The following is a 56108-nucleotide window of genomic DNA, read 5'->3' as shown; positions in this document are numbered from 1 at the left end:
AACGGATTCGCGGGTGGCGCAAGGTCGGTGCGCTCGTCGTGCGCTGGCCCGGCCCGATCCTGGTGATGACCATCGGGGTGGCGCTGGTGGGTTTGCTGACCCTGCCCGGCTACCGGACCAACTACAACGACCGCAACTACCTACCGACGGACCTGCCGGCCAACGAGGGGTATGCGGCCGCGGATCGGCACTTCTCGCAGGCGCGGATGAACCCCGAGGTGCTGATGATCGAAAGCGACCACGATCTGCGGAATTCGGCGGACTTCTTGGTGATCGACAAGATTGCCAAGACGGTCTTCCGCGTGCCGGGCATCGGGCGCGTGCAGGCAATCACCCGTCCGCAGGGCACGCCGATCGAGCACACGTCGATACCCTTCCAGATCAGCATGCAGGGCGTCAGCCAGCAGATGAGCCAGAAGTACCAAGAAGATCAGATGGCCGACATGCTGCACCAGGCCGACATGATGCAGACGACCATCGACAGCATGGAAAAGATGTCCAGCATCACCGTGCAGATGGCCAACGACATGCACGTGATGGTCAAAAAGATGCACGACATGACCATCGACATCAACGAATTACGCGACCACATGGCCGATTTCGAGGACTTCTTCCGGCCGATGCGTAGCTACTTCTACTGGGAAAAGCACTGCTATGACATCCCGGCGTGCTGGTCGCTGCGCTCGGTGTTCGACGGCCTCGACGGCATCGACACCATGACCGACGACATCGAGAGCCTGCTACCGGTCATGGATCATCTCGACACGCTGATGCCCCAGATGGTGGCGCTGATGCCGTCCATGATCGAAAACATGAAGGCGATGAAAACGACCATGCTGACCATGTATTCGACCCAGAAGGGTCTGCAGGATCAGCAGAAAGAGGCGCAGAAGAACTCCAGCGCCATGGGTAAAGCGTTTGACGCCTCCAAAAACGACGATTCGTTCTACTTGCCCCCGGAGACCTTCAACAACAAAGAGTTCAAGAAGGGCATGAAGAACTTCATCTCCCCCGACGGGCACGCCGTGCGCTTCATCATCAGCCATGACGGCGATCCGATGTCGCAGGAAGGCATTTCGCACATCGGCGCGATCAAGAAGGCGGCCTACGAGGCACTGAAGGGCACGCCGCTAGAGGGCTCCAAGATCTACCTCGCGGGCACCGCGTCGATCTACAAAGACCTCAGCGACGGCAACACCTACGACCTGTTGATCGCCGGAATCGCTTCGCTGTGCCTGATTTTCATCATCATGCTGCTCATCACGCGCGGTGTGGTGGCCTCGGCGGTCATCGTGGGAACCGTCTTGCTGTCGCTGGGCGCATCCTTCGGGCTGTCGGTGCTGATCTGGCAGCACCTCATCGGCATCGAGCTGCACTGGATGGTGCTCGCGATGTCGGTGATCATCCTGCTGGCCGTGGGCGCCGACTACAACCTGCTGTTGGTGGCGCGGTTCAAAGAAGAGATCCACGCCGGCCTGAACACGGGCATCATCCGCTCGATGGGCGGCACCGGGTCGGTGGTCACGTCAGCCGGTCTGGTGTTCGCCTTCACGATGATGACGATGGCGGTCAGCGAGCTGACGGTCATCGGCCAGGTGGGTACCACCATCGGCCTGGGTCTGTTGTTCGACACCCTGATCGTGCGGTCGCTGATGACACCATCGATTGCGGCGCTGCTGGGCAAGTGGTTCTGGTGGCCACAACACGTACGTCAACGCCCGGTCCCGTCACCATGGCCCCAACCCGCCGCCCAAGAGCGCGAATCGGTCACGGCCGCTACGTAACCCATTTCGTCGCGGTGGAGGGCGGAGCCTACGTAACCCAGTCCGGCTGCGCGTCGGTCTCGACGTTGGAAAAGTCCTTGTGCCCCAGGCCGGCGGTGGTGCCGCCGTCGACGACGAACTCCGAGCCGGTGGAGTAGCTGGACTCGTCGCTGGCCAGATAGACCACGAGGTTGGAGACCTCGACGGGTTGCGCGGCCCGGCCCAGAGCCGTCTGGAAGATGTCGTCGGGGACCCAATCGGTCATTGGGGTCTTGATGAGGCCGGGGTGAATGGAGTTCACCCGGATTCCGCTGGGCCCCAGTTCCAGTGCGGCCGACTTCGTCAGCCCCCGCACCGCGAATTTGGTTGCCGTGTAGCCGTGGCAGGCGATGGTGCCGGCCATCCCCTCGATCGAGGAGATGTTGATGATCGATCCCCGGCCCGCTTCCTTCATCGGCTTCACCACGGCACGGATCCCGAGAAACACTCCGGTCAGATTGATGTCGAGAATGCGCTGCCACTCCGAGAGCGCGTAGTCCTCCAGGGTGCCGATGTTGATGATGCCCGCGTTGTTGACCAGCACGTCGATGCGGCCGAACTCGCTCAGGGCGGTGGCCACCGCCGCATCCCAATCCTCGGGCCTGGTCACGTCGAGGTGCAGGTAGCGGACCGCTTGGAAATGAGGGTCGACCTCCGCGGCCACGGCCTTGCCCTCGTCGTCGAGGATGTCACCGAACACCACCTTGGCTCCCTCGGCGACCAGCGACCGCACGTGCGATGCGCCCATCCCCCGGGCGCCGCCACTGATGAGGGCGACCTTTCCCGCCAACCGTTCTGCCACTGCGCTTCTCCTGTCGTGTGAGCTCGTCTATGCACCATACGTACCGGAGGCAATGTATGGCCATAGCCACACGCCGGTCAGGAGCCGTACGCCCGCAGCAGCGCCCGCGTGCGAGCCCGGCCCTCCGGCGACGGATCGAACGTCGCGGCGACGTACTCGTCGACGCCTGCGGCACGCAGTTCGTCGAGCCGGCCGCGGACAGTGTCCTCGTCGCCGATGATGGCGGCATCCTGCGGCCCCGCGTAACCCTCGCGGTCGAGCATCGCGCGGTACGACGGCAACTGGCCGTAAATGGCGAACTGTTCGGCCGCCTGCTTGCGGGCGGCGTCGACATCGTCGGTGACGCTGATGGGCAACGAGGCGGCGACGCGCACCTCGTTTTCCCGGCCGGCGTCGGCGGCCGCCTGCCGCAGCGTCGGGCCGACATGCTCGGCCAGTGTCTTGGGTCCGGTCATCCAGGTGCAGGTGCCCGACGTGCGCCGCCCGGCGATCTTGAGCAGCTGCGGACCCAGGGCCGCGATGTACACGTCGGGGCGCGGCGCCTCGGAGATCATCAGCGCACCGCGGGTGGTCACCGTGTCCCCCGCCGCGGCCGCGGGTTCACCGGCCAGCAGGGGCAACAACCCGTCGAGGTACTCGTTGAGCCTGCGCACCGGCTTGTCCCACGGGATGCCCCACATCCCCTCGGTGACCGCCTGATGGGTCATCCCGAGCCCGAGGGTGAACCGGCCACCCGAGGCGAGGCTCAACGTGAGGGCGCGCTGCGCCATGAGCATCGGATGCAGATTCTGGATCGGCACCACACCGCTGGCCACCTCGATGGTGTCGACCTCGTGCAACGCGATGGCCAGGATCGTGAGAAGGTCTGGCTCATAAGGCAATTGGCTCATCCACACCCGGGCAAAACCCTCGTCTCGCAGCATCTCGAGGTTGGCGATCGTTGCGTCGATCGGCGATTGACTGCCCGATCCGCTGAGTTGCCCGAACAGAGAAACCTGCATGACCATCACGCTCCTTCGCGTCGCCTCCGGGAAGGTTATCGCCCTTCGCCGGGGTGCACCCAGGCGGAGGGCGCCTAACCCGGCTCAGCCGACGATGTCGAAGACCGCCGCGGCGGAGGTGACGGCCTTGTCGGCGTTGCCCTCGTCGTGCAGCAGCATGCGCACGCCGACGCGCCCGCGCCCGCCGGGATGTGCCGTCCCCTCGACTCGGAAGGGACCCACCTTGCCGCGGGACATGAACATCACGTGCCAGCTGACGACCTGCAGCATCTTGGTTCCCGCGACCTCGGCGGCCAAATCGATTGCGGCGGCCTCGAGAACGACGTGCTGGGGTCCGATGTGCAGCGCTGCATCCGGTGACGCGAGTTCGGTGCTGAGCTCGGGCAGCACCCAGTGGCCGTCGTCGCGACGGCTGGCGCCGAAGGCCTGCCACAGCGGTGGCAGGTCGGGAGAGTCCTCGATCACCAGTTCGGTGCCCGAAACATCCATCCTGTCCAAGCCTTCGGGCGGGATGCCGATGATCGCCCCCTGCCCTTCGTTGAAGGCGATCACCCGCTGCGGATTGTCGGCGTCGACGATCATGCACCGCCCGTAGCCCATGGTGCGTCCCTGGTGCACGACGCCCGACCCGACGATCTCCACCCGTGTGACGTCGTAGCCGGGGTCGACGATCTGTACCGACGCGATGACCGGATTGGGCACGGCGACCATGTCGGTCTGGCAGCCCTCCGGGGAGGAAATGGCCAACGGCGCCACCATGATTCCGCCCGCATCGTTGCGCATGTCGCGCCGGATGGTGACGGTGTCGTCGGTCTCGCCGAGGTTCATCGAAGAGTGTTTGCGGCCGATGTAGCGGTAGCTGAGCAGCCCCGTCCAGCGTCGGTACAGTTCGTCGCGGTAGGCGTCGGAGTCCCCCGCCAACTCGCGGATGTCACGCAGCTGATCGCTCAATTACGTTCGCCTCCCGGGCTTTTGCCGCGTCGCACCTGATTGAACGGCACGCCGCGGTCGTCGGCACGCTCGCGCGGAAAGTTCAGCACGCGTTCGCCGATCACGTTGCGGGCCATCTCGGTGGTGCCGCCGCCGATACTGGCGGTCTGCCGGCCGAGATAGCGTGTCCCGATGTCGAGCAGCGCGCTGCCGTCCTCGACCACGGCCGACGTCCCCGACACGGCGAGGGCGGTGTCGGTTTCGACGTCGTGCACCGCGGCCATCGATAGCCGGATGATCGATCCCGCGGTCGGCGGCAGCGCTCCGCTGGCGACGGCATGAAAGACGTGCTCGCTGAGCTGACCGTGGACCGTGCGGTGAACCAAGGCGCGCCCGATCATCTCCCGGACCCGTTCGCTGTCGTGCTGGTTGGTCTTGTCGACCAACGTCAGCAGGTCGACCGAAACATCTTCGGCCTCAGCGATTCCCGGCCCGCTGGTGTATTCAGAACCGTCGCCCATGCTGCGGCGCTCGTGGTAGAGCTGGCGCGACGCGACCTCCCAGCCTTTGCCCGGTTCGCCGACGACGGCGTCATCCCCCACGTCGACGTCGTCGAAGAACTCTTCGCAGAATTCGATCGACCCGTTGACCTGTTCGACGCGGTTGATCGTGATGCCGGGATGCCGAAGCGGCACCAGAAACATCGTGAGCCCGTCGTGTTTGGGCACGTCCCAGTTGGTGCGGGCCAGGCACAGGCCGTAGTCGGCGGCGAATGCCCACGTGCTCCAGGTCTTGGCGCCGTTGATGATCCATCGCCCGTCGCGGCGTTCGGCGCGGGTGATGACGCCCGCCAGATCCGATCCCCCGCTGGGTTCCGAGAGCAGCTGCACCAGCACCTCCTCGCCGCGTAGCGCGGCCGGGATGTGGGTGCGCTTTTGCTCCTCACTGCCCATATCGAGAATCGTGGCGCAGCAGATGGCGAAGGACGGGACGTTGAGCAGCAACGGGGTCTCGTAGCCGAGCGACTCGGCGTCAAAAGCCTTCTTGTATTCGTAGCCCAGCCCGAGGCCGCCATACTCGCGCGGGAAACAGATGCCGGCGAATCCGCCCTCCCACAGGAGCTTCTGCAACTCGCGGGCCCGGCGCCACGACGGCAGCTGATCTCGCTCCAGCGACGCCGCCTTGGCCGGATCGAGTCGTGGCATGTTCGCGGCGAGCCAGGCCCTGGCCCGGCTCCGGAATTCCTCGACCGACTCGGAAGTCACCGGTTGGCCTCTCATTCGACCATCGTCCTTGTGCTGGGCGACTGTACAGCAACGGATACGCGGGTGTACGGGCGCGCTAAGGGTGTCAGACCCCGTGTCCGGCGCCGGGTCGCCCGCAAGTAGTCTGCCGTCGACTCGTGCCCGAGGCGTGCGGTGAATTGTTCGGCTGGTCTTCGGCGCCCAACGGCCTGGCGATCAAGGAACCAACATGCCCAACGCACATCCCCTCGACGAGGCGGTCCGCCTCGACACGATCAGCGCCGACGTCAGGCGCGGTCGCACGCACGCGGAGTGGGCCAACATGGTCGGGCCGTTCGGCGGGATCACCGCCGCCGTCATGCTGGCCGCCGTCGAAGGACACCCCGACCGCATCGGGGAACCGCTTGCCCTGACCGTCAACTTCGCCGCACCGATCGCCGACGGCGACTTCGACATCGGGCTTCGGGCCGCGCGCACCAACCGCACGAACCAGCATTGGATCATCGAGCTCAGCCAGGACGGGGTGGTCAAGACCACGGCGACCGCGATCTTTGCGATCCGGCGCGAGAGCTGGGCCGACACGGAAGCGCAGCCGCCGAGCGCGCCGGGCCCTGAGCAGTTGTCCGCGGTCGATCCGGGCCTCGTTCGATGGACCGGCCTCTACGACACGCGGTACGTCGAGGGTGCGATGCCCGGCAAAGGCGAGGATCCCAGCCCCTCCTCGACCTCCACGCTGTGGGTGCGCGACGGCGCGCAACGCCCGGTCGACTACCCGGCCCTCGCGGCGCTGTGCGACATCTTCTACCCGCGGGTGTTCCTGCGCCGCGGCGGCTTCCTCCCGTCCGGGACGATCTCATTGACCACGTATTTTCACGCCGATCAGCAGCAACTCGCGGCCGTCGCGGGCGATTTCGTGCTGGCCACCGCCCACGCCAACCGCTTCGCAAACGGCTACTTCGACCAGAGCGCACAGGTATGGACCCGCGCCGGCGGCCTGCTGGCCACCACAAATCAGATCGTCTACTTCAAAGGCTGACAGGTTTACACTTCGCCAGTGAAACGTCACGCCAGGACGCTTACGGACAGAATCGAGCCGCAATGACAGAGAGCGCGGAAAGCCTGGTCGCCGACACACTGCCGGCGATCGAATCCATCAAGCAGCTCAAAGCCCGCTACTGCCGCTACCTGGACACCAAGGACTGGGCGGCCTGGCGAACGATCTTCGCCGACGACTTCGTAAGTGACACCTCCGAAGCGGGCGGCAAGGTGATCGCCGGCGCCGACGACTTCGTGGCCTTCACCCGCGGGGCCCTCGGCCGCCCCACGCAGGCCACCGCGCACCAGGTACACACCCCCGAAATCGAGCTCACGTCGGCAACGACGGCGCGTGGGATATGGGCGCTGCAAGACGTCGTGCGTTTCGGCCCCGGGGTGACCTTGGTCGGCTACGGCCACTACCACGAGACCTACGAAAACGTCGCCGGCCGATGGCTTATCAAGAGCTCCAAGCTCACTCGACTCCGCGAGGACATCGTGACGCCCCTATTCTCGATCTACGTGTCCCCCCGAATCCGCACGGCGATCGGCAAAATCGCCGGCCGGCTGATGGATCGGTGACGCGTCGTGGCTGTCGACACCGTGCTGGTCACCGGCGCGTTCGGACAGGTCGGTAGGCGCTGCACGCAGCTCCTGCTCGACCGGGGGCGCACCGTCGTGGCGATGGATCTGCGCAACGACAACACCGTGGCCGTCGAGAAAGCACTGTCGGCCGGAAATCACCCTGGGACGCTGATTCCCGCCTACACCGACCTACTGGACGCCGACGCGGTGCGCGATCTGGTCGGCGCCCACCGACCCGGCGCGATCGTTCATCTGGCCGCCATCGTCTCCCCACCGTCGTATCGCAATCCCGGATTGGCCCGGCGCGTCAATGTCGGTGGCACCGAGCATCTCTTGGCGGCCTGCGCCGCACTCCCCCGCCCACCGTTGTTCCTCATGGCGTCCAGCGCCGCGGTGTACGGATCGCGGAACCCCTTCCGCCAGCCCGAGCGGATCACCCCGGACACCCCGGTGAACCCCGTCGATCAATACGGACAGGACAAAGTGCTTGCCGAGGCGGCGATCCGCGCCAGCGGCCTGCCCTACGCGCTCTACCGGCTCGCCGGCGTCATCTCGCCGGACACCCAGGCCAGCATCAATGGTGACTACCTCATCCTGATGCGGTCGATGCCGAGCGATAACCGCATCCATGCGGTGGATGCGCGTGACGTGGCACTGGCGTTCGCCAACGGTGTCGACCGCGAATCCACCATTTCCGGCAAGGTGTTGCTCATCGGCGGCAACGACACGTACGTGCTCCATCAGCACGTCCTGCAGGACGACCTCATGACCGCGGCAGGCCTAGGCCCGCTCGGACCCTCGGCCGGCCTGCCCGGCGACCCGGGCGACGACCGCGGCTGGAGTTTCACCGGTTGGTATGACACCACCGAAGCGCAGGCGCTGCTCGAGTTTCAGGAGCACGACTGGCAGCAGACCGTGGCCTGGCTCGCCGAGTCGCAGGGCCCCATGCGGAACGTGTTGCGGCTGCTTGGCCCGGTGTTGCGTCCGATCCTGCGCGCCGTCTTCATGGTGCAACGCCGGCTGGAGGGACGCGGCCCGTACGCCGACCCATGGGGATTGATCGAAAAGAAGTACGGCACAGCGGCGTTGGCCAGCATCGACTAGCGCGAGGCAAACCAGACGGCGGCTTTGCGGATCGAGTCCTCGACGGGTTCGGGCGTCCAGCCCAGTTCGCGGGTGGCCTTGGAGTGGTCGAGCGGCGACATCAATTCGGCCATCCGGATTCCCGCGTAGGCGAACGGCAAGTCACGGCCCAGCAGCCTTGCCGCCGCGTCGTTGACCCGCGCCCCGGCACGCAGCACCGACATCGGGATGCCGACGCGCGGTGCTCGTCTGCCGACGGCGGTGGCGGCGATTGCGTGCAGCTCCCGGACGCTCATGTACTTGTCGGAGACGATGTAGCGTTCGCCGTTGCGTCCGTGCTCGGCCGCGAGAAGCATTGCCCTGGCGGCGTCTTCGATGCCCACCACTTCGGCCGAATAATCGAAATAGAACGGAAAGCGACCCTTGGCGACCAAAGCAATCAGCGAACCGTGCGGGGTCGGTCCCCAATCCCCCGGTCCGTAGGTGGTGGAGATACACATCGCCACACCCGGCAGGCCTTTGTCCCGTGCGTACGACAGCAGCAGATCTTCGCCTGCCACCCGCGCTTCGATGTATGCGCCGCCCTGATCCCAGTTGTGCGGGTCCTGTTCGGTGACCGGTTTGTCGTCGCTGATCGCCAAAGCGCCTGTGGTGCTGGTGTATACGAACCTCTTCAGGTCGGCGTCCAAGGCCGCGTCCAGAACGTGGCGCAAGCCCTCGACGTTGGTGCGAAACAGCGGCGCCGGATCACGCAGCCACATGCGGGCGTCGACGACGCAGTAATAAACGACGTCGCAGCCCGCCATCGCGGCGCGGAGCGCGGCGTCGTCGAACACGTCGCCGTAGCAGCGCTCGACATCGAGATCATCGATACCGGCCGTGGAGCTGGTGCGGCGCAACATGACTCGCACGTCTTCGCCGGCCGCCACCAGCTGTCGGGTGACGTGTGATCCCAGGAATCCGCTGGCGCCGATTACCAGCTTCTTGTTGGCCACTAGCGGTCGATCCATGCCATTTGCGCCTCCGCATGGTGCCCTCCCACGGGTGGGGTGAGAAAATCGAGCCGCGCCAGTTGGTCCGGGGCCAGCTCTATCGCGTCGGCCCCCACATTTTCTTCCAGGCGGGCGACCCGTTTGGTGCCCGGGATCGGCACGATATCGGGGCCTTTGGCCAGCAGCCACGCCAACGCGACCTGGGCCGCCGTGGCGCCGATGTCAGCGCCGATGTCGCGCACTTCGTCCGCGCACCGTAGGTTGTGCTGGAAGTTCTCGTCGAAGAACCGCGGATTTGTCTTGCGATAGTCGGTGTCGGGAAGCTCGCGGGTGGAACGGACGGTACCGGTGAGGAAGCCGCGGCCCAGCGGCGAGTAGGCGACAAACCCGATCCCCAGCTCGCGCAGCAACGGCAGTATCTCCTGTTCCTGGTCGCGCGTCCACAGCGAATACTCCGATTGGACGGCCGTGAGGGGATGCACCGCGTGCGCGCGGCGGATGGTGTTTACGCCGACTTCGGAAAGACCGACGTGCCGGATCTTCCCGGCGGCGACCAGTTCGGCCAGTGCGGACATCGTGTCTTCGATCGGGGTCCGGCGGTCGAGGCGATGCTGGTAGTACAGATCGATGTGGTCGGTCCCCAGCCGCCGCAGCGAACCGTCCACGGCCAGACGGACATTGGCGGGGCTGCTGTCGAGCCCGTCACGGCCGGTATGCGAGATGAGACCGAATTTGGTCGCCACCACCACCTGATCACGGCGGCCCTTCAGGGCACGCGCCAGAAGTTCCTCGTTGACGTAGGGGCCGTAAACCTCGGCGGTGTCGATCAGGGTGACACCCAGGTCGATGGCGCGATGGACGGTGCGGATCGATTCGGCGTCGTCGCTGCCGGCGCCGGCATAGGCCACCGACATTCCCATCGCGCCCAGTCCAAGGCGGCCGACTTGCAGGTTGGCGAGGCGCGCTTGTTTCATGGAGTCATTGTGCGCCCAGCGGCTTCACGCGATGGGACGGGTACCGTGGCGCTGTGTCCCGCGTCGAGCTTCCCCCGATCTGATGGGCCGCGCAAACAGCCAGCGGCCGGCCCGCGATCTGGCAGTCGACTATTTCCGCGTATCCGGAGTGGTGTTGATCGTGCTGGGACACTGGCTGGCCGGGTCGGTGACCTACCACGAGGGGCAGTTCGGCCGGCAGAACCCGCTCGTCGACATGCCCTGGACCCAGTGGCTGACCTGGCCCTTCCAAGCGGTGCCGACGTTCTTCCTGGTCGCGGGTTACGCCGGTGCGGTGTCGTGGACGCATCGGCGCGAAACCGATGGAGTCTCGCGCCAGACCTGGTTGCAGCATCGGCTGGCCCGGGTGCTCGGGCCGACCGCGGCATACACGGCGTTGGTGTCGGTAGTCGTTGTTGCGTTGAGCTTTTGCGGCGTTGGCGGTTCGGTCCTCGAGTACGCCGGCTGGGCGGTAGCGATGCACCTGTGGTTCCTGGCCGTGTATCTGGTGGTGGTGTCGTTGACGCCGGTTGCGATTGCCGCACACCGCCGTTGGGGGCTGTGGGCGCCGGCGTCGCTCGTGTTTGCGGTTGCGGTCATCGATGCCGCCAGGCTCGGCGCTCACGTGCACTATCTCGACTGGGTGAACTACCTGTTGGGCTGGGGCGCGTTGTATCAGCTCGGGATCGCTTGGCGCGGTGGGCTGTTGACCGGCCGCAGACCCTGGCTGCTGGCCGCCGTCTCGGCGGCGGGGCTGGCGGTGTTGATTTGGCTGCGGGTCTATCCGATCAGCATGATCGGCGTCCCGGGCCAGACCATCGACAACACGACACCACCCACGGTGGCGCTGTTGGCCTTTGGCGGCGCGCAAGCGGGCATTGTGATGGCGCTTGCACCCACCCTCAACCGCGCGCTGCGCGCCGTCCGTGTCGAGCGGGCGCTGTCCATCGCCAACAACAACATCATGGCCCTCTACCTGTGGCACATGATTCCCGTCGTGATCGTGGCGATCATCGGGTATCCCACCGGACTCTTGCCGCAGCCCCCCGAAGGGAGCGCCGCCTGGTGGCTGGCCCGCCTGGAATGGGTGGCGATACTCAGCGTCGTGACCGCGGTCGAGATCGCGCTGTTGTGGTGGGCGCAAAGGGTTTTCGCGGCTCCCCTGCCACTGCTCGGTGTCCCACTCACTGAGCGTTGGGCCGAGCCGGTGATGCTCACCGGCGCCGCGATGGCGGCCTACGCCCTGGCCGTCGTCGCCGCAGCGGGCTTCGCTCCCGATGGGCGTTTCCCGTGGCTGATCGCGGTGGTTTTCGCCGCCGGGGCGCTCTGCGCGGCGTTGCGTCCCACGGCCCGCCCAGTGAACACGCTATGAAGAAGCCACCGGCCGAGCGACGATCACCGGCACCCGGGCCGAATGCAGCACCGCGTTGCTGACGGACCCCAACAGCATTCTGGTCAGCCCACCTCGTCCGTGACTGCCAACCACGACGAGCTGTGCACTTTCTGATTTGTCGATGAGGTGCCGCGCCGCCCGATCGCGGGCGATGAACCGGTGCACGGTGACGTCGGGATAGCGTTCTTGCCAGCCCGCCAGACTCTCCGACAGGCTGCGTTGCGCTTCACCTTCCACGACCGGCCAGTCGATTTCAAATACTTCGTCGATGGCGGCGTCGCTCCATGCGTGGATTGCCACCAGGTCGACCCCGCGACGCGACGCTTCATCGAACGCGATCTCCGTTGCCAGTTCGGAAGCCCGTGAGCCGTCGGTTCCCAGGACGACCGGAGCGTCCGGCGAATCCGGTAGCCCTTCGTCGCGGATAACCGCGACTGGACAATTCGCGTGACGGACGACGGTCGAGCTGACGGACCCGAGCAGACCCCGGGCCAGCAATCCGCGCCCGGAGCCGCCGATGACGATCATCTCCGCAGTATCGGACATCGTGAGCAGCGCCGATGCGGGCGTCGAGTACACCAGCTTTCTTCCGATGGGCACCGTGCGATCCGCCGGCATCGCCTCCTCGGCGACCTTCACCGCGTGCATGATCGCCTGTTTGCCTTCGTCTTCGAGATTGGTGACGAGGGATTCGGGGTACGGGACCGGCGGGAATGTCGCCGCGGGGGTGGACACCGCGTGGACGACGGTCAGCGAGATGCCCCTCATCGCCGCTTCCCGGGCCGCCCAGCGCGCGGCGACCGTTGATGCCGACGAGCCGTCGACCGCCACGACGACACCGAGTTGTTTGACGGGTCCGGGCATTTCGCTCTCCCTCACTCATCAACAACGCTACCCGAGGACGACCCGCCTGTCGTGAGGCTTAGGTTTCTCGATCGCCGGGCCGCAGTGCCGTCGCCGGCGCTTAGATCTGGCGGCGCTGCAGCCGCGCGATGATCCAGAACGGCAGCGCCACGAAGACCGTGCCGCCGATGAGGTTGCCGACGGTGGTGATGCCGATGTTGGTGAGCAACCCGTGCGCACCAAACCCCCAGCTGATCGCGCCTCGCGGTGCGGACGGGTGGAAGAGGTTGAGCAGCAAGGGAAGACCGAGAAAACCGACATTGGCTATCACGTGTTGGGTGCCGCCGATCACGAATGCGAACGGGCCGTAGAACGCGAATGTCATCCGGGCGACGTCGCTGCGGGCCTTGAAGAACATGCACATCGAGGTCTGCAGGAACCACGTGCACACCACGGCGAGCAGAAGGGCGGTCCAGAAGGGCTGGCCCGCCTTCAGCGTGCCGACGGTCGCCGCGCGGTCGGCAAAAGCGCCCAGGTAGGGGCCGCCGGCCGCGGCGCAGATGATGACGAATACCAGTGCACCGACGATGTTGCCGATCAGTCCGACGGTCACCAGCAATGCGTAGTTGCCAACGCTCAGCGTGCGTTTGAGCACGGCAAGGAAGCCGGCGGCCATGTCCGCGGTGATCAGCGACATCCCCGACACCAGGATGAGGACGAAGGACATGCCGAACGCCAGGCCCATCAACAGGCTTGCCACCCCAGGGGTTTTGACGCCGGTACTGACCACCAGGGCCAGCAGCGCCCCGAACGCCACCATTACGCCGCCGACCAAGGAGCGCATCAAAAATGCCCACGGATGCGCGGCCTTCTCCACCGCCATGGCCGCTACCCGATCCACCATGGCGCCCACGGCCAGCGGCTCGAAGGGGTCCTCGCGGGCACCGTCGAGGGCGCCGCCGGTAGGCACCGCGGTCACCGGGTCCGCCACCGTTACCGAGTTCGGCAGCAGCTGCGCTTGAGCGTTGAGCGTCATCCGTGTTCGCCCTTCCGTAAGGTGTTGACCGCGTTGAGGACTCCAGAGATGTGGTCCTCGCCGAGCTCTTCGTCGTCGAAGACGTGGCCGAGCAGGATCTTGAGGTCGAGCATCTGTTGCAGATAGATCAGGCACGGGGGGCATTCGTCGAGGTGCTTGGCGACGATCGGGCCCCACTGCCGCGGGTCGGAGTCGACGAGGTCGTCGACCAGGCGGACGAAGTCGACGCAATCGATAGCAGGGACGGTGTTGTCGTGAACGGTCATCGTCGATACCGCTTTTCCAGTTCGTTTCGGAGTTTTCCCCGGGCGCGGTAAAGCAGTGCGCGCTGCGCCTCATTGGACAGTTCGAGAAGCTCGGCCGCCTCGTCGGCCGATATGCCGACGATGTCGCGCAGGATGACCAGTTGGCGTTGCCGCTCGGGCAAGGCATCCAGCGCCGCCCGGACGTAGCTGACGAGTTCGCTTTGGACGGTGTGATCTTCCGGCAGAAAGCGGCGGGACGGCGGCACGCGCCAGTGTCCGGCATCGGGGTGGCCCTCGGGATGCATGCGGCCCGACAGCGGGTCTTCATCGGCGGCGGCCAGCACCTCGTGATGGCGGATTCGTGATTCGCGGCGCCGGTGCCGTGCGGTGGTGTGCTTGACAATCCCGAACAACCAGGTGCTCACCGAGGAGCGCCCCTGGAACGAATCCGACGATTGTAGCACTTGCACCCACGCCTCCTGCACGGCTTCTTCGGCCACCGCCGGCGAATCCACCATGGTCCGCGCGAAATTCACCATCGGGCGGTGATAGTCGCGCACCAGGCTGGCCAGCGGAACCCCGCCGACCAGGAGTTGCGATTGGGTGCCCTCCGGCGGCACCGCCACCGGAGTCACCATCGTCGACCCGTGCTCACGCGCATCGAGCCAACTCCCAGCGCAGTTGGCCTTCGGACGGCGACTGGACGGGGATGAACGCCGCCTCCCGGTAGCGCCGACTCACCGGCGTTCGGCTCGCATACCCCTTGCCGCCGGCGGTTCGGATCTCCAAATCAGCGCTGGCGCTGGCCAGTTCGGCCGCGGCGAGCCGCAGCGACAGCAGCTCCTTCTTGGTGGGCGTCCGGGGACCCCCGACGGCGGCGGCGACATGCGCGAGCGTCGCCTCGGCGTCGGTCAGCTTGTCCGCGACGCGGTCGACGTCGGCACCGAAGACCGAGTTGACGCCGCCGAGGCCCAGCCTTGCCTGCTCAAGCGCCGTCCTGGCCAGCCCCAGACACATCGCCGACTGCAGCACAAGGAAAGTCGGGCGGACCGCCTGCAGGAAGCCCTCGAAATCCCGCGACAGCACCTGACCGTCGGGGACGACTGCGCAGTCCAGGTTCAGATACGACGACGCCGTGCTCCCCATGGCCAGCAGATCGAAGTGCTCACCCAGGAGCACCCCGGGTGTGTCCAATGGCAAGGCGACGATCAATCTTTCGCCGGCATCGGTACGCACCGCCGTCACCATGGTCGAGTCGGGGTACAGGTTGCTGGCCCACCTGATCGGACCGGACACCCGATAGCCGCCGGCCACCGGTGTGGCGGTCAATTCCACGCTGCCGCAACCCGCTGCCTCCTTGAACGCCGCGGCCATGCCGGTGACTCCCAGCACGTTTCCCGACAGCAATGGGCCGACGGCGGTCGCGCTGAACGGGGTTGCGGCGGTGAGTAAATACTCGACCGTCATGCGATGGGCCCATAGCGAGAACCCGGTGCTCATGCAGGTCCCGGAGATCAACCGGATCACCTCGGCCATCGTCGGGAGCCGGCCGTCGGCGTTGCCCGGGGCGCCGAGCCCGAGTAGGCCCGCGTCCCCCAACGCGGTGAAGCTGCGACGGGAATGGCCCTCGCCGCCGTCCAGCGCCGCGGCGTGGGCCCGGATGTCGTCCAACAGGCCGACATCCAGTCGGCTGGCCGCGGGATCCAGGGTCGCCGTCATTGCGCTACCTCCTGAGGCTGCTCGGTGGAGTGTTGCCACGCGTAATCGAGGAACTTGCCGTCGAATGTGACGACCACTCGGTCGCCCTGCGGGTGCGGACGGCGCCGCACGCTGAGCTGAAAGTTGATCGCGCTCATGATGCCGTCCCCGAATTCTTCATGGATGAGTTCTTTGATCGCCGGACCGTAGACGGCCAGCGCCTCGTGGAACCGGTAGATGGTGGGATCTTTCGCTATGGTCGCATCGAATCCCCGGTGCGGCATCATTTGCAGTACGGCCACGGCCTCCTCGTCGAGGTCGAGGAGCGACGCCACTGCCCGGGCGTCGCCGGCCGAGAGCGGATGCTGCCCAAGCAGCGCCGCGACGGTCCACACCGGGTCCTTGCCGATGGTTTCGGCGATCTTTGCCCAGCTGAGTCCTTGTCTGGCGCGGGCCAGCCTGATGGCCGCGCCGAGGTCGGATTTGGTCAATGTATTTGCCATGCTTCGGTTTTGAGACACAATGCTTATCCGGTGCGCAGGGACGATTCGACGCTCACCGGGTTGCGAAACGTGTTCACGACCGGCGACCACGCGATGGCGTTGTCGTGGATCTCCTTGAGCGTGGCTTCGTCGGCATCGCCGGCCAGGCTCACTGTGCAGCGGACCGCGCTGAACCCGAGGCGCTTTCGTTGCGGGGTGTCCCCCACGCCCCACACCGCGGAGATGTCGATGTCGCCTTCCATCTCGACCTCGATTTTGGTGAGGGTCACACCACGGTGTGTGGCGTTGGCCAACAGTCCCACGGACACACATGAGCCCAGCGCGGCCAGGGCGGTCTCGGAGGGATTGGGCGCCGAGTCATCACCCAGCAGCGCGGGCGGCTCCCCCACCAGCATCGGCGCCAGGTCGCGGACATAGGTCATGTTGCGAAACCCCGTCTCACACACCGTCTTGGCTTTGAGCGTCTTCTTGCCGGTCTCGGGGTTGGCCTTGGCGTTACACGACAGCCGGTCAAGGCCTTCGGCGTCGATGACGAGCGCGTCGGTCATGTGTGTTTCTCCGTTTCTCGCTGATTCTGCGGTGTCACGGAGTTAGTGCGCGGCGGGCATCGATGTGTGACGGCGGGTGAGATTGCTTTACCGGCCCGTCACGAAACATCACATGGACGAAACGCGGCGCCGCTCAGCGGCCCCCGACGGGGCGACGATGTTTGCTCAGCCGAACAGGCCTTGGCCGATGTAGTGGCCCTCAGCGGGCGCGGGAGGGACGGCGAAGATTGCTGATCCGATGTGACGGATGTATTCGTTGAGCAGATCGTGGGCACCCAGGCGGTTCTGCAAGCGGATAAAATCTTGCGGATCGTTTTGATACGAGATGAACAGCAGGCCGGCATTGAGTTGGCCGTTGGCGTCGAGACCGTCGGTGTAGTTGTAGGACCGCCGGCGGATCATGATGCCGTCGTTGTTTTCGCGGGCGGCCAGCCCGACGTGCGACATCGGATCGATGAGCGGGTTGCCGTCGGCGCCTTTGGCGGCGAAGTCGGGCGTATCGAATTCGGCCTTTCCGCTCAGCGGCGCCCCTTCGTCCTTGGTGCGGCCGAAGATCCTCTGCTGATTGCCGATCCGGTCGACATCCCATGTCTCCAGCAGCATCCGGATCTTGCGGACCACCTGGTAGGTCCCGCCGTTCATCCAGGGCTGGTCGCTGTTGTCGACCCAGACGAATTTGTCGTACTCCGCGCCTGTGGCGATATTGCGGGTTCCGTCCTTGAATCCCAACAGGTTTCGCGGTGTGTGCTGGCCCGGCCCGGCTGAGGCGCGGCCGAATCCCAGCACCGCCCAGAACGGGGAGACGATGTTGCGGCCGAGCCGGGCCAAGTTGCGCACGGCGTGGTAGCAGACCTGGGGGTCGTCGGCGCACGCCTGCACGGACAGGTCGCCGCCGTGCAGGCGGGGATCGAGGTTGTCCCCGTTGAGCGGCGGCAAATCGGTGAACCCGGCGGGCCGGCGGGCGGCCAGACCGAACCGGTCGCCGAACAGCGCCGGCCCCAATCCGATGGTGACGGTGAGGCCGGCGGGGCTCAGCCCGTAGGCCTCTCCCGTGTCGGCGGGCGGCTGCACGTCGACCTGCGGCTGCACGGTGCCGACCGGCTTGCCCTGCTGCAGGATCGCGGCCGCGGCCGACCATCGCGCCAACAGGGTCTGCAGCTCGGTGCGGCCGGCGCCGGCGGCCAGGGAGAAGGACATGAACATGGCGTAACGCTGCGGCGGGGTGTCGATTCCGCCCTGATGCGCCTGACCGTAGAAGGGGTAACTGCGACGCAGGTCGACGGTGTCGTCGTCGTCGTCGCCGCGCTGTCCGGCCGCCATCGCGTGCCCGGCGAGGCCGCCCCCGACGGCACCGATGGCGGCGCCGCTGAGCCCGGCCAGCATGGCGCCACCGATCGCGCGCCGGCGCGATACCGCGGCCGAGTCCGGCTGCGCGCCAACGTTGTCCGGGCCGTTGCCGGCGAAGCCGGTCCTGTCGTCGGTCACGATCAGCCGCCCGCGACGACTTTTTGGGCGACGGTGGACATGCTCTGATGAAGCGGCTGGATGACCGCGGTCAGCTTCGGCGCGTCGCTGGCCTGCAACGCGGGGGTGTAGGTCCGGTAGCCACCCAGCGCGGTGGGGTCCCGGTACCCGTCCAGGACGGCGAGGACGCTCTGGAACTGCTGGTCGATCAGCTTGACGAGGTTGGCGTCGATCCGTTCCAGACCCGGCCGTAGCGACGCGTACGCCTGCTGGGCGCCTTCGACGTTGCCTGAAAAGTCCACCAGGTCAATGTGACTGAAGGCCTCTTCCTCGCCGGTGATCTTGGTGTTTTGGATCTCTTCGATCAGGTCGCTGGCACCGTTGGCCAAGTCCTCGGGCTTGTACGCCAGGGTGGTGAGGATGCCGTTCAATTTGCCGACATTGTTGACCAATTCGGTGCTGGACGCCTTGGTTGCCGGGGTGATCGCGCCGCCCTGCCAGAGATCACGCTCGATGGCGTGGAAGCCCTTCCACCCGACCTTGGCGTCGACCGGGGTGGACTCCCGCATATCGATCAGATAGTCGAGGTTGCCGGCATTGTCACCGACCGCGAAGCCCGGCAGCACGAAGCCCTCCACGGTGGATTCCGAACGCTCCCAGAACAACCGGGCTTTGGCGTAGGACACCTTCGCGGCGTCGAGGTTGCCCGACTGCACCGCGGCATCGAGGGACTTCACGCCGTCGTTGAGTTGCGCGATCTGGTTGACGATGTAGGCCGCGTAGTCCTTGGTGCCCTGGCTGAGGATGCTGGCCACGGTGCCCGTCGGTGTCGCCGGCGCGGTACCCGTCACCGTCAGGGTCTGGTATTCGGTGCTCGCCCCGGGGCAGTACAGCTGGTAGGCGCCGCCGTCTAGCGTGACGGTGAACGACACCGGGTCCAGGCCGGGTGCGAGGTTCTCCTTCTCGCCGACGATCCGCTGGTCCCTGAGCAATTCGACTTCGTTGATCCCGGGCGCATTCGTGTTGGCCACCGTGAAGGTCACCGGCCCGGCGGGCACGGCGTTGGTGTCCAGCGCGCAGCCGTCCTTGCCGCCGGTATTGGTCATGGTGACCTTGACCGCGTTGGTGCCGCCCGGCCTCGGTTGCGCCGCGGGAGCCGAGTTGGCACTCCGGTGGCTGCACCCGGTCGTAGCCAATAGCATGGCCGCGATCAAAGCCGTTGCGGCCAAACACGTCTCAGAGGACCGCCACCCGGGCCGCGCGGTGCGCTTCACCATCAATCGTTGTCCTCTCTCGGGTGGCCGGCGTGCCGTTGCCGCATCGAGGCTATAGCGCCGAGACCGCAGACCAGGGCGAAACCGCCAAGCACCAGTGGAAGCCAAACATTCCAGAGCTGGCGGTCCCCGCGATTGCGGCCGCGCGCGACGATCTCGGCCGCCGTCGAGTGGTCTTCGGCGCCGGAGGTGGACCAGTCCGTCGCCAGCCCGCCAAGACTGACGGTCTTGGCCCCGGCCAGCCCGCCGCCGGTCAAAATCGCCGTGCGGTTGCTCGTCGCTTGCGCACTCACCACGAAATCGCCCCGCGCGAGCACCGTATACACCGTGGTCGTTGACCATTGACCCTGAAACGGCCCCGGAGTGCGGCCCACCCCGAGTCCCACGGGCAGCCGGCCGCCCGTCATGCTCAGCAACTGCTCCAGCGTGACTTCCGGCGCACCGTCGGCCCCCGCGGCCTCGGAAGCCTGCCATACCTGTACGGGTAAGCCGTCCACGGTTTGATCGTCCGCCGGGACAAGCAGGATGTGTCGGACGGTCGAGGTACCCCGGGGAACCACGGTCAGCTCGCGGCCGTGCGGCCCGGTCGCCATCGACACCGCAGCGGTGTGGCCCGAGCGGTCGGTGACGGTGCGCGCCGGTACGTTCGGCGACGCGCGACCGGCGGGCGTCATGATCGCCAACCCGGCCGCGACGATGAGCAGCAGCGCCGAGGCGGCCGCCAGCAGCCGGCCCCGGGCGCGCGGCGCGGCGGCGAGCCGGGCCGGCCACAGGAACACGATGAGCACCGGCACGGCATACAGCAGCCAGCCCAGCACTTCGATCAGCCGCGGGTCGGCGGGGATGCCGAACACGCCCGCCGTCACCGCGCCCAGGACGGAGTTGCTCGGGATCCACCCGGACAGGTCGAGCACCTGCTGCTGGCCGATGCTCACCCAGCCCGCCTCGTGCGCGGTGCGCAACGCGCCCACCACCAGCCCGGCGGCGATCAGCACCAAAAACACCCCGGTCACCCGGAAGAACCGGCCGAGGTTGAGTCGCACACCACCGAAGTACAGGCCCACGCCGAGCCCGATCGCCGCCGCGATGCCCACGGCGCCGCCGAGCAGGGCGAACCACCGGTTGCCGTGCGACGTCTCGGCGGCGGCCAGCAAGAACACCGACGTCTCGAAGCCCTCTTTGAGGACGGCGAGAAACGCCATGGCGGCCAGGGCCAGCGCGCCGCCACGATTGATCGCCTGCCGGGCCCCGCGCTCGAGTTCGCCCTTGAGCTGCGCGGCGTTGCCGTTCATCCAGATGATCATCGACGTCACGAACACCACGGCGATGGCGTTGATGACGGTCTCCATCATCTCCTGCTGGACCTGCGGCAGGCTCGCGGCGAACAGGTCGAGACCGACACCCATCGCGACGCTGAGCAACACGGCCAGGGCCACGCCGGCGAACATCGGGCGGATCGTCTGGCCGTTGCGCTTGAGGAAGGCGCCGACGATGCTCACGATGAGCGAAGCCTCGAGGCCTTCGCGGAGGCCGATGAGGAACGTGCCTATGAATACGCCGAATACGCCCTGCATGCGCCCTATTTCTGTCCCGCCGATCGGGATTTCGGCTTAGCGTAGCCGACCTAAGAGACGCCCATCGGCCCTGGTCGTTCGGGTGCCGAGGTCAGCCCGTCGGCTGCGTCACGAAGTCGATGAGTTCCTCGACCCGGCTGATCAGCGCCGGCTCCAGGTCGTTCCAGTCGCGCACTCGCGAACGGATATGCCGCCAGGCCCTGGCGATGTCGGCCTGATCGGCGTGGGGCAAGCGAAGCGCCTGGCACGCGCCGTGTTTCCAGTCCACCTGCCGCGGCACGTCCGGCCAGGCGGTCAGCCCCAGCCGCTGCGGCTTCACGGCCTGCCAGATGTCGACGTAGGGGTGACCGACGACGAGGGTGTCGGTACCGCCCGGGCCACGTCGCACCGCGTCGGCGATGCGGGCCTCCTTGGAACCGGTGACGAGGTGGTCGACGAGCACTCCGAGGCGTCGCCCCGGGCCGGGCGCGAACTCGGCGACGATGTCCACCAAATCGTCGACGCCGCCGAGTTGCTCGACGACGACACCTTCGATCTTCAAGTCCTCGCCCCACACCTGTGCGATGAGTTCGGCGTCGTGGCGGCCCTCGACATAGATTCGGCTGGCGCGGGCGACTCGCGCGCGGGCCCCCGGTACTGCGACCGAGCCCGACGCCGTCCTGGTCGGGGCCGCCGGCGCCGCCCGCCGCGGGGCGGTGAGGATGACGGGTCGTCCTTCGAGCAAATACCCAGGGCCCAAAGGAAAGCCGCGCACGTGACCGCGCCGGTCTTCCAGGTCCACCCGGCCGTATTCGACTCGCACCACCGCGCCGACGTAGCCGGTTTCGACGTCCTCGACGACCAGGCCCAATTCGGCCGGGTGTTCGGTCGAGCGGGGCTTGCGCCGTCCCGCGGCCAGCACATCGGTTCCATAGCGATCCACCACGCGGCAATAGTAGAAAGCCTTGTGGCCAAACAGTGTTACGGCACGCCAGGATGGGGCGATGGTCGGCAAGATCACTCTCGGCGCCAGCGCGGGCGAGCCGTAAAAAGCTGCGTTTAACTGTGTGGCGTTACCTGGCTGATGACGTCGCCGATGGTACGTTGCTAGCTAAGGCAAGCACTGCCGCTCATGTGCAACTTGCGGCGGTTAGCGAGGTGGACGTATGGACTTGTCGCATTGGGTGACAAGCATTGTGGCGTTTGTGCGGGCCGGTTACCCCACCGGCATGCCGGCTCCCGGTCACGTGCCACTGGTGGCGTTGACGCGCCGACGACTCTGCAGCCACGACATCACCGCCATTGCAAGCGATCTCATCGCGCGTCGCGTCTGGCCGATCAGCCCCGTTGATATCGGGGTGGAGATCACCCGGATCACCAACCAATTGCCGACGCCGGATGACGTCGAGCGTGTCCGGCGTCGCGTCCATGTGATTCGCTGCTCGCGCGGGTAGCCGGCTTCAGCGCCGTCACGGTGATTTTGGCACCGGGCCGCCGCACGCGGCGAGATAGTCCGCGTAGTTCCAGGTCCGCAGAAACTGTTGGCCCGCTTGCAATCCTCGTTGGTAGAGGGCCTCACGCTGCTGCACGGTGATGTCGAAGTCGATCGGGCTGACTTCGTCGGCGGACACGAAGATGGTGCGCCGGACGGTGCAGGGATCGTCGATGTAGGCGTTGTCCTGGTTACTCACCAGCGTCTCTATCGCGGCGAGCCCCAACGACACCGGACCGTGGACGGGATGCGTGGGCGGGATGCCCGGACGCGCGGACAGCCGGATACCGAATGTGGGCCACCGTGGTTGGGCATCCGGCCGGTCGAACAACTGGACCGGAAAGTCCGATAGCAATCCGCCGTCCACCCACGTCGCGCCGGCGACCCGAACGGGCTCGAACACGTACGGAATGGCCGACGACGCGTGCACCGCGCGCGCCACCGAAAAATCATCGGGGTCGATGCCATACGTGCTGAGGTCCCACGGGATCCGCACCAGCCGGCGCCGCGACAGGTCGCTGGCAGTCACCACGAGGGACCACGCGAACTGTTCGGGCTGTTCCCCCGTGCGCAGATCGCCGAACGTCCGGACGCCCAGATCACCGAGCAGCCCGGCGAGCAACTGTTCGAGGTAGGCGCCCCGATACACACCGTCCGACGTCAGCAAGGACAGCGCCCCGCCGATCAGCGGAACTCGTCCGATCAGATTGCGGTCGAGGAACTTCCGGTAATCGATGGCGCGCATGATGTCGGCCAACCGGCTGATCGGCTCACCGGCGACCTGCAGGGCGGCCACCAGTGAGGCGACGATGGCGCCCGCGCTGCTTCCCGCGACGCGGGGAAACCGGTACCCGGCCTGGTCGAGCGCATCCACCGCTCCCACCAGTCCGATCCCCCGGACACCGCCGCCTTCGCACACCAGGTCGGCACGCACGTCACTCACTACCACCACCCTAACCGGACGGAGCCGGGCTGTGCCTGCACGGCACGCCGAAACCCGGGAGCATGATCAACACAGTCGGCGACCGTCCACGCCGAAGAAGTGCACGTGTCCCGGCTGCGGATGCAGGCGCACCCTGCTGCCTCTCGCCGGCGGATTGCGTCCGTCGGCGCGCGCCACGATCGGCGCCTCGATTACCTTGCCGGAGCCGGTGATTCGCCCGTACAGGTAGGCGTCCGCACCCAGCTCCTCCACCACGTCGACCTCCATCTCGACACCGAGGTCACCCAGCCCGAAATGTTCGGGACGGACCCCGACGACGACCTCGCCTGCGGCACTGGCGATCTCCCGTGGCACCGTGATGGGCCAATCACCCAGCGACACGGTGGAATCCACGATGCGCAGGGTGAACAGATTCATCGCCGGCGACCCGATGAAACCCGCCACGAAGACGTTGTCCGGGTTTCGGTAAAGCTCGCGGGGTGGGGCGAATTGCTGCAGCACGCCGTCGCACAGCACGGCGACGCGGTCACCCATCGTCATCGCCTCGACCTGATCGTGGGTGACGTAGACGGTGGTCGTGCTGAGCCGCCGTTGCAGTGCGGCGATCTGGTTGCGGGTTTGCACCCGCAGTTTGGCGTCCAGATTGGACAGCGGTTCGTCCATCAGGAACACCTGCGGCCGGCGCACGATCGCGCGGCCCATCGCCACTCGCTGGCGCTGTCCGCCGGACAGGTCTTTCGGCTTGCGATCGAGATACGGTTGCAGATCAAGCAATTTCGCCGCGTCCAACACCCGTTCACGGATCTGCGCCTTTGGGGTTTTGGCGATCTTCATGGCGAAGCCCATATTTTCGGCCACCGTCATGTGCGGGTAGAGCGCATAGTTCTGAAAGACCATTGCGACGTCCCGGTTCTTGGGATCGACCTTGGTGACGTCCCTGTCGCCGATCCGGATGCGCCCGGAGTCCACGGTTTCCAGCCCGGCCACCATCCGCAGCGAGGTGGTCTTGCCGCATCCGGAGGGCCCCACCAGCACGACGAACTCGCCGTCGCCGACAACGAGATCCAGGTTGTCCAGGGCCGGGCGATCCGCTCCGGGATAGTGCCGTGTCGCCTGCTCGAAGCTCACCGAGGCCATGATCACCCACCCATTCCCGTGACCGCGATGCCGCGGACGAACGAACGTTGCGCGAACGCGTAGATCACGACCAATGGCAACATGATGAGCAGCGAGGTTGCCATCAAAACCGGCCACCGGGAAACGTACTCACCCTTCATTCGCACCAGCCCCAACGTCAGCGTGGCCAGGCTGTTGCGCTGAATCATCAACAGCGGCCACAGAAAATCGTTCCAGACGTTGACCCAGGTGAGCACCGCGAGCACCATCACCGCCGGCCTGGCGTGCGGCAGCAGGATGCGCCAATAGACCTGCCACGGCGAACAACCGTCGAGTATCGCCGCTTCCTCCAGGTCGGTGGGGAGGGTCCGGAAGAATTGCCGCATCAGGTACGTGCCGAACGCGCTACCGAAGAAGCCGGGCACGATCATCGCCCACGGGGTGTCGACCCATCCCAGGGTCCGCATGACGAGGAACTGCGGGATCACCGTCACCGTCAGCGGCACCATCAACGTGCCCAAATAAACCACGAACAGTGCATCGCGGCCGCGAAAGTCCAGTCGCGCGAAGGCGTATCCGGCCAGTGAGCAAAAGAAGACATGCCCCGCGGTGACACACCCCGCATACAGCACGGTGTTGAAGAACATCCGCCCGAACGGCAGCAACGCAAACACTTCGGTGTAGTTGGACCACCGCGGGTGCGCCGGCAGCAGTGTGGGTTCGCTGACCTCGCCCTCGGTCTTGAGCGAACCCGACAGCGCCCACGCTATCGGAAACAGCGCGCACCAGGCGATGCCGAGCAGGGCCGCATAGACCATGCCGCCACGCAACGCGGTGCGCCTGATGACACCCTCACTTAAGCCCACGCGAAGTCTCCAAAGAACGTCGATGGCTCACTTTCAACTGCACGACGGTCAACACCAGCAGGACGGCGAACATCACCCACGCCAGCGCGGATGCGTACCCGAACTCGAGAAACGAAAACGCGTGCTGGAACAGCATGATGCCCAGGACGTAGGTCGCCGATTCGGGCCCGCCATTGGCGCCGGTGAGGACGTAGACCAGGTCGAACGCCTGAAAGGCGTGGATGACCGAGATGATGACCACAAACGAGATCGACCCCCGGATCAGCGGCACCGTGATCGAGATGAATTGCCTTGTCTCGCTTGCTCCGTCGATGGTGGCGGCCTCGTACACCGTCCCCGGGACGCCCTGCATCGCGGCCAGCAAGACGACGGTGGCAAACGGCACGCTGCGCCATACGCTGACAATGCACAGCGAGACCATGGCCCAGTGGGGCTCGACCAACCATGGGACGGGACCGAGCCCAACCCAGCCGAGCATGATGTTCAGCAAGCCATTGTCGGTATTGAAAACGAACTGCCACACCACCGCCATGACCACCGATGAGATGGCCAATGGGAGGAAGACGATGGTCCGGAAAATACCGATGCCCCTGACTCTCTGGTTCAGCACACCGGCGACGGCCAGACTGATGACAACCGTGGGCACCACCGTCCCAAGGGTGAAGATCACCGTGTTGCGGATCGCGATGACGAACAGCGGATCCGAGGTGAAGAGCTCCCCGAAGTTCTTCAGCCCCACGAACTTCGGCGGTGTGAACACGTCCCAGCGCTGAAAGCTCATGTACAGCGAGAAGCCCAGCGGAAAGAGCATGAACACGGCGACCGCCACCAAGTTTGGGGCGACGAACAGCCGGCCGGCCCAGGCGTGCCGGCGCCACGGGCTCGGGTTTTCCGGGACCCTTCCGCTCGCCTTCCGCGCCGGGGCGGCCGCGCCACCTGAATGCGTCGCGGTCATGGACTGCGCAGCACTTCGTCGACGGAGCGGGACAGGCCGGCCAAGGACGTCGCCGGTTGGCGACCGCGCAGGATCGGGCCAAAGTTGCGGTCCATCAACGCGTTGACCTTCTCCCACACCGGAGTGATCGGCAGTCCTTCCGAGAACGCAGGGCCCTCGGTGAGCACACTGAGATTGCCGATCCGTCGATGGGCATTGGCGAATCCTTCCGATGTCAGAGCCGACCGCAGCACGGGAACGAACAGACAGGATTCACCGATCAACGCCTGCCCGACCGGGCCGGCCGCGAATTTCACGAATTCCCAGGCCTGTTCCTTGCGTGGACTGGTCGACGAGATGCCCAGCCCGGTGGCGCCGATGTCGGAACACGCCGCGCGTCGGTTTGCGCGCGCCGGGCCGACCGGCAACGGCGCGACATCGAAATCGAGGTCCTCGGCGCGGAGGTAGGTCTGGTAGCGCCAGTGCCCGCCCAGCGCGATCGCCGCCCGCCCCACCGCGAACAGGTTGGGGGTGGACATCGACTGCGTCTCCGAATCGTTCGGCGCGACCCTGTGCTCGTTGGCCAGGTCGGCGTAGAACTGCACCGCCTGCTGAAAGGCGTGGTCGTCGAAATTGAGGTGCGTCGGATTCACCCGCGGGTTGGACCACGGGACGCCGTTGTTCATCGCGAACAGCCCCGCCGAGTAGGTCGACACCCAGGTGTTGACGAACCCGTACTGCGCGGCCCGCCCGGATGCGTCGCGCTTGGTCAGCGCCCGTGCGGTGTCCAGGAATTCGGTGAAATCCCAAGGGCGTTGCCATGCGGTGGGCGGGGGCGGCACCCCGGCCTCGGCAAACAGCCGCTTGTTGTAGAACAGGTAGTTGCCCGACCATTGCTCGGGAAGCGCGAACTGCCCTCCGTTGAAGGCGAAGGTTTCGTACAGCGCCGGGATGCTGTCCGCCTTGAGCTGCTGGGCGAACGATTTGTCCCGCGCCAACAGGGGGTTCAGATCCAGCAGCACGCCGCGGTCGGCGAGTTCGGCGTAGGACAGTTCCCATGTCATCAGCACGTCGGGGCATTTGCCGCCGACACAGAACGTCGAAAGCTGTTGCATGACGCCCGGCCCGGACAACACCGCACGCACCTTGATGTCGGGATGGCGGCGCGCAAACTCGTCGACGATGCGCATCCTCGCCTCACGCTCGTCCGGGTTGGCCGCGAAGAAGAAGGTCAGCGCGTCGTCGTCGGGAGCGCAGCCGGCCGACCACGGTGCCAGCGCCACGGCGGACAGCGCGCCGGCGCCCCGCAGCAAGCTGCGCCGTCCGAACGGCTTGTCGAGCATGGCTCTCCCGGTCTAGCCGCGTTCCCGGCCGTTGGCCGGCTCTGTCTGACGTCCTTGGTACCCGACGAGGTTGTGATGTTCCTGGATCGGCCCGCGGGGCAGCGCCAGCGCCGCCCTGCGGATGCGCTCGGCATCGCCGGTGATGTCGATCGTGTGGATGCGATCGTCGGCTCCGATGCCGATCACCAGCAGGATCTGAGCGCGCCCACCGGCGACGATCACGATGCCCGGCGCACCGTCGATGAGCATGACGACCCCGGCGCGCGCCCGCCTGGCGAACCGGCGCGTCTCCTCGGCGACCTGCCTGGCGCCGCGCACCGTGGTGGGCACGTCCGTGGGGACCAGGGCGCGGTCGACCGTGCGCACGACGTCGGGAGCCAGCAGCTCGAGCAGTCCGGCGATGTCGCCACCGCGGGAGGCCGCCAGAAACGCCTCGACCACCTCCAGGTGGCCGGCCGTGCTGCGGGGTTCGGCGACCGGGCCGTCGTGCAGCCGGCCGCGGGCCCGGCTGGCGAGTTTCTTCGCGGCATCCGGGGACCGGTGCAACAACGCGGCGATCGTCTCGAATGGCATGGCGAACACGTCGTGCAGCACGAAAGCGACGCGCTGTGCCGGTGAGAGCCGGTCGAGCACGACGAGCAGCGCGCTGCTCACCGACTCCGCCAGCAGCGCGTCCTCGTCGGCCGGCGCCGACGCCGCCCCAGCCAGCCGGTCCAGCTCGTCGGGTTCGGCGAGGGGTTGCTCGGCCCGGCGCTTGCGCGCCCGCAGCTGGTCCAGCGCCTCACGCGCGGTGATCGTCGTGAACCACCCGGAGAGGTTGTCGATGGCCCCGAAGTCCGCGCGGCTGGCCTTCAGCCAGGCGGACTGCACCGCGTCGTCCGCGTCGGCCACCGAGCCCAGCAGCTGGAACGCGACCGATCGCAGGTGTCGCCGATCGGCGTCGAATCGCTGCGCGAGAGCCGCCAAATCCGTTGTTGCGCTCATGGGTCACCTTTTCTGCACGGGAATCGTCAAGGAGATGACCGCATCCACCGGACTTCCTGTTGCGAAGGAGACCAACACCATGACCTTACCGATTGTGCGCCGCGGCGGGCTGTGTAACCAGGCAATTCGCGGCGGAATTCGCTGCGCGACAAGGGATTGATCCACATGAACACCGCACTTGTCGTGATCGCGCTGTCGACCGCTACCGTCACCGCCGCAATCGCCATCGCCGACTTCGTTCCGGCTCGATTCGTGCTGGCGAACTCCGCCGAGGTCGGGGTGCCACGTTCGTGGTTACCGGCGCTGGGCGCGGTGAAGCTGGCCGGGGCCGCCGGAATCGCGGTCGGACTGCTGGGCCCACGCGAATTGGGAATAGCCGCCGCCACGGGCCTGGTCCTGTTTTTCATCGGTGCGGTATTGACGCACGTGAAGGCGCGCGTCCTGTACAACATCGCGTTCCCCGGGGCCTACTTGTGCCTGTCCGCAACGTCGCTGGCGCTGCTGGTCGCCCGCTGAAAACGGACGGATCAGCCGGGAAAGTACCGGATCCGGTTGATCGCGTTGCCGCGCCAGGCCACGTCGGCGAACATGATGGCACGCCCGTGGCCCGAGTTGATGGAGACCGCGACCGTCGGGCCGGCGCTGCTCATCTTGGTTGCGCCGGCCCCGTCCAGTTGTTCCACGAGTTCGGCCAGCTCGAGGGGGTCACGATCACCCAAAGTTATTGCAGCCTTTGATGACAGCGCCCGCGCCGCGGCGAACGTGTCTCCTTGCGCGGCGGCGGCGAGGAAACTCCGCACGAGCCGTTGGTGGCGGGCGCCCACCCGCCGGAATCCGGCCATGAATCCGGCGGTCCCCCGCCATCCCTGATTGGTCAGCAGTCCTTTCGACAGGTGCAGCGCGGGGCGCACCGCGCCCGGCCCGGTGCGCAGGAACTGCGCCATCATGGCGGGCAGCTCCCAATACGCCCGTAGTTCGCCGATTAGCCACTCGCCGTTGGCTTCTCGGAGGTCGTAGCGCAGGAATGCCGGAATGTACATGGTCACGGCCGGGCCCATGGCCACCTCGAGCTCGAGATCGCGCAGCACCGCCGTGCCGAAGACGATGTCGAGATCGCGATGAAATTTGATGTCACGCGGGCCGATGAAAGTGTCGTAAAAACGCCCGATCTGCTCATGCCCCACGTGGGGCCGCGAACCCACCGGGTCCTCGACCCGGCCGTCGCCGGTGAACAACGCCACCCATCCGGCGCGATCGTGCGCGGCGGCCGCCTGCGGTGAGCGCTCCACCGCCGCGAGCAGACGTTCCCGGTCCAGTGGCACCACCATTACCGTCCCCCCACCAACTCGATGCCAACGGATTCCATCTCCGCCAGCGCCGCGGCGCCCGAATCCGCCGCCGCGGCCGCGGTCAGGTCCACCAGCACCCTGGTCGTCAGACCCGAACGTGCCGCGTCCTCCGCGGTCCGCCGGACGCAATGGTCGGTGGCAATGCCAACCACGTCGACGTCGTCAACCCCGCGCTGCCGCAACCACTCCAGGAGCGGCGTCCCGTTCTCGTCGGTACCTTCAAAGCCGCTGTAGCCCGCGGAGTAGGCGCCTTTGCGAAAGACGGCATCGATGCGCGCGGTGTCCAAGTCGGGGCGAAAGTCCGCGCCCGCGCTCCCGGCGACGCAGTGCGGGGGCCAGGACGAGAAATAGTCCGGCCGGTCGGAGAAATGGTCGCCCGGGTCGACGTGGAAATCCTGGGTTGCCACCACGTAGCGATAGCCCGAATCGCCGGCCAGATAGGCATTGATGGCGGGCGCGAGGGCGGCGCCGCCGGCCACCGGCACGGCGCCGCCCTCGCAGAAGTCGTTTTGCACGTCGACGATGATCAACGCTCGCACGGCCTCCACAGTATCCGGGTGCGCCGCGGCGCCGCCCTAGCTGCGCAAATCGGTGCCACGGTTTGCTCGACAGGCAGTCGGGTAATACACGGGCCATGGTGATCAGGAGAATCGCGCGACCCCTGTTGTCAGTCGCATTCATCGGGCAAGGAGTCAATTCACTACTCAACCCCAAATCCGCGGCCCAGGCGGCGGCCCCGGCGGTGGACGGCTTGCAGGCGTTGCCGGATTCGGTGAGCGGCAACATTCCGAGCGACCCCGAGACGGTCGCCCAAATCACCGCGGCCGTCCAAATCGGCGGAGGCCTGCTGCTCGCCACCGGCAAGCTCCCCCGCATCGCGTCGGCCGCGCTGGCGGTGACGGTGTTACCGGCGAACCTCGGGGCGCACTCGTTCTGGAACGAAAGCGACCCGGCGGCCAAAGCCCAAAAGCGGCAGCAGTTTCTGACCGATCTCAGCCTGTTGGGCGGACTGTTGATCGCCTCCGCCGACACAGCGGGCAAACCGTCACTGGGGTGGCGCGGGCGCCGGGCGGCCGAACGGCTCTCGGAGCGGGTCTCGTCGGCGTGGCCCGGATCCGACGATTCGGCCTTCGAAGGCGAGTTGTCGGAGCTGGGCGACCGGATCGCACACGGCCTGCACGTCGGCGCCGAACGCGGCCGCGAGTTGGCCAGCACCGCGGCGGAGCGGGGCGCGCCCTACGCCGAAGCCGCACTGGAACGCGGCCGCGAATTGGCCAGCACGGCAGCGCAACGCGGGGCGCCCTACGCCGAAACCGCGCTGGAACGCGGCCGCGAGCTGGCCAGCACCGCGGCCGAGCGCAGCAAGCCGCTGGCGAAGAAGGCCCGCAAGCGCGGTGAGGAATGGGCCGACGAGGCCGCCGACCGCGCAGCCTATCTGGCCGAGAAGGCGCGCAAACGCAGCGAAGAGCTGGCCGATGAGGCCGCCGATCGGGCCGCACCACTGGCCAAGAAGGCACGCAAACGCAGCGAGAAGCTGGCCAAGAAGGCACGCAAGCGCAGCGAGAAGCTGGCCGACACGGCGAGGGCGCGCTCCGAGGAGCTCGCCGAGACCGCACGCAAGCGGGGCAGCCACTTGGCCGACACCGCGCGCGAGCGCGTCGGCGGGCAGGTCGAGACCGGCCGCCGCAAGCTGTCCTGGTAATTGCATCGCGCTGGTGCAGCTACTCCGTCCAGCGCTTCTGCAGGATCTCCGGAGCCCACGCGGGCCAGTCGGGGCGACCGATCGTCATGCCGCCGCTGAGGCGGGCGACTATGCGCGGCCCGCGCAGCCGGCTGTTGTCGTAGACGGTCGCGACGTCAGAGAGCGCGAGGGCTTCGGCGACCGGTGTCCACAAGCGGCGATGGCGCTCGCGAACCTTGGTTTCCGGCACGTCATGGCCGCCGGCCCGCACGCGGTGCCGGACACGTTCGACGGCAAGGTCTTCCGGGATGAGCATCGCGTGCAGGACGACGGTGAAGTCCGCGCGATGGGCGGTGTGGATGAGGTCCAGCTTCGACGGGTGGGAAAACACGGTCTCCGCGATGAACGACCGACCCAGGTCGATCAGCTTCGCGCGGGTGTCGGCGGCGACCTGCGCGGCCTCGTAGGCGCGCCCTGCCGCCTCCCCCGGCCAGCGCTGCCGTGCGATTTCGTCGGCGTTGACCACCGGGCTGCCGGGCAACAGCGGCGCCAGGGTGAACGCGATGAAGGTCGACTTGCCGGCGCCGTTCGGGCCGACCACCAGGTCAAGTCGCTCCATCGGGCCGCGCCGGGCGAACGCCGGGTCAGCGCCCGCGCGCCAACACCGCGGCGGAGCCGTCGGGCCGGTGCTCGACGACGTCGCCGTCCTCGTTGAGGGCGACCGTGGTGACGCCCTGCCCGGCCAGCGTCGCCCCGTAGTTGGCGTGCACCAGGCTTTCTTCGATGGCCGCCGAGATCTCGGCGTCGAACACCACGCCCTCCTCGACGGTGAGTTCGCCGGTCGCGAGGTGGCCCGCGAGCGCGGCCTCGACCCGCCGCCGCGAGGCGGTGTGCTGGCTGGACACCGCGCGCCCGACTCGCGCCCAGTGGTCGAGTTGCTGCTTGGCCGAACGGCTCTGGCGGGCGCCTTCTGCCGCGGCGCTGTCCATCAGGTCGGACGCCACCCGGGTGACGCGATCGAGAGCGTCGGCCATGCTTCCTCCGTCATGCAGCACACCGTTACGAGTTGTAGCACAATGCTACACCGGCGCGTATCCCCTGCTAGCGGCGCTGTTTCAGAACGGCGTCGATGATCGCGTCGACATCGCCTCCGGCATCGACCGTCATGCCGGCCTCGTCGGGGCCGAGGGCCTCCAGCGTGTCCAGTTGCGAGCGCAGCAGCGCGGCCGGCATGAAATGGTCGGTCCGGGCCGCCAGCCGGCCGGCGATCAGTTCCGCCGAACCGGACAGATGCAGGAACTCGACGCCCGGGCAGTGCGCGCGCAGCCGGTCGCGGTACTTCCTTTTCAGCGCCGAACAGCTCACCACCCCGCCGTCGCGGTGAGCCGCCAGCCATTCGCCGACCTTGTCCAGCCACGGCGAGCGGTCGTCGTCATCAAGCGGGTGGCCGGCCGCCATCTTGGCGACGTTGGCGGCCGGGTGCAGGGTGTCGGCGTCGACGAACGGGACCCGCATGCGTCGCGCCAGCGCCGCACCGACGGTCGACTTGCCCGATCCGGAAACGCCCATCACCACGACGGGGGCCGATCCGCTCACCCGGTGTGTTCGCCGAGGTTGCGGTTCCATTCCAGCCAGCCGACGCCGTTGCGCCCGTCGGCGGTGGTGATCGTGGCCCACACGCGGGGGAACTGGCTGACCCGCCCGTCCGCGGCGACGAGCCGGACCGGCGCCTGGCCGCGGACGTCCACCTTGGCGGTGAGCTCCCCCGGGTTGAGCGTCAGCGTCGCATCCACTGGTAACCCGTTGCCGGCGAAGGACTCTCGTGAGTCGACGGTCTGTAGCTCGGTGACCCGGCCGTCGGCGCCCTGGGTGTAGCCGATGCTGAACGCCGGCGCGCCGGGAATGCGGATGTTGACGCCGTGCAGATGGGTGCCGTCGTCCAGGTGCAGCGCGCTCCAAATCCAATCCATGCTCCACCAGTCGCGCACACCCCAGGAATGATCGCGCTGGCCGGGCACCGCATCGAGGCGGTAGCTGGTGTCGCCGATCGTGACCGTGCCCGAGACGGTGCACGGAATCTCATACCGCGTCGTGACCCCGTACTTGTACGGGGTGCCATCGGTGTCCCACACCAGGTTCATGGTCATCTCGACGGGCATGCCGGACTCCCCGCGCAACAGCGCCGCCGGGTCGGAGTGCTCGTGACCCCGCGCGCGCACGTCGACGCGGTAGCTCTGCAACGGCGTGCCGGCGGAGTGGCCGAGTTCGAACTCGTCGCTGCGCACCGTCCACGGGTCCGGGGGCAGCGGAACCTGCGCGTCGACGGCGACGGTGGGTATGCCGGGGCCGCACAGCAGCACGTGAACCCATGCGGTCTGCTCGTTGGCCACCAGGCCGAGGCGGAACCAGCCCCCCAATCCCTGTGCGCTGTCGGCAAAGTCGGCGTACCAGCTCTCGCTCCACAGCGGTTCGGCGGTGGGATCGTGGGCGAGTTCATCCTCGGGCACCGGTTGCAACGGCTCGGCCGGCACCGCGGTCGGCAGCGTCGCCAGCGCGTCCGTGTCGAGGACGTGATCGCAGTGCCGGCGCAGCATCGTCATGAACATCTGGTCGCCACGGTCGGTGCGCTCCACCAGCATCGAGGAGACGATCGCCATCATCACGCCGAAAAAGCTCTGCCGGCGCACGCCGTCGGCGACGTCGGCCAGGGTCAGGGGCGCGTCGGGCCCCAGCGCCTCGTGGTATGCCCGCAGCAGCGCGTCGTAGTGCTCCCGGCGGTCCTCGGGGGGCAGCGCGCAGCCGAGGAAATAGGACAGGTCGGTCAGTGCGGGGCCCCAGGACACGGTCTGCCAGTCGACCACCGTCAGCGCGCGGTCGGCGCCGGCGGTACCGAACAACATGTTGTCCAACCGGTAGTCGCCGTGCACCAAGCCCTGGATCTCGGACGCCTGGGCGTCTTGGGCGAGGTAACCGTCGAACGCGGCCACCAAGCGCTCGCACACCTCGCGGTGCTCCGGGGCGATCTGGTCGCCGTAGCGGTCGACGAATCCGGCGTACAGCGGGGCGATCATCGCCTGGTTCAGCGGCGCCTCGCGGTTGAGCCACGGCGCTTCGGCCAGCGAGACGTCGCCGAGCAGCGGCCCGTGCAGCCGTCCGAGTTCGACGGCACCGAGGCGGGCCTGTTCGATTGTGGCGCCGGCGATTTCATCACCGACCACGGCCGGGCCGGCGTCGCCCAGCAGCAGGTCGAACACGCCCGTCGAGGTGTCGACCGCCGCGTGGTAGCACGGCGCGATCGGCCCGCCGAGCCGCGGCGCGATGTCGCCGTAGAAGCGGACCTCCCGCTCGTAGAGTCCCAGCGCCAGCCCGGTCTGTCGGCTCACCGGGTCGGTGGCCGCGACCTTGAGCACCACCGATTCGGGCCCGCCGTCGGCCTGCGCGTAGTTGAGCCGGATGCGGTAGCACTCGCTCATCTGCCCGGTGCCGATGCGCTCGACCGAGAAATCGGCGATGGGTCCGGTGCCGATCACCGCGGCCAACCAGGAGGCGGTGAGATCACTGGGGGTTTCGATGACTTGCTCGGTCTCGGCGTGCATGAGGGTCAGCGTGCCAGGTCAATGCGCGAGTGAGAAGCCGTCCCAGGCCATCCGGCGTTGCGGGTGGGGATCGAACTCGACCCGGGATTTCCGGTCGAAGACCATCACGGCGCGATCGGCGGAGTTGTACGCGGGCCAGTCCTCGCCCGGGACGCCGGTGCGGCTGAAGGCGCGCCAACGCCGTTGCACCTGGTTGCTGACCCGCAGCGCCGCCCGCCGGTCGGCCGCCGCGGTCAATAACGCGCCAAACCTGGTGCGGTAGACGTCGAAGACCGCCAGCAACTCGGTGGCATGGGTGGCGCCGAAACCCGACCAGCGCAGCGTGCGCGGGGCGTAGTCATACCGGTAGAGGTAGGTCGGCGCGTGCGTGCCGTGGGCCTCGGCGATCTGCCAGGCCGCCGAGCCGAACGCGAAATCACCGCCGAGCTGGATGCATGCCGCACGTTCGGGGTAGTCCGGGTACGCGGCGGTAATGCGTTGGCGGATAGCGGGTTCCGCCTCGGCCAGCAGCTCTTCGACCATCGATTCGTTGGTCGGCAGCATCGCCAGGAATCGGGTGAACAGCCGACCCTCCTCGGCGTTGGTGCCGACAATGAGGGGCACCGGATGCGCCTCACCGCGCCGCATCGCCTCGACGGGATCCATCGGCAGCATGTCATCCCCGACAACCGGACCAATCGGGAAGGCGCCCAGCCTGTTCTGCATGCCCTCGTCGATCAATGCGTGCTGGGTTCGCACCAGTTGGGCCGCGGACGCCCGCATCAGCGCGTCGGCGGCATCCTGCTTGCGCACGCCCAGCAGACCGACGAAGCGGTTCGCGAACTCGGCGGCAACCTCTTTCGACCGCACCAGACCCGAGGCGGGACTCTCCGAGATCGCCCGAGCGAACAGGCCTTCGGCGGAAGGCACCGCCAGCAGGGAGGCGGTGATACACGCGCCCGCGCTCTCGCCGAAAATCGTCACGTTGTCCGGGTCACCGCCGAATCCGGCGATGTTGTCGCGCACCCACTGCAACGCCAGCACCAGGTCGCGCAGGTACAGGTTGCTGTCAATGGTGATCTCGGGCGTCGACAGCGACGAGAAGTCCACGCATCCCAGAGCGCCCAGCCGGTAGTTCACCGACACGTACACGCACCCCCGGCGTGCCAGCGGGGCCCCGTCGTAGAGCGGTGTCGCCGAGCTGCCCAGGAAGTACCCGCCGCCGTGGATGAAGACCATCACCGGTAGCGGCCCCTCGGCGGCTTCGGGTGCCACGACGTTGAGGGTGAGGCAGTCCTCGCTCATCGGCTGATAGCGGCCTCCCAAACCCGACAGGCCGAGCAGGGTGTACCGGCGCTGCTGGGGCGCGCAATTCGCGAAGCCATGGCAGTGCCGCACCCCCGACCACGGCGCCGCCGGCTGCGGCGCCCGGAAGCGCAGGTTTCCCACCGGTGGACGGGCATACGGGATCGACCGCCACCGATTGACCCCGTCGCGGGTGAAGCCCTCGACGGTGCCGGTGGCCGTGCGTGCGCGGACAGTCCGGTGATGCATAACCCGACGGTAACCGACATGACGGCGTTAACGCGCGCGCAGCGCCTTAATTGGCCGCGGCGGTTAGCCTGACTGCATGCGGATAGCTGCGATGATCGCCGCGTCGTTACTGGTCGCCGGGTGCTCACACACCACGGGCGGCCACTCGGAGTCGACGCCTAGCACCACCCCGACATCCGCGGGGGCCGCCGCCGGCCCGTCGGAAAGCAAGACGCCGGGAGCGGCCGCGGCGCCGGCCGCCGGCGCCGCGGTCTCCGACGTCATCGCGTGGATAGAGGCGGCCCACCCCGCCGATCCGGCTCGCTATCACACGGCCACCCGCGACGGTGTGGCCACACCCCTGGGCGGCGACATCGCCCTGGCGGGAGCGGGCGGCAAAGTCTCCTGCATGACGGATGCCCCACACACCGGCGGCGCGCTGAATTGCCTGGTGAACCTGACCGCTCCGGCGCCGGCGCCCGCGACCGCCTATGGCGAATGGCAGGGCGGTTGGGTCACTTTCGACGGGGTGCGCCTGCAGGTGGGAGCCGCACGGGCCGACCCCGGTCCGTTCGTCAACGGCAACGGACCGGAACTGCCGAGTGGGGATTCGCTGTCGTTCGGTGACTATCGGTGCCGCGCCGACCAGGCGGGCCTGTATTGCGTGAACTACGCGCATCAGTCGGCGGCGCGTCTGGCGCCCGCCGGCATTCAGCCCTTCGGCTGCCTGAAGTCGGTGCCACCGCCCGACGGGGTCGGCGCGGCGTTCAGCTGCTGAGGCTTTCGCTGCCCAGCGTCGACTTGTTGCGTGAAATTCGCGCCAACAACTCCACGCTGGGCGGTGGTGGTGTGCGACGCGGTGGTGGTGATCACCAGGTGACCGGGAGCTCCTTCATGCCGTAGATGTCGGCGTCCTTGAAACGCAACTCCTCCGGCGGGACCGCCAGTTTCAGCCCGGGCAGCCGCCGCGCGAGGGCGGCGAACGCGACCTGCATCTCGACGCGTGCCAGGTTGGCCCCGATGCACTGGTGCACGCCGTAGCCGAAACCCAAGTGCCCGCGCGTGTTTCGATCGATGTCGAAACTCTCTGGATCGTCGACGAATTCGGTGTCCCAGTTCCCGGCGGGCAGGTTCATCATCACGAACTCCCCCGCCCTGATCAATTGGCCGCCGATCACGAGATCTTCGGTCGCCACGCGGTCGACCTGGCTGTGCACGATGCTCAGATAGCGCATCAGCTCTTCGACGGTGTTCGCGATGAGGGCGGGATCGTCGGTGTGGCCCAGTCGCTCGAAGGCGCTTGGATGCTGTAGCAGCGCAACGGTTCCCAGCGAGATCATGTTGGCGGTGGTCTCGTGGCCGGCCTGCATCATGATCACACTGTTCATCGCCGCGGTCGCGTGGTCGAGTTGGCCCGTCGCGACGTACTCGGTGATCATGCGGCTGATCAGATCGTCGCCGGGTTCGCGCTCCTTGCGTTGCACCAAATCCTGGATGTAGGCGTACATCGCCCCGAAGGCCTGTCCCTTTTCCGCCTCGGACGTCTTCTGGTCGAGCCCGGCGGTGGTGTTGCGTTGGAAGAGCTCGAGGTCTTCGGGCGGCACTCCCAGCAACAGCGCGATCACCAATGATGGCACCGGCAAGGCGAATTCACGGACCAGATCTGCAGGGGGCCCCACGGCGATCATCTCGTCGAGAAAGTGGTCGACCGTCTCCTGGATCTGTGGCCGCATCGATTCGCAACGCCTGAAGGTGAAGTTGCCGGTCATCATCCGACGGATCCGATGATGCTCGGGATCGTCGGTGCGCGCGAACATCACCACGACCTTGTTGTCGGCGTCCGTGGGCATGATGGCGTCCGGAATGGTCTTCGCGGACAGCCGCGGATCAACCAGCGCCGCCCTGATGTCGGCGTAGCGGCTCACCACCCAGACCGGATTGCCGTGGAACATCGCCTGTCGTAAACCGGGCTCGTCCCGCCAACTCGCGAACTCTACCGGCGTTGCGAGCGGGCACCGCGCGGGACGCGGCATCGGCAGTGCCGGCAGATCGGCATCGGAGCAGGAGTCGGACGTCTCGAAAGATATTGACATAAGCCGCGTTTCCCATTAAATGTCAGTTATCTGCCAGTTGTAGAGCGTAAAGCGACGGCTGTCGGTAGTCAACCGTCAGTTACGCTGTCACAATGACCGCGGTGGAAGACCGGCCGTTGCGGGCGGACGCGGCGCGCAACGTCGAGCGCATACTGCGCGCGGCGCGCGAGGTTTACGGCGAGTTGGGCCCGGACGCTCCGGTGGAGGCGGTCGCCCGCCGCGCCGGCGTCGGCGAACGAACCCTCTACCGCCGGTTCCCCGGCAAGGCGGACCTCGTCCTGGCGGCGCTGGAACAGAGCATCGCCGAGGATCTCACCCCGGTGATCGACCGCGCCCGCCGCGCAAAGGATCCGCTACGCGGCCTGACCCAACTGATCGAAGCGGCGATCGCGCTCGGCGCCCGCGAACACAGCCTGCTGGCCGCCGCACGCCGGGCCGGGTCCCTCACGTCCGACATCTCGGTGCCGCTCAACGCCGCACTCGCCGAGCTTGCCCGCGAAGGCCAGCGGCTCGGCAGGATCCGCGCGGATCTGGTCAGCGACGACCTGCCTCGCCTGATAGCGATGCTCTTCAGCGTGCTCTCGACGATGGATTCGGACAGCGACGGCTGGCGACGCTACGTCGCCCTTGTTGTCGACGCGATATCGGTCGATGAGCGACGGCCATTGCCCCCGGCGGCCGAACTGCGCTACACGCTGCAGCCGGACGGCTGGCCACTCTGAAAGACCGCCCGATCAATTAGCCGGCAGGCCCGCCTTGACCGCAGCGTCCTGTTTGCGAGCGAGATCAAGCAGGATGTCGGCCGGCGTGGGATTGCCTATGACACAGTCGGATTCCAGGTCGACCATGGCCCTGCCCTCGACGAATACCGCCTCGGAGATCTCCATCGGGTTGGCCGGGTCGCTGCTCTGCCCGATCACCATGAACCCGTTGGAGCCGACATCGATGGGCTGCTGCTGCCCGTTGACCTTCTTGCCGACGACGTCTCGCATATTCGCCGCCGTCTGGTCGGCCGTCGCCGCATCGGGAAAGACGGCGACCGTGTCGACGATGGTGCGCTTGCCGTCGGGGTTCTTGAAGACCTGCCCGACGCCGACGATGCCGCCCGGATTCTGACTGGGCGGCCCGTCAGCGGTGGCGCGGGGGCCGACGTCGGCGGGCTTGATAAGCAACGAGCTGTAGTCCGCCGGCGCCCCCGGTGACAGCGAGGGGCTCGACGACACGGCCGAACTCGACGACGACGTCGAGCCCGATGGCGCCGTCGAACTCTTGTCCTCGCCGCAGCCCGCCATTGCAGCGCTGAGCAGCATCGCGGTGGCCGCCAGACCGACCGCGGACGTCCGGACGTTGGTCATGAGCCCTCCTTGTTGCGGTCAGCTATTTGTATCCCTTACCCCGGCGCGACGCAGCACGAACACGCAAACTTTGTGGGCCGCCGGGCAAATCCGCATCGGGCGAGTTTCGCTTCAGTTGATGGTCACGCCCGCGTCGACCTTGAACTGCAGACCCGTCACGTATCTGGACTCGTCCGAGAGCAGGAACAGGACCGCGCTGCTCACGTCGGCGGGTTCGACGGCGGGCGTGGGCATCGCGTTGACGAAGATGGGGATCAGATCGGACCGCTGCTCGCCCAGGAGAGGCCCGAACGATGCGGGGACCATTCCGGTGGGGACGCCCGTGGGAAGCACGGTGTTGACGCGCACGTTCTGTGCCGCGAGTTCGTTCGCCAAGGCCAGGGTCAAGCCGACGACGCCGTGTTTGGCCGCCGTGTAGGGCGTCTGCAGCGGAAAGCCCTTGAGGGCGCCGGCCGAGCTGATGTTGACCAGGCTGCCTCCGCCCTGCTCGAGCAGGTGCGGTATCGCGGCCGCGCAGGTGTTCCACACCCCGATCAGGTTGACGTCTACCACCGTGCGCCACTGATCGGCAGTCGTCTTGTCCCACGGCGCCACCGTCAACACGCCGGCGTTGGCGACCGCGCCGTCCAGCCCGCCCAGTGCCGCGACGCCGTCGTCGACCGCATCGCGCAACTGTTCGTCGTTACGGACATCCACGACGTAGCTCATACAGCGACGGCCGAGTTTGCGCACCATCTCTGCCGTTTCGTCAAGCTCCTGCCTTGTGGCCAAGGGGTATTCGATCTGCGGCAACGATTCGCAGATGTCCAGCACGATGAGGTCCGCGCCTTCCTCGGCGAGCCGCAACGCATGGCCGCGGCCCATACCGCGGGCGGCGCCCGTGATCAGAATGCGTTTACCGGCGACGCGTCCTGGAGCCGCGGTGGTCAGTTCAGTGCTCGTTCCACATCAACCCGCGCATCGTCGCCGAGAGCGGGATGTCTTCGACACCGATCAGCCCCGGGGGCGCGTTGCACACCCAGTCGATCGCGTTGACCGCCCGCCCCGCCGTCGAAATGCACCCTGCGTCAGTGGAATCCAGCAACGGATGGGAGACGTGGGTGTTGATCTCCACGCGCGGCTCGCCCTCCACGACGACGCGGTGCACCCCGGTATGGCCCTCGGGTGGGAACTCCCAGTCGGGCGCGGCGGCCGGGGTGAGCCTGGTGACGTGCTCGAGGGTGATGACCGGTTCACCGTCGCGCACGCCCTCGGTGGCGAACCGGACCGCGGCCATCTGCCCCGGCTCCACCGTCATCATCGTGCACTCGATGCGTTCTGGCGTATACCACGGTTCGCAGCGCTGGCGCACGTCGTCGAGCTCGATGTCGAGATGGTCGGCCAGACTGCGGACCTGACCACCCCACATCGCCACGATCACCCCGGGCAGAAACATCATTGGCGTGTCGTCGTCCGGCGTGGTTCCGAATCCCATTGCCGCACCTGTGAACTCGGCATCGTCGTAGTTGCCGTAGTCGAAGATCTCCTGCACGGTGATCGACGAGATCCGCGTGGTCAGGCTAGCCGCCGAATGCACCAGCGTATCGCCGGAGAAGCCGGGGTCGATGCCGTTGACGTAGAGCGAGGCGTTGCCTGCCGCGCACGCGCGCTCCAACGGCTCTCGCAACCAGTCGTCGGCATGGCGGGGCGTCACCAGCCAGACCATCGACGTACCAACAACGTTGATGCCCGCCGCGAGAAACTTGGCCATCTGTTCGATGGCTTCCATGGGCCGCGTCTCACCCTGAGACGTGTAGACCACGCAATCGGCGCCAAGATTGAGCAGCGCCTCGATATCGTCGGTCGCGATGATGCCGGTCGGCTCGTCCAGCCCGCAGAGCTGCGCCGCGTCCTTGCCGATCTTGTCGGCGCTGGCGGCGTGCACGCCGACCAGTTCCAGATCCGGTCGGCCGATGATGGCCCGCAACGAATGCCGGCCCACGTTTCCGGTGGAGAACTGTATGACTCTGCGCACTTACCCTCATCCTTCCGACCGTGGGCGATGACCCATCATGACGCGTTGAATCGCGGTCCAGGTCAGTAATCGGGGATTGGCAGCGGCGAGTTGTTCGAGTCGATGCCGCCATCGACGTGGAAGATCGCGTTGGTCGCGTAGCAGTCGCGCGTGCACAGGTAGACCGTCAGCCGTCCGAGATCCTCGACGTCACCGAGCCGATGCAGCGGCGTGGCCTCCTGCATTTTCTCGAGCGACCCGGGCATCAAGTCCAAGCTGCCCCGTAGACCATCGGTGGCGAACGAACCCAACGCAATCGCGTTGACGCGGATCTTCGGCGCGAGTTCCTGTGCCATGGCGCGGGTGAGCGCCTCGAGACCGCCCTTCGCGACGCAGTAGGCCGTCAAGGCCCGGATGCCGAACCGGGCAGACCCAGACGAGATGTTGACGATGGATCCGCGCCCCGCCCCGAGCATGTGCGGGGCGACGAGTTGACTCATGATGAACGCGGATGTCACACACCAGTCGAAGGTGTGCCGGAAGTCTTCGTCGGTGATGTCCAAAAACCGCGCATAGGTGGAGCCGCCGACATTGTTGACGAGAATGTCGATGCGCCCGAACCGCTCCATGGCCGTGTTCACGACGCGCTCTCCGTCGGCACGACTCATCGCGTCCGCCACGAGCGCCAACCCCTTGCCGCCGGAGGCCTCGATACCCTCAATCGTGCCAACGATATCCGCCTCGGTGCGTGCGGTCCCGACAACGGTGGCGCCGGCCTCCGCCAAGACCCGGGCAATGCCCGCCCCGACACCCTTCCCGGCGCCCGTCACGATCGCGACCTGCCCATCAAGCTGGAACTGTTCCAACGCCATGCCGAGCTCCTTCGATCGCGCGTGGTGTGCGCCGTTCAATCTATGAACCAAGCTGACTAAAGTCAACGAATCTGCGCAATCGACGTCGGTAACGCCGCCGATTATCTGAGAATGATCAAGTTATGCAAGCCTTTCTGGTGCGGACACGGCATAATGAGCCGTTGAGCCCCGCAACTCTCGCACGAGTCGGGTCAACCGTGAGGAAAGAAATGGCTGTGACGGATCGGCTGTCGGCACGAGAAGCAAAGCGCCTGCAGACGAGGGAGCGATTGATGGGCGCCGCGATCGCGGAGTTCGCCCGAGCCGGCATGGCCGAGGCCGATGTCAGTGCCATCGTGGCCGCCGCAGGAGTCGCGCACGGGACCTTCTTCTTCCACTTCCCCACCAAGGAGCACGTGCTGCTGGAGCTCGAGCGCCGCGAAGAGGATCGCATAGCCAAGCAGTTCGCCCAATTCCTGAAGTCCAAGCACGACCTTGCTTCCGCTTTGAATGAGGCGGTCCGCCTGGTGGTCGGGCTGGAACGTCGGCTGGGCGATCGGCTCTTCAATGACTTTCTCGCGCTGCACTTCTCCCAAACCCGCCCGCAGACCGAGGACGGCCGAGATCACCCGTTGATCGTCTTGGTGGCCCAGGAAATCGCGCTGGCGCAGGAACGCGGTGAGACCGATCGGCACGTCAATCCGATGAACAGCGCGGTGTTCTTCTTGCTGGGCCTCTACGCCCTGTTGATCACCACCAACCATTGGCCGACCGGCCACACCCTGCTGGAAGACTTCGTCGCGAGGACGTTGCGAAGTTTGAAGCCCTGACCCGCCGCTAGGGCCGTATCACGCCACGCAGCGGCATCAGCCCGAGTTCCTTGTGTGACATGAACCCCGGTGGAGCGTCGCAGACCGCGGGTATCGCGTTCGCCGGGCCCATCGCGGTCCAGGTGTAGCCGGGCAGCGCGTAGCCGCCATTCGGGTCCTGTGCCCCCTGCAGGATCAGCTCGGTGGAGGAATCGCCCTCGATCACGATCCGGTAGTGGTAGTGCTGGGGCCAATCCTCCTGCGGCTCAATGGCGTCGAAGGTGTCCATCGTGTAGATCTCGTGAAAAGCGATGAGGGGCTTACCGTCCACCCACGCCGTCCACTTGTGATGCTGGCGGGCGACGGTGCCCTTCTTGATCACGCCCTTGAAGCCTGGCATGTCGCTGGCTTCCCCTCCCTCGAACGGGATGTCGCGCGTGGCAGTCCCGAGTTCTACCTCAGTCGTGTATTTCTCGACTGTTTTGCCCATTCCCTCCACAACCATGGCCATCGACTGCGCGAACAAGGGCCATGCCTGCCCCAACAGATTGGGGCCATCCTCGAACCCGGCCGGATCGCTTCCCATTCCCATCTCATACAGGTACTTGAGGGTGTCCCGCCCGAAATTCACCACCTCGTAGATGTGAATAGTGTCGATCTGACTGACGATTCGGGCCAGCGTCAGGACGAGCAGGTCTCCAGCGAACCCCGGGTTTACACCGCCGGCATGAAACGACGTCCCACCCTCGTGGCACGCGGCATCGATCTTGTCGATGTCCGCCTGACTGTGCTCAGTCCGATACCACCACGCCCCACCCGACGCGACGACATTCTTGCCACCGCGCAGTAAACGACACACTTCATCGGGGTCGGACCATAACGGCGCGTAGAACACGCAATCGGCATCGAGTGCCTCGATGGCATCCTTGTCGGTGGTCGCCCGCACACCGGTCGGCGGCTTGCCGCAGAGCTCACCGGCGTCCTTGCCGACCTTCTCCGGACGATTGCACAGGACTCCGACCAGTTCATAGGCCGGGTTGTGCACAAAATGACGCAGCGCGATCGTCCCGACATTGCCGACGCCCCATTGGATTACGCGATACTTCTTCTCGGCCGGCGACTTGAGCGTCATCGCTACTCCTTTGCATGGCCAGAACGCCTGCGCGCTCGCTGAGCGTAGGCTTCGGCCGAAGGGCGTGTCAACGATTACCAGCTGACTTTCGTCAGTGCTAGCAGGTGGGCGCCACGCCGCGGGCAGCGGCGCCCACCACGCCTACTGGCCCTGCGGCACTCGGTAACTGCCAGAATACGGGCGGACTCCACCGAGACATCGCCGTCGACCTCGTCCGCTACTTCTGCTGACTGTAGTCAGCCTGTTATAGTGCACTCGCCGATCCAATCAGTGTCGATGGCGGGGAGGGTTCGTGAATTTGCCGAAGCTGCATCAGCGCGATTCCGGGATAGGTGCAGCCACCGGATCGCCCGGCTCCGCCCCGCCTGGTCTGGCCATCGACGAGCACATGGAACGCTCACAATTGGCGCAGCGCCGGGCCGACAAATGGCTCATCTCCGGCAGTCTGCTGATCGGCACCGCAGCCCTTGGCATCTTCGGCCTGCCGCTGTTCTTGTGGGGCGTGCGGCTGCTGCGCCGGGCGCAACGCGACGGCCTCTCGGTGAGGCCGATGCTCGTCACCCTGCTCGGCTACCTCGTCATCATCGACGCCGCCATCAACACCGTCGGCTGGGCCCTTGATCTGGTGGCGAACCACACCATTCTGGCCCGCGTCCTGCTCAACGGCTGGGGCAACATGTTCGACGCCGGCTACTTCTGGCACTACAACGAGCTGTGGGTCGGCGGCGCGGCGGGACCCGGCGAGAAGGCCCTGGAGGTCGGCCTCATCCTGACCGTTTTCACCATGCGGATCGCCGCGGCCATCGGCTTTCTGCAGATGAAACGATGGGGCCACCAATGGATGGTCATCACCTGCTGGATGGGCGTGGTCATCTGGATCACCTACGTGTTCAACATGACCATGTTCGCCGACGTGCGCTTCGCGGGCGTCGTGCTGCCGGTCGTCGGCTGGTGGCTCTACGACATCTTCTACATCACCCCGTTCCTCGCCATCCCCTATCTGCACACCGTCAACCGCGAACTCTTCTCCGACTGAAATGCCGTACGCGCCTTCGGTTCACGAGAGTTCTCGACACCTCAGCACGCATCACCTGACCACGTCACCGAGGAGGTCACATCGTGGGTTATGTCTGGGAAATTCTTCGCTACGTCGCCGCGTGGGGCGGCACCGGACTGATCATCTGGTTCTGGTACTGGCTGTTCTCCAACATCGGCACGTTCTGAACCGGGGTTCGGGGAGCGCGGGATTGGGCCGATGACTGAGCATTCCGACGGCCACGCGATGGCGCTGGAACGCAGTTGCGCGGTGACGGCGGTCGCGCTGAGCGAGCAGCGCCGCGAAGGCGTGCGGCTCGTCACCGGCGAGCGGCGGGGCTTCGGGTTGAACGCGGGGCTCACGTTCGTCCATGTCCCCTACCCCGCCGCCCCCGACTGGACCCGCAGAACCCTGACCTGCGGCGTGGCCCTGCAATGCTCGCCATCGAAGGAACGCGTCACCGAATTTCGGCTGAACGAGCTATCCGCGCGCGAACTGCGCGCGCTCACGCTGGTCGAAGGCGGCGTCGCCCTCGGCTGGATCGCGTCGCGGTGGCCCGGCCTGCTTCCCGAGGTCCAACGGCTGCTCCCCGGCGTCCACCCCGAAGCCGCGGACATGGACGGCGCCCAGATGCTCGATAGGGCAATCGGATTGGCGGCCACCGGCCGGGAGTTGGCGATCCCTCCGCTGTTGGGTGCCTTGCCGCTCGCCTACACGGCGCCCCAGGGATTGACCGATAGGTTGCGACGCAGCTTCGGGCGGATGCCGTGGACCGCCACGCAGAAGCGTCTTCCGCGGCCATACTCGGTTCCGGTCGGCGGTGATGGGGGTGTCCGCAACCCGAACCTGCCGCCGCCGAGCCGGCCGCAGGACAACGATCTCGACGTCACACCCCAACACCGGCCCGGGATTCCCTATCCCGAGTGGAACATGTGGACACAGCGATTCATGCACGACCACGTCGCTGTCGTCGAGCACGCCGACGGCCGGCGCCTGCGCCGTCCGGTGCCGGTGGCCGTCGACGTCCGCAAGTGGTTCGAAGAGCACACCCACCGTGCAATGACCAGCCGCCTCGAAGACGGCTCGGACCTCGACGTCGACCAGTACGTCAACCACTACATCGACCTGACGACGGGCGAGGCCAAGGAGCCGAGGGTGTTCCGCGACCTGCTGCCCAGCAGCCGCGACGTCGCCACCGCACTGCTGCTCGACGGCAGCTCGTCGCTGGGGGTACACGGGGGCCGCGTGTTCCAGCTCGAATTGGCCTGTGCCGACGCGCTTTCGCGTGCCATGACGCTGGCGCGCGAACGCCATGGCGTTTTCGTGTTCACCGGCAACACCCGTCACCGCGTCGAGGTGCGGTGCCTGAAGGACTTCGAGGACCGCCGGTTCGTGCCGCCGAGCGGGCTGGGCCTGGCCACCCGCGGCTACACCAGACTCGGTGCGCCGCTGCGCCATTTGACGAGCCGGCTGCTGGCCCAGGCCTCCGAGCGGCGCCTGCTGATCATCATCGGGGACGGGCTGATCTCCGATGAAGGCTACGAGGGCCGTTACGCCTGGGCCGATGCCGCGCACGCCGTCGAGGAGGCCAGCGAGGCCGGGGTGTCGATGTATTACGTGGGTGTCGGGCCGACCCGGGTCGACCCCCTTCCGGAGGTGTTCGGGCCGCGCCGGTCGCAACGGATCCGGCGCATCGAGGAATTACCGCGGGTATTGGCCCATGTCCATCGCGAACTGGTCGCAGCGTGAATGCCGACCGATTAAGGAAAAGATGACCACCGACACATATTTCGCCAACGGCAACGAAGTTCAGCTGTTCGAACACGCCTTTCAGCGGCGCCTGCCGGTGATGCTGACCGGCCCGACCGGGTGCGGCAAAACCCGGTTCGTCGAACACATGGGCTCGCTGCTGCAGCGACCGGTGGTCACGATCAGTTGCCACGACGACCTCACCAGCTCCGACCTCGTCGGCCGCTTCATGGTGACCGGCGGCGACGTCGTCTGGACCGACGGCCCGCTCACCCGGGCCGTCAAAGCCGGCGCGATCTGCTACCTCGACGAAGTCGTCGAGGCCCGCCACGACTCCTTGGCGATCCTGCATTCCCTGACCGATCACCGACGGTCGTTGTACCTGGACCGCGCCGGCGAGGTGGTGAAAGCCCCCGAAGAGTTCATGCTGGTGTGTTCGTACAACCCGGCCTATCGCAGCTCACTCAAGGAGCTCAAACCCTCGTTCCGCCAACGGTTCGTCACGCTGGCGATGCACTATCTGCCGCCCGACCGCGAAGCCGACGTGATCGTCGCCGAATCCGGAATCCCGTCGGCCACCGCCCAGCGGCTGGTCGGGTGCGCGGTCGCGATCCGCACCGCCGACGAAGCCTTCCACTTCGAACCGCCGTCGACGCGGGTGCTGGTCACCGCCGCCCAACTGATCGCAGCCGGCGCAACCGAATTGGACGCCGCCGACGCGTGCATACTCGCGCCGCTGAGCACCGATGGCGCGGTCACCGACGGTCTGCGTGAAGTCGCGGCAGCCAGCCTGGCCACCTCGAACAGTTCGCCCTAGGGAAAGGAGCAACCGGCATGGACCGACAGGAGGAGAAGCGCAAAAGGGCGCTCATCATCTTCCAGATCTTCATCTACGGCTATCTGCTGGCGATGTTCGGAGTCCAGCTCTACATGTCGTTCGCGCGGGGATGGTGGGATCTGTGAATGTACCGCTGCTGAAACGAAATTCGGGAGACGCGCCGGACCGTACCGACGCGTCGCGCAGCCTCGAGGACCACCACGACGAATCACGCCAGGCTCAGCGCCACGCCGACAAGTGGATGATCGTCGGCGCCGCCCTGATGGGCATGTGGGCGCCAGGCCTGATCGGATTTCCCATCTTCATGCGCGGGGTGTGGCTGCAGCGCCAGGCCCTGCGCGCCGGGCTGTCCGTTCGGCCCATGATCGTGACCCTCATCGGCTATCTGGTCCTGATCGACGGAATGCTCAACAGTCTTGGGTGGGCGCTTGACCTGGTCGCCAACCACACGCTGATCAACCGGGTGCTGATGGTCGGGTGGGGCAACATGTTCGACGCCGGCTACTTCTGGCACTACAACGAGCTGTGGATCGGGGGCGCTGCGGGCCCGGGCGAAAAGGCCTATGTGGCAGGCCTGATCCTCACCGTCTTCTCGATGCGGGTGGCCGCGGCGATCGGGTTTTTACAGACGAAGCGCTGGGGCCACCAGTGGATGGTCGTCACCTGCTGGATGGGCGTGGTGATCTGGTCCGCCTACGTCTTCAACATGACCATGTTCGCCGACGTGCGCTACGCCGGTGTCGTGTTCCCGGTCATCGGATGGTGGCTCTACGACATCTTCTACATCACCCCGTTCCTCGCCATCCCGTACCTGCACACCGTCAATCGCGAAATCTTCTCCGACTAAAAGGAGCAGTGCCATGACTAGTCCTTCCGCACCGACCACCACCGAAGGCAAAGACCCGGCCACCGATCTCGAGCCGGGGACGACGCCCTACTACGCGCGCATGCACACCTGGATCAAGCGCGCCGTGCTGGTGTGTCTGGTGGCCTTGGTGATCGAGGGCGCCTTCACGCTGCCGTTCATGGCGGTCTACTACGGCTACCCGACGCTGAGCCTCACCCAGATCTGCAGTGAGCTGCTGAAGATCCGGTACTCCAACGACACCCTGGAGTGCAAGTACCCCTACCCGCCGTTCGGACCCCCGGAGGGCGCCGAGGGCAAGGCCACCGCGCAGGACGTCTGGGGTATCCAGCCGATACCGAAGTACCACCGGCTGGGGTTCCGCGAGCTCGTCAGGATTCACGACGAACGGCTCGCCCGCCAAGCGCAGGCGGCGACGCACCCGTGACCTATCGGGTCGTTCAGTGGACGACCGGTAACGTCGGCAAGAGTTCGGTGCGGGCGATCGCCGCCAACCCGACGCTGGAGCTTGTCGGATGCTACGCCTGGTCGCCGGAGAAGGCCGGGCGTGATGTCGGCGAACTGTGCGGGATCGAGCCGCTTGATGTGAAGGCCACCAACGATATTGAGGCGCTGCTCGCGCTCAAGCCGGACTGTGTGGTCTACAACCCGATGTTCCCCGACGTCGACGAGCTGGTCCGCATCCTGGGTGCGGGCATCAACGTGGTGGGCACCGCCGGGTTCATCACCGGGCATTTCCTCGGTGCGGGGCGTGATCGCATCGCGCAGGCCTGCCAAGAGGGCGGATCGAGCATTTTCGGCAGCGGCATCAACCCCGGCTTCGTCCAGCTGTTCGCCATCGTATCGGCGGGACTCTCTGAGCGGGTGGACAAGGTGTCGGTGCTGGAGTCCTTTGATACCACGATCTACAACTCGCCGGCGACCGAAATCCCCATGGGCTTCGGCTATCCCATCGACCATCCGGACCTACTGGCGGTCACCGAGAAAGGATCCGGGATCTTCCGCGACGGCGTGTTGCTGCTCGCCGACGCCCTCGGCGTCGAGCTCGACGAGGTCCGTTGTGAAGCCGAGTACGCCCAAACCGCCGAGGATCTGCACCTGCCCGGAGACTGGATCATCGCGACGGGCTGCGTGGCGGGCATCCACGTTCGCTGGAAAGGGATTACGGCCGGCCGAGAGGTCATCGAAATCGGCGGGCAATGGCGCAAGGGGCAAGCGCTGGAACCGGATTGGCCGCTGGACATGGGCTACACCGTCGAGGTGCTGGGCCGCCCGACGATCAAGACCACGCTGAGCTTCCTGCCACCGCCGGACTTCGAGGGCACGACCTTGGACGACTACATCATGTTGGGCCTCACCATCACCGCCGTGCCGGCGATCACCGCGATACCCGCCGTCGTCGCCGCACCTCCTGGCATCGTCACCTACAACGACCTCCCCCTGCTACTTCCCCGCGGAGTCCTGACAACATGACGACAACACAAGAACCCTCGCTCCATCACGTCGTGTTTGCCGTGGCACCGGAACGACATGAGGCCGTGACCCACATGTTCAGCGATCTGGGGTTCGTCTTCGAGCCGCTGCAGCTGGCCGAGCTCGGCCTGGACATTCACCTCGACTGGAATCGGGGCATCGAGCTGATCAGCCCGATCCCGGGGTCGACCGGGGAGGTCGCCGTTTCGGTGACCGAGTTCCTCGAACGCCACGGAGACGGCGTGTTCACCGTGGTCATCGGAGTCCCGGAAGCTTCCAGGGCCGACGCCGTCGCCGAGCGCTACGGCGCGACAACGCGTTTCCGGCAACACATGGAGGGCGAAGGCACCTTTCTCGACGAAAACGACGTGTCGATCCTGGGACTGCCACTGACATTCTTGGCGACCAACATTCCGTGATAGGAGGCGCCATGGCCGAGGCTCGTGACTCGAACGGTATTCCCGGGCTCGACTTGGACGATCTGATGAACGTCGTCGTGACCGAATGGTTAAGGCGGATAGCCCATTTCGAGCTGCCACCGGGATACCGGCCCGAGATCACGTGGCCGTCCCCAACCTGCTCCCCGCCGCGATTGCCGCTGCGGATCCTCACCACGGACAGGTCATGACCGAGCTTCGGTTCGACGGGAGGGTCGCGATCGTCACCGGGGCCGGCGGCCAGGAGCCCAGCCTCGGGCGCTCGCACGCCAAGCTGCTCGCCCAGCGAGGAGCCAAGGTCGTCGTCAACGACCTCGGCGTGGGACCCGACGGCCGAAACGTCCTGCGGGCCAACGCGGAGCAGGTGGCCGACGAGATCTGCGCGGCCGGTGGCGAGGCGGTCGCCGACCTGCACAGCGTCGCCGACGAGGACGGCGCGCGCCGGGTCGTCCAGACGGCGCTGGACGTGTGGGGCCGCGTCGACATCCTGGTGAACAATGCCGGAGTCTGCTTCATGGCGCACTTCGACGAAATCTCCGACGCCGACCTTCGCAACGTCATCGACGTGCACCTGATGGGGACCGTGTGGATGTGCCGGGCGGCCTGGCCCCACATGCGCGACGCCGGTTACGGCCGCATGCGGCATTTCAACAACCCGTCCGCCTTCACCAGGCTGATGGAGGATCACTTTCCGACCGGCCTGGTGTCACCCGCGGTGGCGTTCCTGGTTCACGAGAGTTGTCCGGTATCCGGAGCCAACCTCGAGGCGGGCGGGGGAAACGTGGGCATCCGGGTGTTCGGCCAGACGACGGGCATATATGACGCCGATCTCACCATCGAGAAGGTGCGGGACAACTTCGCGGCGATAACCGATACGTCCACGGCCAGGTTGATGCCGGATTTGCCCGACTCCGGTGAGTTGGCCCCCGGCGAGGCCATTTCGGCGCCGATCGAGGTGCTACCAAAGCGCTACCAACCCAGCTGATTTCGGTCCAAGGAGACACCATGACCGTCGACACCGCAGCACCCAGCGTCTTCGACGCCGGCCTCCCCACGCTGCACTACGACATCACCGACACCGTGCACCAGGTCGCCCCACAGATCCGCGAGGCGCGTAAGCGATCTCCGATCGCCCTCGGGCCGTTGGGACCCGAGGTGCTCGGCTACGAACTCGCCCGAGGGATACTTCGCGATCCCCGGTTCGTCTTCCCACCCGGCATGCACATGACGGCTCGCGGGATAACCTCCGGCCCTCTCTATGACCGGGTGCTGGGCACCATCCTCGGCATGGAAGGCGAGGAACATCGGCGCCTGCGCGGTCTGGTGTCCAAGGCCTTCACACCGCGGGCGTCGGCACGCATGGAAGACACCATCGAAATGGTGATCAACGAGTTGATCGATCAGGTCGCCGAGGCCGGCCGCTGCGACTTCGTCACCGACGTCGCCCGGCCCTACCCAATCCCGATCATCTGCGCGTTGTTGGGCGCACCGCCCGAGGACTGGGAGCAGTTTTCGCTATGGGCGGAGGACATTTTCAAGATCGTGCGGTTCGACTCCGACCTGGCGAACGAGCAGCACATCGTGATGCGGGCGTGGGATGATTTCGACGCCTACATCGACGACATGATCGCCGAACGCCGGAGCCGGTTGACCGACGACTTGATCTCCGAACTGATCCGCGCGCAGGACGACGGCGACCGGCTGAGCAACGCGGAGATGCGCATGCTGGCGTTCAGCATCCTGTCCGCCGGCACTGACACCACCCGCAATCAGCTCGCCGCGTGCATGCACGCGCTGTGCGATCACCCCGAGCAGCTGGCGATGCTGCGCGATGACCCCAACCTCGCGATGCCGGCCGTCGAGGAATGCATGCGCCATTCGCCGGCGGTCTGTACCACCCTGCGCACCGTCCTCGACGACGTCGCATTCGCCGACTACACCTTTCCGGCCGGCACCTTCATCTCAGTGAATACCTTTGCCGCCAACTGTGATCCGGAGGTCTATCCGCACCCGGACCGGTTCGACATCACCCGCGAGGACCCGCCGCCCATTCTGACGTTCGGCGGCGGTGCCCACTATTGCCTGGGCGCGAACCTCGCCCGAACGGAACTCGCCGGGGCGCTCAAAGTCCTCGCGCGGCGCATGACCAACCCGCGCCGCGTGGCGACGGCACAGTGGAAACCGATGCTGGGGTTGAGCGGGCCGGTCGGTCTGGAGATGGAGTTCGACTAGCTCAGCGCGTCGTCCACGGCGAGCTCCAGGACGTGGATTTCGCCCGTCGCGCCGTCGACCTCGACCAGGGCGCCCGGCGGCAACGACTTGGTCGCCCCCTGAACGTCCACCACACAGGGGAATCCGAATTCGCGGGCCACCACCGCGGCGTGGGACATCGGGCCGCCCAGTTCGGTCACGACGGCGGCGGCGTAACAGAACGCCGCGGTGTAGCCGACGTCGGTGACCTCTGCCACCAGGATCTCGCCGGGCTGCAGGTCGTCGATGGTGTCGGGGCGCACGATGCGCACCCGCCCGCGAACCCGCCCACCGCACACTCCGACCCCGCGCAGGGTGTCCCCGCCCGCCAGCGCGGGCGACGAGTTCGACGTTGGCTGCCAGCTTCCGCTGAACACCGTCGGCGGAGCCACCGCCACCAGCCGGCGTTGTTCCTCCCGGCGCCGGGCCACCAGGCCCCCGACATCTGCCGGTAGTGAATCGAGCTCGTCGACAAGCAGATAGAAGACGTCGTCGGCGGCGCCGAAGACGCCGGCCTCGACCGACCTACGCCCGTACTCGCGCAGCAGCGTGCGCAGCACCCAGTTCGCCCGCACCACTTTGTCGCGGCGGACTTCGCGGTCCCGCAGCTGCTGGGTGGCCAGCGCCGCAACAGGCTTGGCCCGCAACGGAATCCGAGCGCGCTGCGGCTCCGGCGCGGCCGTCGCGCTCATCGCCCTGGTCACCATCCGGACCAGCAGCTCGGGGTCGTCGGCGTAGCTGGTTGACAGCATCTCGAGCTCGGCCGGGCCGCGGTGACCGATCAACGCCAGCTCGGCGAGCAGCGCGGCGTGGAATTCCGGCGCCTCGACGGCCAGCTTGTCCAGCCGGTCGCCCGGTTCCGCCAGCAGCGCTGTCACTTTGGGGTCGCGCTGCGCGGCGGCCACCAACCGCTGCATCGCCTCGACCGAACGCGCGCTGACCAATTCCGGGCCGGCGGGCGCGGCGGTGTCGCGCCCACACAGACCGCGCAGCAACACGTTGAACGCCGCACACAACAGGAACGAGCCGGCCGCCAGCACCCAGCCGTGCACCACTTGGTCCCGTGCCAACGAGATCAGGCTCAGCAATCGACGATCGTCGAGCCGAGTGAGATCGCCGTCGGTCAAGCGCTCCAGGCGGTCGACATCGGCGACGAATTCGCGGGTGTCCAGGGGTGCGCCGGCGGACAGCCCGATCAGGTTGACGCCGAATACCCCGATGTTGCGGATGGTGCGCAGTCGCTTTCGGATGGGGCTGGTGTCGGCGTGCGGCCGCTGCTCACCGAAGATCGGCAGCGCCGCCATGCTGGGGCCGAAGAACCCGCTGTTGCTCACAACCGTCGTCGGCTTCACGAACGGCACCGTTTCGGCCATGAAGTGCGCGGTCGTGATGGCGCCGTACAGCCGGTGGGCGAACACCGCGACCATGCGCATGGCGATTTCACGCTGGATCAGCCCCCCGGGCCGTAGCCGCTCGGCGACGCAGACGGCGCTAGCCCGCAGTCCGCGAACCGTGGCCGACGCCGAGGCCGGCGAGAACGGGCCGGGGAGGGCCTCCGATAAGTTCGTGGCCAGAAAGGTGGGAAAGCGGGGGTCGATCGGCGTGTCGAATTCGCCGTTATCTCCCGCTGCGCCCGCCAAATTGGGTTTCACGCCGTCGCTGCTCGGCGCGTCGACCGAAGGTAGGTCCTGGATGTTGGCCAGCCGCCACGGCAGCGACACCACCCGCTTGCCCACGGTGACCCGGCCGCGCACCGCCAGCGCGAAATCCTCGATACACTCGCCGGATTCCCACGCCGGGCGGAATCCCCACTCGTCGCGCAACCGCGAGATGTCCATGAGTGGAGCGGCCTGCGCCAGTTCCAGCTCAGCCGGCGCGAATCCCAACCGGACGACCGGGCGGCCCACCGCGGCGGCGATCTGCCGGAATGTCACCTCTCCGGGGGCGGCGAGATTCACCGGGCCGCTGTCGATTCCGTTTTCCACGATCGCCCGGTTGAACAGCCGAAGCGCGTCGTCGAGGTGGACGACCTGCATGCGGCGATCGCTTGAGCGGGCGGGAAACACCGGCAGCGCCAAGATCCGGCGCGCCCAGTTGTCGACGCTTCGGCCGAGGATCAGCGCGGAGCGGATCGCGACCCATTCCCCGCCCGATTCCGCGAGCATGCGTTCGACCCGGGCATTGCACTGGCCGTCAACGGTGACCGGAGCCAAGGCGTCGCGTTCGGTGTTCGGCGCATCTCCCCCGCCGTAAACGCGCGCCGTGGACGCGAAAACGATTCGCCTGGCCCCGGTCTCGGCCATTGCGCCGAGGACGTTGCGGGTGCCGTCGATGTTGACCTGGTGGGCGATCCGTTCGTCGGGCCCCGGCGTGTTCACCCACGCGCAA

The 56108-nt window shown here is 66.8% G+C and carries 57 protein-coding genes and 1 pseudogene (2 of these 58 cut by a window edge); 21 read left to right on the top strand and 37 right to left on the bottom strand.

Features of this window, described 5'->3' with window-relative positions; all coding sequences use genetic code 11:
* Window positions 1-1784, top strand: the 3' portion of a protein-coding gene (locus tag AC0KS4_RS09990; RefSeq protein ID WP_225326770.1) for an MMPL/RND family transporter. 1120 nt of this gene lie to the left of the window's left edge; only the last 1784 of its 2904 coding nucleotides appear in the window; the start codon falls outside the window, past its left edge; the stop codon is at window positions 1782-1784.
* A 28-nt stretch (window positions 1785-1812) separates the two neighbouring features.
* On the opposite strand, the gene AC0KS4_RS09985 is transcribed toward AC0KS4_RS09990, so the two are convergent.
* The 4 genes from AC0KS4_RS09985 to AC0KS4_RS09970 all read right to left on the bottom strand — a co-directional run bounded on the left by AC0KS4_RS09985 (window position 1813) and on the right by AC0KS4_RS09970 (window position 5800).
* Complete coding sequence (locus tag AC0KS4_RS09985) at window positions 1813-2604, bottom strand: SDR family oxidoreductase (RefSeq protein WP_238957995.1); 792 nt, start codon at window positions 2602-2604, stop codon at window positions 1813-1815.
* Between the two features lie 77 nt (window positions 2605-2681).
* On the bottom strand, window positions 2682-3611 hold the full coding sequence (locus tag AC0KS4_RS09980; RefSeq protein WP_238957994.1) for a TIGR03564 family F420-dependent LLM class oxidoreductase: 930 nt from the start codon (window positions 3609-3611) through the stop codon (window positions 2682-2684).
* A 78-nt stretch (window positions 3612-3689) separates the two neighbouring features.
* A complete protein-coding gene (locus AC0KS4_RS09975; protein ID WP_238957993.1) occupies window positions 3690-4556 on the bottom strand; it encodes a hypothetical protein in 867 nt (288 codons plus the stop codon).
* Window positions 4553-5800: an acyl-CoA dehydrogenase family protein gene (locus AC0KS4_RS09970; protein WP_225326774.1), complete on the bottom strand. Its 1248-nt coding sequence runs from the start codon at window positions 5798-5800 to the stop codon at window positions 4553-4555. Before AC0KS4_RS09970 ends, AC0KS4_RS09975 begins: the two co-directional genes overlap by 4 nt.
* A 208-nt stretch (window positions 5801-6008) precedes the next feature.
* Between AC0KS4_RS09970 and AC0KS4_RS09965 the strand changes: the two genes are divergently transcribed.
* From AC0KS4_RS09965 to AC0KS4_RS09955, 3 genes are all read left to right on the top strand, one after another.
* Window positions 6009-6815 carry an acyl-CoA thioesterase gene (locus tag AC0KS4_RS09965; protein ID WP_238957992.1) on the top strand — a complete coding sequence of 269 codons (807 nt, stop codon included), beginning with the start codon at window positions 6009-6011 and terminating at the stop codon, window positions 6813-6815.
* 62 nt (window positions 6816-6877) lie between these two features.
* On the top strand, window positions 6878-7396 hold the full coding sequence (locus AC0KS4_RS09960) for a nuclear transport factor 2 family protein (RefSeq protein WP_225326776.1): 519 nt from the start codon (window positions 6878-6880) through the stop codon (window positions 7394-7396).
* A gap of 6 nt (window positions 7397-7402) precedes the next feature.
* Window positions 7403-8503: an NAD-dependent epimerase/dehydratase family protein gene (locus AC0KS4_RS09955; protein ID WP_238957991.1), complete on the top strand. Its 1101-nt coding sequence runs from the start codon at window positions 7403-7405 to the stop codon at window positions 8501-8503.
* Here AC0KS4_RS09955 and AC0KS4_RS09950 read toward each other — a convergent pair.
* Together AC0KS4_RS09950 and AC0KS4_RS09945 are read right to left on the bottom strand one after the other, a co-directional pair.
* Window positions 8500-9477, bottom strand: a complete 978-nt coding sequence (locus AC0KS4_RS09950) for an NAD-dependent epimerase/dehydratase family protein (RefSeq protein ID WP_238958050.1) — start codon at window positions 9475-9477, stop codon at window positions 8500-8502. The genes AC0KS4_RS09955 and AC0KS4_RS09950 overlap by 4 nt on opposite strands.
* On the bottom strand, window positions 9477-10448 hold the full coding sequence (locus AC0KS4_RS09945; protein WP_225326778.1) for an aldo/keto reductase: 972 nt from the start codon (window positions 10446-10448) through the stop codon (window positions 9477-9479). Before AC0KS4_RS09945 ends, AC0KS4_RS09950 begins: the two co-directional genes overlap by 1 nt.
* Window positions 10449-10530: 82 nt before the next feature.
* Here AC0KS4_RS09945 and AC0KS4_RS09940 point away from each other — a divergent pair, with 82 nt between their 5' ends.
* The gene (locus AC0KS4_RS09940) at window positions 10531-11838 is read left to right on the top strand and encodes an acyltransferase family protein (RefSeq protein WP_238957990.1); all 1308 of its coding nucleotides are present in this window, start codon (window positions 10531-10533) and stop codon (window positions 11836-11838) included.
* Here AC0KS4_RS09940 and AC0KS4_RS09935 read toward each other — a convergent pair.
* From AC0KS4_RS09935 to AC0KS4_RS09885, 11 genes are all read right to left on the bottom strand, one after another.
* Window positions 11833-12723, bottom strand: coding sequence for a universal stress protein (locus tag AC0KS4_RS09935; protein ID WP_225326780.1), 891 nt, complete (start codon window positions 12721-12723; stop codon window positions 11833-11835). The genes AC0KS4_RS09940 and AC0KS4_RS09935 overlap by 6 nt on opposite strands.
* 100 nt (window positions 12724-12823) lie before the next feature.
* Window positions 12824-13738, bottom strand: coding sequence for a formate/nitrite transporter family protein (locus AC0KS4_RS09930; RefSeq protein WP_238957989.1), 915 nt, complete (start codon window positions 13736-13738; stop codon window positions 12824-12826).
* Entirely contained in the window at window positions 13735-14004 is a 270-nt protein-coding gene (locus AC0KS4_RS09925) for a hypothetical protein (protein WP_225326782.1), read from the bottom strand. The genes AC0KS4_RS09930 and AC0KS4_RS09925 overlap by 4 nt, the downstream gene beginning before the upstream one ends.
* The gene (locus tag AC0KS4_RS09920; protein WP_225326783.1) at window positions 14001-14621 is read right to left on the bottom strand and encodes an RNA polymerase sigma factor; all 621 of its coding nucleotides are present in this window, start codon (window positions 14619-14621) and stop codon (window positions 14001-14003) included. The genes AC0KS4_RS09925 and AC0KS4_RS09920 overlap by 4 nt, the downstream gene beginning before the upstream one ends.
* A 13-nt stretch (window positions 14622-14634) precedes the next feature.
* On the bottom strand, window positions 14635-15702 hold the full coding sequence (locus AC0KS4_RS09915; RefSeq protein ID WP_238957988.1) for an acyl-CoA dehydrogenase family protein: 1068 nt from the start codon (window positions 15700-15702) through the stop codon (window positions 14635-14637).
* On the bottom strand, window positions 15699-16184 hold the full coding sequence (gene cynS, locus AC0KS4_RS09910) for a cyanase (RefSeq protein WP_238957987.1): 486 nt from the start codon (window positions 16182-16184) through the stop codon (window positions 15699-15701). The genes AC0KS4_RS09915 and cynS overlap by 4 nt, the downstream gene beginning before the upstream one ends.
* 23 nt (window positions 16185-16207) lie before the next feature.
* Window positions 16208-16732, bottom strand: a complete 525-nt coding sequence (locus AC0KS4_RS09905) for an OsmC family protein (protein ID WP_225326786.1) — start codon at window positions 16730-16732, stop codon at window positions 16208-16210.
* A 165-nt stretch (window positions 16733-16897) separates the two neighbouring features.
* Entirely contained in the window at window positions 16898-18217 is a 1320-nt protein-coding gene (efeB, locus tag AC0KS4_RS09900) for an iron uptake transporter deferrochelatase/peroxidase subunit (protein ID WP_225326787.1), read from the bottom strand.
* 2 nt (window positions 18218-18219) lie between these two features.
* Window positions 18220-19398 (bottom strand): iron uptake system protein EfeO, encoded by a 1179-nt coding sequence (gene efeO / locus AC0KS4_RS09895; RefSeq protein WP_374109718.1) that lies wholly within the window; start codon window positions 19396-19398, stop codon window positions 18220-18222.
* A gap of 74 nt (window positions 19399-19472) precedes the next feature.
* A complete protein-coding gene (efeU, locus tag AC0KS4_RS09890; protein WP_225326789.1) occupies window positions 19473-21044 on the bottom strand; it encodes an iron uptake transporter permease EfeU in 1572 nt (523 codons plus the stop codon).
* A gap of 91 nt (window positions 21045-21135) precedes the next feature.
* Window positions 21136-21969, bottom strand: a complete 834-nt coding sequence (locus AC0KS4_RS09885; RefSeq protein WP_238957986.1) for a DUF3097 family protein — start codon at window positions 21967-21969, stop codon at window positions 21136-21138.
* 220 nt (window positions 21970-22189) lie between these two features.
* On the opposite strand from AC0KS4_RS09885, the gene AC0KS4_RS09880 reads away from it, so the two are divergent.
* Window positions 22190-22477, top strand: a complete 288-nt coding sequence (locus AC0KS4_RS09880; protein ID WP_238957985.1) for a DUF3349 domain-containing protein — start codon at window positions 22190-22192, stop codon at window positions 22475-22477.
* A 15-nt stretch (window positions 22478-22492) separates the two neighbouring features.
* On the opposite strand, the gene AC0KS4_RS09875 is transcribed toward AC0KS4_RS09880, so the two are convergent.
* The 6 genes and pseudogenes from AC0KS4_RS09875 to AC0KS4_RS09850 all read right to left on the bottom strand — a co-directional run bounded on the left by AC0KS4_RS09875 (window position 22493) and on the right by AC0KS4_RS09850 (window position 28701).
* Entirely contained in the window at window positions 22493-23458 is a 966-nt protein-coding gene (locus AC0KS4_RS09875; protein WP_425326372.1) for a patatin-like phospholipase family protein, read from the bottom strand.
* A 66-nt stretch (window positions 23459-23524) separates the two neighbouring features.
* Window positions 23525-24595, bottom strand: a complete 1071-nt coding sequence (locus tag AC0KS4_RS09870; RefSeq protein ID WP_238957983.1) for an ABC transporter ATP-binding protein — start codon at window positions 24593-24595, stop codon at window positions 23525-23527.
* Window positions 24596-24597: 2 nt separating this feature from the next.
* Complete coding sequence (locus AC0KS4_RS09865) at window positions 24598-25392, bottom strand: carbohydrate ABC transporter permease (protein WP_275254811.1); 795 nt, start codon at window positions 25390-25392, stop codon at window positions 24598-24600.
* A gap of 34 nt (window positions 25393-25426) precedes the next feature.
* A pseudogene (locus AC0KS4_RS09860) lies at window positions 25427-26376 on the bottom strand (carbohydrate ABC transporter permease).
* Window positions 26377-26391: 15 nt separating this feature from the next.
* The gene (locus AC0KS4_RS09855; RefSeq protein WP_225326796.1) at window positions 26392-27717 is read right to left on the bottom strand and encodes an ABC transporter substrate-binding protein; all 1326 of its coding nucleotides are present in this window, start codon (window positions 27715-27717) and stop codon (window positions 26392-26394) included.
* A 12-nt stretch (window positions 27718-27729) separates the two neighbouring features.
* A complete protein-coding gene (locus tag AC0KS4_RS09850; protein ID WP_238957981.1) occupies window positions 27730-28701 on the bottom strand; it encodes a sigma-70 family RNA polymerase sigma factor in 972 nt (323 codons plus the stop codon).
* 165 nt (window positions 28702-28866) lie between these two features.
* Between AC0KS4_RS09850 and AC0KS4_RS09845 the strand changes: the two genes are divergently transcribed.
* Window positions 28867-29217: a DoxX family protein gene (locus tag AC0KS4_RS09845; protein WP_238957980.1), complete on the top strand. Its 351-nt coding sequence runs from the start codon at window positions 28867-28869 to the stop codon at window positions 29215-29217.
* An 11-nt stretch (window positions 29218-29228) separates the two neighbouring features.
* Here AC0KS4_RS09845 and AC0KS4_RS09840 read toward each other — a convergent pair whose 3' ends face one another.
* Entirely contained in the window at window positions 29229-30029 is an 801-nt protein-coding gene (locus AC0KS4_RS09840) for a nuclear transport factor 2 family protein (RefSeq protein WP_238957979.1), read from the bottom strand.
* On the bottom strand, window positions 30029-30589 hold the full coding sequence (gene pncA, locus AC0KS4_RS09835) for a pyrazinamidase PncA (protein WP_238957978.1): 561 nt from the start codon (window positions 30587-30589) through the stop codon (window positions 30029-30031). Before pncA ends, AC0KS4_RS09840 begins: the two co-directional genes overlap by 1 nt.
* A gap of 95 nt (window positions 30590-30684) precedes the next feature.
* Between pncA and AC0KS4_RS09830 the strand changes: the two genes are divergently transcribed.
* Window positions 30685-31752, top strand: a complete 1068-nt coding sequence (locus AC0KS4_RS09830; protein WP_225326801.1) for a DoxX family protein — start codon at window positions 30685-30687, stop codon at window positions 31750-31752.
* 19 nt (window positions 31753-31771) lie between these two features.
* Here AC0KS4_RS09830 and AC0KS4_RS09825 read toward each other — a convergent pair whose 3' ends face one another.
* The 5 genes from AC0KS4_RS09825 to AC0KS4_RS09805 form a co-directional block, all read right to left on the bottom strand.
* Window positions 31772-32350 carry an AAA family ATPase gene (locus AC0KS4_RS09825; RefSeq protein WP_238957977.1) on the bottom strand — a complete coding sequence of 193 codons (579 nt, stop codon included), beginning with the start codon at window positions 32348-32350 and terminating at the stop codon, window positions 31772-31774.
* 25 nt (window positions 32351-32375) lie between these two features.
* Window positions 32376-32765, bottom strand: a complete 390-nt coding sequence (locus tag AC0KS4_RS09820; protein WP_238957976.1) for a ParD-like family protein — start codon at window positions 32763-32765, stop codon at window positions 32376-32378.
* A 67-nt stretch (window positions 32766-32832) separates the two neighbouring features.
* Window positions 32833-33327: a gluconokinase gene (locus tag AC0KS4_RS09815; RefSeq protein WP_238957975.1), complete on the bottom strand. Its 495-nt coding sequence runs from the start codon at window positions 33325-33327 to the stop codon at window positions 32833-32835.
* Window positions 33324-35327: an ecdysteroid 22-kinase family protein gene (locus AC0KS4_RS09810; protein WP_238957974.1), complete on the bottom strand. Its 2004-nt coding sequence runs from the start codon at window positions 35325-35327 to the stop codon at window positions 33324-33326. The genes AC0KS4_RS09815 and AC0KS4_RS09810 overlap by 4 nt, the downstream gene beginning before the upstream one ends.
* 18 nt (window positions 35328-35345) lie before the next feature.
* Window positions 35346-36860: a carboxylesterase/lipase family protein gene (locus tag AC0KS4_RS09805; RefSeq protein WP_225326806.1), complete on the bottom strand. Its 1515-nt coding sequence runs from the start codon at window positions 36858-36860 to the stop codon at window positions 35346-35348.
* Window positions 36861-36936: 76 nt separating this feature from the next.
* On the opposite strand from AC0KS4_RS09805, the gene AC0KS4_RS09800 reads away from it, so the two are divergent.
* On the top strand, window positions 36937-37617 hold the full coding sequence (locus tag AC0KS4_RS09800; RefSeq protein ID WP_225326807.1) for a hypothetical protein: 681 nt from the start codon (window positions 36937-36939) through the stop codon (window positions 37615-37617).
* A 91-nt stretch (window positions 37618-37708) separates the two neighbouring features.
* Here the strand turns inward: AC0KS4_RS09800 and AC0KS4_RS09795 are convergent, their stop codons facing one another.
* Complete coding sequence (locus AC0KS4_RS09795; RefSeq protein ID WP_238957973.1) at window positions 37709-38932, bottom strand: cytochrome P450; 1224 nt, start codon at window positions 38930-38932, stop codon at window positions 37709-37711.
* A 92-nt stretch (window positions 38933-39024) separates the two neighbouring features.
* Between AC0KS4_RS09795 and AC0KS4_RS09790 the strand changes: the two genes are divergently transcribed.
* Complete coding sequence (locus tag AC0KS4_RS09790; RefSeq protein WP_238957972.1) at window positions 39025-39654, top strand: TetR/AcrR family transcriptional regulator; 630 nt, start codon at window positions 39025-39027, stop codon at window positions 39652-39654.
* Window positions 39655-39666: 12 nt separating this feature from the next.
* Here the strand turns inward: AC0KS4_RS09790 and AC0KS4_RS09785 are convergent, their stop codons facing one another.
* The 4 genes from AC0KS4_RS09785 to AC0KS4_RS09770 all read right to left on the bottom strand — a co-directional run bounded on the left by AC0KS4_RS09785 (window position 39667) and on the right by AC0KS4_RS09770 (window position 43152).
* Window positions 39667-40287: a hypothetical protein gene (locus AC0KS4_RS09785; RefSeq protein WP_238957971.1), complete on the bottom strand. Its 621-nt coding sequence runs from the start codon at window positions 40285-40287 to the stop codon at window positions 39667-39669.
* A gap of 111 nt (window positions 40288-40398) precedes the next feature.
* Complete coding sequence (locus AC0KS4_RS09780; RefSeq protein WP_275254809.1) at window positions 40399-41217, bottom strand: mycofactocin-coupled SDR family oxidoreductase; 819 nt, start codon at window positions 41215-41217, stop codon at window positions 40399-40401.
* A gap of 1 nt (window position 41218) precedes the next feature.
* The gene (locus tag AC0KS4_RS09775; protein ID WP_238957969.1) at window positions 41219-42301 is read right to left on the bottom strand and encodes an NAD(P)H-dependent amine dehydrogenase family protein; all 1083 of its coding nucleotides are present in this window, start codon (window positions 42299-42301) and stop codon (window positions 41219-41221) included.
* Window positions 42302-42363: 62 nt separating this feature from the next.
* The gene (locus AC0KS4_RS09770; protein ID WP_225326812.1) at window positions 42364-43152 is read right to left on the bottom strand and encodes an SDR family NAD(P)-dependent oxidoreductase; all 789 of its coding nucleotides are present in this window, start codon (window positions 43150-43152) and stop codon (window positions 42364-42366) included.
* A 209-nt stretch (window positions 43153-43361) separates the two neighbouring features.
* On the opposite strand from AC0KS4_RS09770, the gene AC0KS4_RS09765 reads away from it, so the two are divergent.
* Window positions 43362-43961 carry a TetR/AcrR family transcriptional regulator gene (locus AC0KS4_RS09765; protein WP_225326896.1) on the top strand — a complete coding sequence of 200 codons (600 nt, stop codon included), beginning with the start codon at window positions 43362-43364 and terminating at the stop codon, window positions 43959-43961.
* A 7-nt stretch (window positions 43962-43968) separates the two neighbouring features.
* On the opposite strand, the gene AC0KS4_RS09760 is transcribed toward AC0KS4_RS09765, so the two are convergent.
* A complete protein-coding gene (locus AC0KS4_RS09760) occupies window positions 43969-45072 on the bottom strand; it encodes an NAD(P)H-dependent amine dehydrogenase family protein (protein ID WP_238957968.1) in 1104 nt (367 codons plus the stop codon).
* 388 nt (window positions 45073-45460) lie between these two features.
* Between AC0KS4_RS09760 and AC0KS4_RS09755 the strand changes: the two genes are divergently transcribed.
* The 10 genes from AC0KS4_RS09755 (at window position 45461) to AC0KS4_RS09710 (ending at window position 53702) form a co-directional block, all read left to right on the top strand.
* The gene (locus AC0KS4_RS09755; RefSeq protein ID WP_095532428.1) at window positions 45461-46108 is read left to right on the top strand and encodes a hypothetical protein; all 648 of its coding nucleotides are present in this window, start codon (window positions 45461-45463) and stop codon (window positions 46106-46108) included.
* A gap of 219 nt (window positions 46109-46327) precedes the next feature.
* Window positions 46328-47857, top strand: a complete 1530-nt coding sequence (locus AC0KS4_RS09750; protein ID WP_238957967.1) for a nitric oxide reductase activation protein NorD — start codon at window positions 46328-46330, stop codon at window positions 47855-47857.
* 22 nt (window positions 47858-47879) lie between these two features.
* Window positions 47880-48674 (top strand): CbbQ/NirQ/NorQ/GpvN family protein, encoded by a 795-nt coding sequence (locus AC0KS4_RS09745; RefSeq protein WP_238957966.1) that lies wholly within the window; start codon window positions 47880-47882, stop codon window positions 48672-48674.
* 17 nt (window positions 48675-48691) lie between these two features.
* Complete coding sequence (locus AC0KS4_RS09740) at window positions 48692-48820, top strand: hypothetical protein (RefSeq protein WP_007770904.1); 129 nt, start codon at window positions 48692-48694, stop codon at window positions 48818-48820.
* Window positions 48817-49542, top strand: a complete 726-nt coding sequence (locus AC0KS4_RS09735; protein WP_238957965.1) for a hypothetical protein — start codon at window positions 48817-48819, stop codon at window positions 49540-49542. The genes AC0KS4_RS09740 and AC0KS4_RS09735 overlap by 4 nt, the downstream gene beginning before the upstream one ends.
* A 13-nt stretch (window positions 49543-49555) precedes the next feature.
* The gene (locus AC0KS4_RS09730) at window positions 49556-49987 is read left to right on the top strand and encodes a hypothetical protein (RefSeq protein ID WP_238957964.1); all 432 of its coding nucleotides are present in this window, start codon (window positions 49556-49558) and stop codon (window positions 49985-49987) included.
* The gene (locus AC0KS4_RS09725; RefSeq protein WP_238957963.1) at window positions 49984-51033 is read left to right on the top strand and encodes an NAD(P)H-dependent amine dehydrogenase family protein; all 1050 of its coding nucleotides are present in this window, start codon (window positions 49984-49986) and stop codon (window positions 51031-51033) included. The genes AC0KS4_RS09730 and AC0KS4_RS09725 overlap by 4 nt, the downstream gene beginning before the upstream one ends.
* Window positions 51030-51452, top strand: a complete 423-nt coding sequence (locus tag AC0KS4_RS09720; protein ID WP_238957962.1) for a VOC family protein — start codon at window positions 51030-51032, stop codon at window positions 51450-51452. The genes AC0KS4_RS09725 and AC0KS4_RS09720 overlap by 4 nt, the downstream gene beginning before the upstream one ends.
* Before the next feature lie 205 nt (window positions 51453-51657).
* Window positions 51658-52455 (top strand): SDR family NAD(P)-dependent oxidoreductase, encoded by a 798-nt coding sequence (locus AC0KS4_RS09715; protein WP_238957961.1) that lies wholly within the window; start codon window positions 51658-51660, stop codon window positions 52453-52455.
* Between the two features lie 20 nt (window positions 52456-52475).
* Entirely contained in the window at window positions 52476-53702 is a 1227-nt protein-coding gene (locus AC0KS4_RS09710) for a cytochrome P450 (RefSeq protein WP_238957960.1), read from the top strand.
* On the opposite strand, the gene AC0KS4_RS09705 is transcribed toward AC0KS4_RS09710, so the two are convergent.
* Window positions 53699-56108 carry the 3' portion of a sugar epimerase family protein gene (locus AC0KS4_RS09705; RefSeq protein ID WP_238957959.1) on the bottom strand. 200 nt of this gene lie beyond the right edge of the window, so the window shows 2410 of its 2610 coding nt (coding positions 201-2610); its start codon lies beyond the right edge, outside the window; it ends in the stop codon at window positions 53699-53701. The genes AC0KS4_RS09710 and AC0KS4_RS09705 overlap by 4 nt on opposite strands.

The sequence above is a fragment of the Mycobacterium sp. NTMscope_MAC_12 genome, assembly GCF_976985675.1.
Note: the sequence above shows the minus strand (reverse complement) of the source record. Positions and strands in the feature narration are given on the sequence as shown.

Coding starts and splice junctions, on each gene's coding strand:
- AC0KS4_RS09980 (WP_238957994.1), bottom strand. CDS start 3,611: ATGGTCATGCAGGTTTCTCTGTTCGGGCAACTCAGCGGATCGGGCAGT.
- AC0KS4_RS09965 (WP_238957992.1), top strand. CDS start 6,009: ATGCCCAACGCACATCCCCTCGACGAGGCGGTCCGCCTCGACACGATC.
- AC0KS4_RS09960 (WP_225326776.1), top strand. CDS start 6,878: ATGACAGAGAGCGCGGAAAGCCTGGTCGCCGACACACTGCCGGCGATC.
- AC0KS4_RS09945 (WP_225326778.1), bottom strand. CDS start 10,448: ATGAAACAAGCGCGCCTCGCCAACCTGCAAGTCGGCCGCCTTGGACTG.
- AC0KS4_RS09940 (WP_238957990.1), top strand. CDS start 10,531: ATGGGCCGCGCAAACAGCCAGCGGCCGGCCCGCGATCTGGCAGTCGAC.
- AC0KS4_RS09935 (WP_225326780.1), bottom strand. CDS start 12,723: ATGCCCGGACCCGTCAAACAACTCGGTGTCGTCGTGGCGGTCGACGGC.
- AC0KS4_RS09930 (WP_238957989.1), bottom strand. CDS start 13,738: ATGACGCTCAACGCTCAAGCGCAGCTGCTGCCGAACTCGGTAACGGTG.
- AC0KS4_RS09925 (WP_225326782.1), bottom strand. CDS start 14,004: ATGACCGTTCACGACAACACCGTCCCTGCTATCGATTGCGTCGACTTC.
- AC0KS4_RS09920 (WP_225326783.1), bottom strand. CDS start 14,621: ATGGTGACTCCGGTGGCGGTGCCGCCGGAGGGCACCCAATCGCAACTC.
- AC0KS4_RS09915 (WP_238957988.1), bottom strand. CDS start 15,702: ATGACGGCGACCCTGGATCCCGCGGCCAGCCGACTGGATGTCGGCCTG.
- cynS (WP_238957987.1), bottom strand. CDS start 16,184: ATGGCAAATACATTGACCAAATCCGACCTCGGCGCGGCCATCAGGCTG.
- AC0KS4_RS09905 (WP_225326786.1), bottom strand. CDS start 16,732: ATGACCGACGCGCTCGTCATCGACGCCGAAGGCCTTGACCGGCTGTCG.
- efeO (WP_374109718.1), bottom strand. CDS start 19,398: ATGCTATTGGCTACGACCGGGTGCAGCCACCGGAGTGCCAACTCGGCT.
- efeU (WP_225326789.1), bottom strand. CDS start 21,044: ATGCAGGGCGTATTCGGCGTATTCATAGGCACGTTCCTCATCGGCCTC.
- AC0KS4_RS09880 (WP_238957985.1), top strand. CDS start 22,190: ATGGACTTGTCGCATTGGGTGACAAGCATTGTGGCGTTTGTGCGGGCC.
- AC0KS4_RS09870 (WP_238957983.1), bottom strand. CDS start 24,595: ATGGCCTCGGTGAGCTTCGAGCAGGCGACACGGCACTATCCCGGAGCG.
- AC0KS4_RS09865 (WP_275254811.1), bottom strand. CDS start 25,392: ATGGTCTATGCGGCCCTGCTCGGCATCGCCTGGTGCGCGCTGTTTCCG.
- AC0KS4_RS09855 (WP_225326796.1), bottom strand. CDS start 27,717: ATGCTCGACAAGCCGTTCGGACGGCGCAGCTTGCTGCGGGGCGCCGGC.
- AC0KS4_RS09850 (WP_238957981.1), bottom strand. CDS start 28,701: ATGAGCGCAACAACGGATTTGGCGGCTCTCGCGCAGCGATTCGACGCC.
- AC0KS4_RS09845 (WP_238957980.1), top strand. CDS start 28,867: ATGAACACCGCACTTGTCGTGATCGCGCTGTCGACCGCTACCGTCACC.
- AC0KS4_RS09840 (WP_238957979.1), bottom strand. CDS start 30,029: ATGGTGGTGCCACTGGACCGGGAACGTCTGCTCGCGGCGGTGGAGCGC.
- AC0KS4_RS09830 (WP_225326801.1), top strand. CDS start 30,685: ATGGTGATCAGGAGAATCGCGCGACCCCTGTTGTCAGTCGCATTCATC.
- AC0KS4_RS09825 (WP_238957977.1), bottom strand. CDS start 32,350: ATGGAGCGACTTGACCTGGTGGTCGGCCCGAACGGCGCCGGCAAGTCG.
- AC0KS4_RS09820 (WP_238957976.1), bottom strand. CDS start 32,765: ATGGCCGACGCTCTCGATCGCGTCACCCGGGTGGCGTCCGACCTGATG.
- AC0KS4_RS09810 (WP_238957974.1), bottom strand. CDS start 35,327: ATGCACGCCGAGACCGAGCAAGTCATCGAAACCCCCAGTGATCTCACC.
- AC0KS4_RS09805 (WP_225326806.1), bottom strand. CDS start 36,860: ATGCATCACCGGACTGTCCGCGCACGCACGGCCACCGGCACCGTCGAG.
- AC0KS4_RS09800 (WP_225326807.1), top strand. CDS start 36,937: ATGCGGATAGCTGCGATGATCGCCGCGTCGTTACTGGTCGCCGGGTGC.
- AC0KS4_RS09795 (WP_238957973.1), bottom strand. CDS start 38,932: ATGTCAATATCTTTCGAGACGTCCGACTCCTGCTCCGATGCCGATCTG.
- AC0KS4_RS09790 (WP_238957972.1), top strand. CDS start 39,025: ATGACCGCGGTGGAAGACCGGCCGTTGCGGGCGGACGCGGCGCGCAAC.
- AC0KS4_RS09785 (WP_238957971.1), bottom strand. CDS start 40,287: ATGACCAACGTCCGGACGTCCGCGGTCGGTCTGGCGGCCACCGCGATG.
- AC0KS4_RS09770 (WP_225326812.1), bottom strand. CDS start 43,152: ATGGCGTTGGAACAGTTCCAGCTTGATGGGCAGGTCGCGATCGTGACG.
- AC0KS4_RS09765 (WP_225326896.1), top strand. CDS start 43,362: ATGGCTGTGACGGATCGGCTGTCGGCACGAGAAGCAAAGCGCCTGCAG.
- AC0KS4_RS09760 (WP_238957968.1), bottom strand. CDS start 45,072: ATGACGCTCAAGTCGCCGGCCGAGAAGAAGTATCGCGTAATCCAATGG.
- AC0KS4_RS09755 (WP_095532428.1), top strand. CDS start 45,461: ATGGAACGCTCACAATTGGCGCAGCGCCGGGCCGACAAATGGCTCATC.
- AC0KS4_RS09750 (WP_238957967.1), top strand. CDS start 46,328: ATGACTGAGCATTCCGACGGCCACGCGATGGCGCTGGAACGCAGTTGC.
- AC0KS4_RS09745 (WP_238957966.1), top strand. CDS start 47,880: ATGACCACCGACACATATTTCGCCAACGGCAACGAAGTTCAGCTGTTC.
- AC0KS4_RS09740 (WP_007770904.1), top strand. CDS start 48,692: ATGGACCGACAGGAGGAGAAGCGCAAAAGGGCGCTCATCATCTTCCAG.
- AC0KS4_RS09730 (WP_238957964.1), top strand. CDS start 49,556: ATGACTAGTCCTTCCGCACCGACCACCACCGAAGGCAAAGACCCGGCC.
- AC0KS4_RS09720 (WP_238957962.1), top strand. CDS start 51,030: ATGACGACAACACAAGAACCCTCGCTCCATCACGTCGTGTTTGCCGTG.
- AC0KS4_RS09715 (WP_238957961.1), top strand. CDS start 51,658: ATGACCGAGCTTCGGTTCGACGGGAGGGTCGCGATCGTCACCGGGGCC.
- AC0KS4_RS09710 (WP_238957960.1), top strand. CDS start 52,476: ATGACCGTCGACACCGCAGCACCCAGCGTCTTCGACGCCGGCCTCCCC.